The 55449-nt window shown below is 65.1% G+C and carries 60 protein-coding genes and 4 pseudogenes (1 of these 64 only partly in view); 46 read left to right on the forward strand and 18 right to left on the reverse strand.

The window, feature by feature from the left end; translation table 11 throughout:
- From OOT33_RS07015 to OOT33_RS07025, 3 genes and pseudogenes are all read left to right on the forward strand, one after another.
- Nucleotides 1-1493: pseudogene (locus tag OOT33_RS07015) on the forward strand (integrase); the annotation flags it as partial.
- 171 nt (nt 1494-1664) lie between these two features.
- Nucleotides 1665-1769: pseudogene (locus tag OOT33_RS07020) on the forward strand (ArdC-like ssDNA-binding domain-containing protein); the annotation flags it as partial.
- A 61-nt stretch (nt 1770-1830) separates the two neighbouring features.
- Entirely contained in the window at nt 1831-2496 is a 666-nt protein-coding gene (locus OOT33_RS07025) for a zincin-like metallopeptidase domain-containing protein (RefSeq protein ID WP_307749327.1), read from the forward strand.
- 60 nt (nt 2497-2556) lie between these two features.
- On the opposite strand, the gene OOT33_RS07030 is transcribed toward OOT33_RS07025, so the two are convergent.
- The 8 genes from OOT33_RS07030 to OOT33_RS07065 all read right to left on the reverse strand — a co-directional run bounded on the left by OOT33_RS07030 (nt 2557) and on the right by OOT33_RS07065 (nt 6821).
- Nucleotides 2557-3561 (reverse strand): tyrosine-type recombinase/integrase, encoded by a 1005-nt coding sequence (locus OOT33_RS07030; protein WP_307749246.1) that lies wholly within the window; start codon nt 3559-3561, stop codon nt 2557-2559.
- Nucleotides 3558-3788 carry a hypothetical protein gene (locus OOT33_RS07035; RefSeq protein WP_307749328.1) on the reverse strand — a complete coding sequence of 77 codons (231 nt, stop codon included), beginning with the start codon at nt 3786-3788 and terminating at the stop codon, nt 3558-3560. Before OOT33_RS07035 ends, OOT33_RS07030 begins: the two co-directional genes overlap by 4 nt.
- 29 nt (nt 3789-3817) lie before the next feature.
- A complete protein-coding gene (locus OOT33_RS07040; RefSeq protein ID WP_307749329.1) occupies nt 3818-4240 on the reverse strand; it encodes a tyrosine-type recombinase/integrase in 423 nt (140 codons plus the stop codon).
- A gap of 156 nt (nt 4241-4396) precedes the next feature.
- Nucleotides 4397-4735 carry a hypothetical protein gene (locus OOT33_RS07045; protein WP_307749330.1) on the reverse strand — a complete coding sequence of 113 codons (339 nt, stop codon included), beginning with the start codon at nt 4733-4735 and terminating at the stop codon, nt 4397-4399.
- Entirely contained in the window at nt 4732-5160 is a 429-nt protein-coding gene (locus OOT33_RS07050; protein WP_307749331.1) for a tyrosine-type recombinase/integrase, read from the reverse strand. Before OOT33_RS07050 ends, OOT33_RS07045 begins: the two co-directional genes overlap by 4 nt.
- Nucleotides 5160-5393: a hypothetical protein gene (locus tag OOT33_RS07055; RefSeq protein WP_307749332.1), complete on the reverse strand. Its 234-nt coding sequence runs from the start codon at nt 5391-5393 to the stop codon at nt 5160-5162. Before OOT33_RS07055 ends, OOT33_RS07050 begins: the two co-directional genes overlap by 1 nt.
- Before the next feature lie 324 nt (nt 5394-5717).
- Nucleotides 5718-6071, reverse strand: coding sequence for a hypothetical protein (locus tag OOT33_RS07060; RefSeq protein WP_307749333.1), 354 nt, complete (start codon nt 6069-6071; stop codon nt 5718-5720).
- Between the two features lie 333 nt (nt 6072-6404).
- Complete coding sequence (locus OOT33_RS07065) at nt 6405-6821, reverse strand: helix-turn-helix domain-containing protein (RefSeq protein ID WP_017184392.1); 417 nt, start codon at nt 6819-6821, stop codon at nt 6405-6407.
- A gap of 75 nt (nt 6822-6896) precedes the next feature.
- On the opposite strand from OOT33_RS07065, the gene OOT33_RS07070 reads away from it, so the two are divergent.
- From OOT33_RS07070 to OOT33_RS07090, 5 genes and pseudogenes are all read left to right on the forward strand, one after another.
- Nucleotides 6897-7256 carry a hypothetical protein gene (locus tag OOT33_RS07070; protein WP_017184393.1) on the forward strand — a complete coding sequence of 120 codons (360 nt, stop codon included), beginning with the start codon at nt 6897-6899 and terminating at the stop codon, nt 7254-7256.
- The gene (locus tag OOT33_RS07075) at nt 7249-7476 is read left to right on the forward strand and encodes a GDCCVxC domain-containing (seleno)protein (RefSeq protein WP_025549113.1); all 228 of its coding nucleotides are present in this window, start codon (nt 7249-7251) and stop codon (nt 7474-7476) included. Before OOT33_RS07070 ends, OOT33_RS07075 begins: the two co-directional genes overlap by 8 nt.
- 9 nt (nt 7477-7485) lie before the next feature.
- Entirely contained in the window at nt 7486-8265 is a 780-nt protein-coding gene (gene merB, locus OOT33_RS07080; protein ID WP_025549114.1) for a mercuric reductase, read from the forward strand.
- Entirely contained in the window at nt 8247-9593 is a 1347-nt protein-coding gene (locus OOT33_RS07085; protein WP_039574902.1) for an NAD(P)/FAD-dependent oxidoreductase, read from the forward strand. Before merB ends, OOT33_RS07085 begins: the two co-directional genes overlap by 19 nt.
- A gap of 383 nt (nt 9594-9976) precedes the next feature.
- A pseudogene (locus OOT33_RS07090) lies at nt 9977-10117 on the forward strand (zincin-like metallopeptidase domain-containing protein); the annotation flags it as partial.
- Nucleotides 10118-10177: 60 nt separating this feature from the next.
- On the opposite strand, the gene OOT33_RS07095 reads toward OOT33_RS07090, so the two are convergent.
- From OOT33_RS07095 to OOT33_RS07105, 3 genes are read right to left on the reverse strand one after another with little or no spacing between them, the layout of a single operon-like run.
- Complete coding sequence (locus OOT33_RS07095; RefSeq protein WP_307749246.1) at nt 10178-11182, reverse strand: tyrosine-type recombinase/integrase; 1005 nt, start codon at nt 11180-11182, stop codon at nt 10178-10180.
- Nucleotides 11179-12543: a tyrosine-type recombinase/integrase gene (locus OOT33_RS07100; RefSeq protein WP_307749247.1), complete on the reverse strand. Its 1365-nt coding sequence runs from the start codon at nt 12541-12543 to the stop codon at nt 11179-11181. The genes OOT33_RS07095 and OOT33_RS07100 overlap by 4 nt, the downstream gene beginning before the upstream one ends.
- Nucleotides 12540-13772 (reverse strand): tyrosine-type recombinase/integrase, encoded by a 1233-nt coding sequence (locus OOT33_RS07105; protein WP_307749248.1) that lies wholly within the window; start codon nt 13770-13772, stop codon nt 12540-12542. Before OOT33_RS07105 ends, OOT33_RS07100 begins: the two co-directional genes overlap by 4 nt.
- A 454-nt stretch (nt 13773-14226) precedes the next feature.
- Here OOT33_RS07105 and OOT33_RS07115 point away from each other — a divergent pair, with 454 nt between their 5' ends.
- The 25 genes and pseudogenes from OOT33_RS07115 (at nt 14227) to OOT33_RS07235 (ending at nt 38065) form a co-directional block, all read left to right on the forward strand.
- Complete coding sequence (locus OOT33_RS07115; RefSeq protein WP_307749336.1) at nt 14227-16371, forward strand: ParB N-terminal domain-containing protein; 2145 nt, start codon at nt 14227-14229, stop codon at nt 16369-16371.
- A 105-nt stretch (nt 16372-16476) separates the two neighbouring features.
- A complete protein-coding gene (locus OOT33_RS07120) occupies nt 16477-16893 on the forward strand; it encodes a hypothetical protein (protein WP_293681947.1) in 417 nt (138 codons plus the stop codon).
- Nucleotides 16886-17530 carry an antitoxin of toxin-antitoxin stability system gene (locus tag OOT33_RS07125; RefSeq protein WP_293681950.1) on the forward strand — a complete coding sequence of 215 codons (645 nt, stop codon included), beginning with the start codon at nt 16886-16888 and terminating at the stop codon, nt 17528-17530. Before OOT33_RS07120 ends, OOT33_RS07125 begins: the two co-directional genes overlap by 8 nt.
- 121 nt (nt 17531-17651) lie before the next feature.
- On the forward strand, nt 17652-21986 hold the full coding sequence (locus tag OOT33_RS07130) for a strawberry notch family protein (protein ID WP_307749337.1): 4335 nt from the start codon (nt 17652-17654) through the stop codon (nt 21984-21986).
- Nucleotides 21986-23047 carry a toprim domain-containing protein gene (locus OOT33_RS07135; protein ID WP_307749338.1) on the forward strand — a complete coding sequence of 354 codons (1062 nt, stop codon included), beginning with the start codon at nt 21986-21988 and terminating at the stop codon, nt 23045-23047. Before OOT33_RS07130 ends, OOT33_RS07135 begins: the two co-directional genes overlap by 1 nt.
- Nucleotides 23048-23400: 353 nt before the next feature.
- Entirely contained in the window at nt 23401-24324 is a 924-nt protein-coding gene (locus OOT33_RS07140) for an SLOG family protein (protein ID WP_307749339.1), read from the forward strand.
- A gap of 114 nt (nt 24325-24438) precedes the next feature.
- Nucleotides 24439-25392 carry a hypothetical protein gene (locus OOT33_RS07145; RefSeq protein WP_307749340.1) on the forward strand — a complete coding sequence of 318 codons (954 nt, stop codon included), beginning with the start codon at nt 24439-24441 and terminating at the stop codon, nt 25390-25392.
- 233 nt (nt 25393-25625) lie between these two features.
- The gene (locus tag OOT33_RS07150) at nt 25626-25790 is read left to right on the forward strand and encodes a hypothetical protein (protein ID WP_307749341.1); all 165 of its coding nucleotides are present in this window, start codon (nt 25626-25628) and stop codon (nt 25788-25790) included.
- Between the two features lie 141 nt (nt 25791-25931).
- Nucleotides 25932-26372, forward strand: coding sequence for a hypothetical protein (locus tag OOT33_RS07155; protein WP_307749342.1), 441 nt, complete (start codon nt 25932-25934; stop codon nt 26370-26372).
- Nucleotides 26373-26977: 605 nt separating this feature from the next.
- Entirely contained in the window at nt 26978-27304 is a 327-nt protein-coding gene (locus OOT33_RS07160) for a DUF736 domain-containing protein (protein WP_293680004.1), read from the forward strand.
- 190 nt (nt 27305-27494) lie between these two features.
- Nucleotides 27495-27758, forward strand: a complete 264-nt coding sequence (locus OOT33_RS07165) for a helix-turn-helix transcriptional regulator (protein WP_137803538.1) — start codon at nt 27495-27497, stop codon at nt 27756-27758.
- Nucleotides 27759-27878: 120 nt separating this feature from the next.
- Nucleotides 27879-28145, forward strand: coding sequence for a DNA -binding domain-containing protein (locus OOT33_RS07170; protein WP_293679995.1), 267 nt, complete (start codon nt 27879-27881; stop codon nt 28143-28145).
- 115 nt (nt 28146-28260) lie between these two features.
- Nucleotides 28261-28446: pseudogene (locus OOT33_RS07175) on the forward strand (transcriptional regulator domain-containing protein); the annotation flags it as partial.
- Between the two features lie 13 nt (nt 28447-28459).
- On the forward strand, nt 28460-29035 hold the full coding sequence (locus tag OOT33_RS07180; protein ID WP_307749343.1) for a DUF2285 domain-containing protein: 576 nt from the start codon (nt 28460-28462) through the stop codon (nt 29033-29035).
- 125 nt (nt 29036-29160) lie between these two features.
- Nucleotides 29161-29442, forward strand: coding sequence for an AlpA family transcriptional regulator (locus OOT33_RS07185; protein WP_293679985.1), 282 nt, complete (start codon nt 29161-29163; stop codon nt 29440-29442).
- A gap of 112 nt (nt 29443-29554) precedes the next feature.
- On the forward strand, nt 29555-30514 hold the full coding sequence (locus OOT33_RS07190) for a replication initiator protein A (protein ID WP_373690530.1): 960 nt from the start codon (nt 29555-29557) through the stop codon (nt 30512-30514).
- On the forward strand, nt 30511-31149 hold the full coding sequence (gene parA, locus OOT33_RS07195) for a ParA family partition ATPase (RefSeq protein ID WP_293679974.1): 639 nt from the start codon (nt 30511-30513) through the stop codon (nt 31147-31149). Before OOT33_RS07190 ends, parA begins: the two co-directional genes overlap by 4 nt.
- Nucleotides 31146-31385 (forward strand): hypothetical protein, encoded by a 240-nt coding sequence (locus tag OOT33_RS07200; RefSeq protein ID WP_137803543.1) that lies wholly within the window; start codon nt 31146-31148, stop codon nt 31383-31385. Before parA ends, OOT33_RS07200 begins: the two co-directional genes overlap by 4 nt.
- Complete coding sequence (locus tag OOT33_RS07205) at nt 31382-31897, forward strand: DUF2840 domain-containing protein (protein ID WP_137803544.1); 516 nt, start codon at nt 31382-31384, stop codon at nt 31895-31897. The genes OOT33_RS07200 and OOT33_RS07205 overlap by 4 nt, the downstream gene beginning before the upstream one ends.
- Nucleotides 31894-32490 (forward strand): S26 family signal peptidase, encoded by a 597-nt coding sequence (locus OOT33_RS07210; RefSeq protein ID WP_293679964.1) that lies wholly within the window; start codon nt 31894-31896, stop codon nt 32488-32490. The genes OOT33_RS07205 and OOT33_RS07210 overlap by 4 nt, the downstream gene beginning before the upstream one ends.
- Complete coding sequence (locus tag OOT33_RS07215) at nt 32487-32825, forward strand: DUF736 domain-containing protein (protein ID WP_137803546.1); 339 nt, start codon at nt 32487-32489, stop codon at nt 32823-32825. Before OOT33_RS07210 ends, OOT33_RS07215 begins: the two co-directional genes overlap by 4 nt.
- A gap of 3 nt (nt 32826-32828) precedes the next feature.
- The gene (locus tag OOT33_RS07220; protein WP_293679954.1) at nt 32829-33593 is read left to right on the forward strand and encodes a lytic transglycosylase domain-containing protein; all 765 of its coding nucleotides are present in this window, start codon (nt 32829-32831) and stop codon (nt 33591-33593) included.
- A 247-nt stretch (nt 33594-33840) separates the two neighbouring features.
- Complete coding sequence (locus OOT33_RS07225; protein WP_293679951.1) at nt 33841-35619, forward strand: DUF3363 domain-containing protein; 1779 nt, start codon at nt 33841-33843, stop codon at nt 35617-35619.
- A gap of 27 nt (nt 35620-35646) precedes the next feature.
- Nucleotides 35647-37635: a conjugal transfer protein TraG gene (locus tag OOT33_RS07230; protein WP_293679948.1), complete on the forward strand. Its 1989-nt coding sequence runs from the start codon at nt 35647-35649 to the stop codon at nt 37633-37635.
- A 7-nt stretch (nt 37636-37642) separates the two neighbouring features.
- Nucleotides 37643-38065: a CopG family transcriptional regulator gene (locus OOT33_RS07235; RefSeq protein ID WP_307749344.1), complete on the forward strand. Its 423-nt coding sequence runs from the start codon at nt 37643-37645 to the stop codon at nt 38063-38065.
- A gap of 107 nt (nt 38066-38172) precedes the next feature.
- Here the strand turns inward: OOT33_RS07235 and OOT33_RS07240 are convergent, their stop codons facing one another.
- Both OOT33_RS07240 and OOT33_RS17865 read right to left on the reverse strand, forming a co-directional pair.
- Nucleotides 38173-39111 (reverse strand): hypothetical protein, encoded by a 939-nt coding sequence (locus OOT33_RS07240; RefSeq protein ID WP_307749345.1) that lies wholly within the window; start codon nt 39109-39111, stop codon nt 38173-38175.
- Nucleotides 39104-39448, reverse strand: coding sequence for a TauD/TfdA family dioxygenase (locus OOT33_RS17865; protein ID WP_373690531.1), 345 nt, complete (start codon nt 39446-39448; stop codon nt 39104-39106). Before OOT33_RS17865 ends, OOT33_RS07240 begins: the two co-directional genes overlap by 8 nt.
- A 66-nt stretch (nt 39449-39514) precedes the next feature.
- On the opposite strand from OOT33_RS17865, the gene OOT33_RS07245 reads away from it, so the two are divergent.
- Nucleotides 39515-39742, forward strand: a complete 228-nt coding sequence (locus OOT33_RS07245) for a hypothetical protein (protein WP_307749346.1) — start codon at nt 39515-39517, stop codon at nt 39740-39742.
- A gap of 65 nt (nt 39743-39807) precedes the next feature.
- Here OOT33_RS07245 and OOT33_RS07250 read toward each other — a convergent pair whose 3' ends face one another.
- The gene (locus OOT33_RS07250; RefSeq protein ID WP_307749347.1) at nt 39808-41058 is read right to left on the reverse strand and encodes a HipA domain-containing protein; all 1251 of its coding nucleotides are present in this window, start codon (nt 41056-41058) and stop codon (nt 39808-39810) included.
- Nucleotides 41055-41297, reverse strand: coding sequence for a type II toxin-antitoxin system Y4mF family antitoxin (locus tag OOT33_RS07255; RefSeq protein ID WP_307749348.1), 243 nt, complete (start codon nt 41295-41297; stop codon nt 41055-41057). The genes OOT33_RS07250 and OOT33_RS07255 overlap by 4 nt, the downstream gene beginning before the upstream one ends.
- A 350-nt stretch (nt 41298-41647) precedes the next feature.
- Between OOT33_RS07255 and trbB the strand changes: the two genes are divergently transcribed.
- The 11 genes from trbB (at nt 41648) to OOT33_RS07310 (ending at nt 51154) form a co-directional block, all read left to right on the forward strand.
- The gene (gene trbB / locus OOT33_RS07260) at nt 41648-42589 is read left to right on the forward strand and encodes a P-type conjugative transfer ATPase TrbB (protein WP_373690563.1); all 942 of its coding nucleotides are present in this window, start codon (nt 41648-41650) and stop codon (nt 42587-42589) included.
- Nucleotides 42586-42918 carry a TrbC/VirB2 family protein gene (locus OOT33_RS07265; RefSeq protein ID WP_307749350.1) on the forward strand — a complete coding sequence of 111 codons (333 nt, stop codon included), beginning with the start codon at nt 42586-42588 and terminating at the stop codon, nt 42916-42918. The genes trbB and OOT33_RS07265 overlap by 4 nt, the downstream gene beginning before the upstream one ends.
- On the forward strand, nt 42918-43199 hold the full coding sequence (locus tag OOT33_RS07270; RefSeq protein ID WP_307749351.1) for a VirB3 family type IV secretion system protein: 282 nt from the start codon (nt 42918-42920) through the stop codon (nt 43197-43199). The genes OOT33_RS07265 and OOT33_RS07270 overlap by 1 nt, the downstream gene beginning before the upstream one ends.
- 9 nt (nt 43200-43208) lie before the next feature.
- Nucleotides 43209-45647 (forward strand): conjugal transfer protein TrbE, encoded by a 2439-nt coding sequence (gene trbE, locus OOT33_RS07275; protein WP_307749352.1) that lies wholly within the window; start codon nt 43209-43211, stop codon nt 45645-45647.
- Nucleotides 45644-46405 carry a P-type conjugative transfer protein TrbJ gene (gene trbJ / locus OOT33_RS07280; protein ID WP_307749353.1) on the forward strand — a complete coding sequence of 254 codons (762 nt, stop codon included), beginning with the start codon at nt 45644-45646 and terminating at the stop codon, nt 46403-46405. The genes trbE and trbJ overlap by 4 nt, the downstream gene beginning before the upstream one ends.
- Nucleotides 46406-46415: 10 nt before the next feature.
- Nucleotides 46416-46697 carry a putative entry exclusion protein TrbK-alt gene (gene trbK-alt, locus OOT33_RS07285; RefSeq protein ID WP_307749354.1) on the forward strand — a complete coding sequence of 94 codons (282 nt, stop codon included), beginning with the start codon at nt 46416-46418 and terminating at the stop codon, nt 46695-46697.
- A gap of 3 nt (nt 46698-46700) precedes the next feature.
- A complete protein-coding gene (gene trbL / locus OOT33_RS07290) occupies nt 46701-48041 on the forward strand; it encodes a P-type conjugative transfer protein TrbL (protein WP_307749355.1) in 1341 nt (446 codons plus the stop codon).
- On the forward strand, nt 48038-48727 hold the full coding sequence (gene trbF / locus OOT33_RS07295) for a conjugal transfer protein TrbF (RefSeq protein ID WP_293677923.1): 690 nt from the start codon (nt 48038-48040) through the stop codon (nt 48725-48727). Before trbL ends, trbF begins: the two co-directional genes overlap by 4 nt.
- A complete protein-coding gene (gene trbG, locus OOT33_RS07300; RefSeq protein WP_293677924.1) occupies nt 48724-49704 on the forward strand; it encodes a P-type conjugative transfer protein TrbG in 981 nt (326 codons plus the stop codon). Before trbF ends, trbG begins: the two co-directional genes overlap by 4 nt.
- 71 nt (nt 49705-49775) lie before the next feature.
- Nucleotides 49776-50900, forward strand: coding sequence for a TrbI/VirB10 family protein (locus tag OOT33_RS07305; RefSeq protein ID WP_307750330.1), 1125 nt, complete (start codon nt 49776-49778; stop codon nt 50898-50900).
- Complete coding sequence (locus OOT33_RS07310; RefSeq protein ID WP_086117935.1) at nt 50900-51154, forward strand: DUF2274 domain-containing protein; 255 nt, start codon at nt 50900-50902, stop codon at nt 51152-51154. The genes OOT33_RS07305 and OOT33_RS07310 overlap by 1 nt, the downstream gene beginning before the upstream one ends.
- Here the strand turns inward: OOT33_RS07310 and OOT33_RS07315 are convergent.
- Entirely contained in the window at nt 51072-52070 is a 999-nt protein-coding gene (locus tag OOT33_RS07315) for a LysR substrate-binding domain-containing protein (RefSeq protein WP_307749356.1), read from the reverse strand. The genes OOT33_RS07310 and OOT33_RS07315 overlap by 83 nt on opposite strands.
- 412 nt (nt 52071-52482) lie before the next feature.
- Between OOT33_RS07315 and OOT33_RS07320 the strand changes: the two genes are divergently transcribed.
- Nucleotides 52483-52758, forward strand: a complete 276-nt coding sequence (locus OOT33_RS07320; protein ID WP_086117933.1) for an AlpA family transcriptional regulator — start codon at nt 52483-52485, stop codon at nt 52756-52758.
- Here OOT33_RS07320 and OOT33_RS07325 read toward each other — a convergent pair.
- Both OOT33_RS07325 and guaA read right to left on the reverse strand, forming a co-directional pair.
- On the reverse strand, nt 52733-53989 hold the full coding sequence (locus OOT33_RS07325; RefSeq protein WP_086117932.1) for a site-specific integrase: 1257 nt from the start codon (nt 53987-53989) through the stop codon (nt 52733-52735). The two genes, OOT33_RS07320 and OOT33_RS07325, sit on opposite strands and share 26 nt — an antisense overlap.
- A gap of 294 nt (nt 53990-54283) precedes the next feature.
- Nucleotides 54284-55449, reverse strand: the 3' portion of a protein-coding gene (gene guaA, locus OOT33_RS07330; RefSeq protein ID WP_307749357.1) for a glutamine-hydrolyzing GMP synthase. Its footprint extends 394 nt past the window's final position; the window shows 1166 of its 1560 coding nt (coding positions 395-1560); its start codon lies off the right edge, out of view; the stop codon is at nt 54284-54286.

The following is a 55449-nucleotide window of genomic DNA, read 5'->3' on the forward strand; positions in this document are numbered from 1 at the left end:
GGGCCGCGCTGGATCGGCTCGAGGCGCGCCGCGCCCGGCTGCTTGCCCGAGCGCGGACTGCCTGGCGCAGGCGCCGCCTGCGGCAGCGCGCGGCCTCGAGCGCCATATCGCGCGTCGAGCCCGGCAAGGCCGCGGCGTGCCGATCTGGACGACCGCGCATAACGGCGTCACGCGCACCGATCCCCGCACCGGAGAAGCGACGCCGCCGATCAACGTCCATCTTCTCCATCTTCATGCCGGTGTCGATGCTGAGGCGGAACCGGCCATGCATTTCGGACTCGCCAAGGGCGTCTCCGCCCTGATCGAAGCCGCTGCCGCCGACCTGGGCGTCGAAGTGGGCGGCATGGACACGCCGATCTCGATTGATCCCGATAGCGGTCGGCCATGGCGCGCACGCTTCGATGCGAAGACGCTCGCACAAGAGGAACGGATGCTTCAGGCGGCCGCCTATAGTGTGCGCTTACCTCACCGGCATGCGCGACTGCGAGGTGCAGGCGATGCGGCGGGGGTGCCTCTCGATCGCGCGCAGCGAGGATGGCCTGGTCGAGCGGCATCGCATTCGATCGACCATCTACAAGCGTCGGTCGACCATGGGCGAGGCGGCGAGCTGGGTGACGATCGAGCCGGTCGCAGACGCGATAGCGGTGCTTGAACGCCTGTCGGCAAGACCGACGCGCGCCAGCGGCAGCGATACGCTCTGGCCGGTGCTACGCCCCGGCGCCGCCACCAAGACGCATCTGTCGAGCGAGGTGGTCCGCCAACTCAACGCCTTCCGCGACCACCTCAACGCTGCCTTCGGCAGCCCTGATGTGCCGGTCATCCCGTCCGGACCCGGTGGCAAGCCGTGGCGCATAACGACGCGGCAGTTCCGCCGCACCATCGCATGGCACATCGCCAACCGTCCGTTCGGCACCATCGCCGGCATGATCCAGTATAAGCACGCCTCGGTCGCCGCTTTCGAGGGCTATGCCGGAACCAGCGCATCGGGGTTTCGCGCCGAGGTCGAGGCGCAGCGCCGGCTCGGTCAGCAGGGCGACCTGCTGGACTATTTCGACCGGCGGCAGGGCGGTGCCTCACTCGCGGGGCCGGCGGGACCACGCATCGCGCGGACGCTCGACGATGCGGCCGTGCAGCTCGGGCCCTTGCCCGCCATGATCGCCGACCGCTCCCGGCTACGTGTCATGCTCGCCAGCGTCGCGCGAACCCTCCATGTCGGCCTCCTCGCGGATTGCTTCTTCGATCCCGCCACCGCGCTCTGCCTCAAGCGCGTGACCACCCCCGATCCCAAGCAGCCGCTCACGGCGCTGTGCGAGCCGACCCGCTGTCCCAACGCCTGCATCACCGCCCGTCACAGGCCAGCTTGGGAACGCGCGGCCGATGATGCCAGGGCATTGCTGCGCGAACGACGTCTGTCGGATCTTCAACGCCATGCACTCGCCACCGAGATCAACCGGCTCACTACCGTGATCGACGCCATCGGCCCCGCGCCGCCGGAGGCCAACCCGGCTGACGGCGGAAGCTCTGCGCCGGTCGGCGCGCTGGCGCAACGGCGTTGCCGTCCTCCGCTTCGCTGCGGCCCTACGGGTGCGCAACCGCGCTTGTGCCCGGCGCTAGTCGAGCTCCGCCGCGGGGATGGCCCCCGACGGGCAAGCGGAGTTCAGATCATGCCAACTCAGGTACGAGCCGACGTCTATACTCGGGTCACCGAGGCGATCCTTGCAGCGATCGAAGCCGGTACGGGCAACTGGCGCATGCCATGGCATCACAGCGGCGCCGATGTCACCCGGCCGACCAACATCGCCAGCGGCAAGCCCTATCGCGGAACACACGGTGTCGCTCTGGGCGGCGGCCTATGGCGGCGGCTATGCGAGCGGGGTCTGGGGCACTTATCGTCAGTGGCAGGACCGCGGCGCCCAGGTCCGCAAGGGCGAGCAGGCCAGCCTCGGCGTCCTCTGGAAGGAGATCAGCCGGCGCGACGACGAGCAGGATGACGAAGATGGCGGCAAGGGACGGCGGCTCTTCGCCCGGGCGTTCAGCCTGTTCAACGCCGATCAGGTCGACGGCTACGCGCCCGAGCCCGGGCCGGTCCTGCCCGAGAGCGAGCGCCTTGCGGCCGCCGAGGCCTTCATCGCCGCGCTCGGTATCGACACGGTCTACGGGTCGAGCAGCGCCTATTACCATCTCGGCGAAGACCGCATCTACATGCCGCACTTCGCAACCTTCCGTAGCGCGCATGGATTCTACGGCACCCATATCCACGAGTGTGCCCATGCCAGCGGCGCGGCGCATCGGCTCGACCGGGATTTCAGCGCCAGGTGGACCAAGGACGCGCTCGCGATGGAGGAAGCGACCGCCGAGCTGACCGCCTCGTTCCTGCTTGCCGACCTCGGCATCGCGCACGATCCGCGTCCCGATCATGCCGCCTATATCGCCTCCTGGCTGGCGTTATGCTCACCTCGCCATAACCTGGCTAATCGCGAGGTGTCGATAATGTGAAGGAACGCGGCCAGATTGGCCGAGTTCTGGGGTTTCCTGCCAACGTTCCTTCACATTATTTCAAAGCGTGTCGAGCCAGGCGAGCACGCTTGTATCGCGCTTCCACGAAGGCTGACCGCCGGGTGTTGTCGGAACGGCGACCTGTTCCAGGGCCTTTCGCTTCGTTTCAAGATTGGCCCTGGCATAGTGGTTGGTCGTGTCGAGGCTCACGTGGCCGAGCCAACTGCGGATGACTGTAACATCGACGCCCGCAGATATGAGGTGCACGGCGGTGGCGTGCCGGAAGGCGTGCGGCGTCACGTGCTTGGTACGCAGCGTTGGTGTGGCTTCGGTCGCCGCCTTTACGTAGGCGGCAAGCTTGAATCGGACGCCCGACGCGCTGAGCGGTTCGCCATAGCGGTTAACGAACAGCCGTTGGTCAGGCGCCCGTGGTTGCCGTTCGAGCAGCTTCTTCAGCAGCAAGGCTGTTTCAGGCCAGAGCGGGCAGATGCGTTCCTTCCGTCCCTTGCCGGTCAAGCGCACGCAGCTCGGACTTTCGAACCGGATTGCTTCGGGGCACAAGTCGAGCGCTTCCTGTATTCGTGCGCCGCTGTTGTAGAGGAACGAGAGCAGCACATGATCGCGCATGCCTTCGAGCGTCGAACGGTCAGGCTGGGCAAGAATTGCCGTCACTTCCGCCGGATCCAGATAGCAGGGCTCCGATACCGGCGTGCGCTTGACGGGTATGTTGAGGATTTCGACGCATTGCGCGATCGATGCAGGATCCCTGGTCGCCACGAAGTGGAAGAAGCTGCGGATTGCGGCAAGCCTGCAGTTGCGCGTGCCGATCGTGCCGCCGCGCTCATGTTCAGCGTAACTGAGGAACGCGGAGACCTCGCTTGCGGCCAGATCAGTCATCGTAATCATAGCCACCTTCCTTCCAGCCCGCTGTGCGACGAACCGCAAGAACAGCCGCCAGGTATCGCGGTATGATCGGACTGTATGGATGGATGCGTTGCGCTGCTCGACCAGCCATTCGTAGAAGAACGCGCGCATCAGTACCGGGAACGGGTTGGCCTTGCTCATGTCTGCACCTCCCGCTCCATGCTGAGGCAAGGTGCGCCCACCATGCGGAACCGCTCGTTTGCGTAATGCAGCAGATCCTGGGTGACCGTGATGTAGACCAGCGTAGAGTTGATATCCCGGTGGCCGAGGTAGGTCGCGAGGAATGGCAGACGGTCCTGCGGGTTGATGCCCGTCCTGTACCATTCGAGGATCCGGTTCACGACCATCGAGTGGCGCAGGTCGTGCAAACGCGGTCCCGTTCGCCCCTGCGGTGGCTTCAGCCGGCACGGCGTATGACGTCAACGAGCAGCCAGGCGACGGCTTGCTTCGTATAGCGGCCGCTCCGCTGCTCGTGCCAGAACAGACCTGACCTCGGATCCTGCGGGGCACCCGCGCGACGCCGCACATCGATGTACGCCCGAAGTTCGGCCATCACAGTGTCGGGCAGCGGCAGTATCCTTGTCTTGTAGAACTTGGTCTGCCGTATAGTGATCGTGCCGCCCTGAAGATCAACATCCCCCAGATCAAGGCGGGCAACCTCGCTGCGCCGCAGGCCCGCGCAATAGGCGAGCAGAAGCATCGTGTAGACACTCAACGGGCGAAGCGACGCTCGCGGAGAGGGGTAAGAGCGAGCAATGTCGAGCATATGCTGCACGTCGGCGGGCGTATAGATATGAGGTTTGCGCCATTGTTTGGCCACTTCCTTCCCGGACGTGGGTCCGGTCGGCGCGGTGGGATCGACGGATCCCGGTGGCGGAGTATCTTCGCAAGGACGCGCTTCAGCTTTTCGCATTCGGCAGGATGATTGCGCGTGGCCTTCGCCGCCGCCCAGTGTTCGAGCATCACCCCGATCGGTTCATCCTGCAGCGCCGGGTTCAGCTGTAGGAACCGGTCGAACCGCAAAAGCCACACAGGCTGCGTGGTATATTTGTACCCCCTGTTGCGCATCAGCGTAACGTGGCTCGGCCATGATCGCGCCCAGCACGCTGCCGAACGGTTTGGGCTGATGCAGTTCGGCAAGGGCTTGTTCTGGATCGCGTGAAGCCAGAGCGCGCCAGACCGGCATGCACTGCTTGACGTTGCACTCCTTGCGCAGGACGACGACGGGATTGCGGTGGATCGCCCCGGTTTGCACAAGGTGATCGAGGAACCGGTCGATAATGCGGGTGCGGTGGAGCAGCGTCGTCGCTGTCAACGGTCGGACCACGCCGCAACAGGCCTACCAGCACAATATGGCCGAGTTCGGTGTGGTGCTCGCGGCGACGTCCTGGAAAAGCTGTAGAGCACCTGGTTGTAATAGGTGCGTCTGTTCTTGCTAGCGCAGGCCCAAGGTCCGCGAGAATAGCGCGCGATCAACAGTCGTTCGGGATCGGGCCATGGCGTCATGACCAGCACCTCCGATCCCGGAACGTCGAGCGCGATGGCCCGCAGGTCTTCGGTTGCCAGCTTGAGATACGGAGCGGTAGATTCCGTCGAACGATGACCCAGCATATCGCCGATCACCTTTTGCGGGACCGAGGCGCGCAGCATCTCGACCGCGCGGGCATGTCTGAAGATGTGTGGCCCACACTTCCCCGGTGGCTTGACCCCGGCATCCCGGGATTCGCCGGAAGACGGCACTATGCAGCACCCGGAGCCTTCCATAGGGTGCACGGGTCCGCACGAACACTTCGCGGGCGTCGGTCTGCGGTCGTCCCGAGCGCAGATAGCTTGAGGATGGCTTCGCCCACCGGAGCCATCAACGGCAGATAGGAACAGGCACGGGTCTTGGTGTGGAGGATGCGGATCGATTCCGTCCGCCAGTCAATATCCTCGATCTTCAGATTGCGGATTTCGCCGGACCTCAGGACCATAAGTCGCCAGCAGTTGCAGGATCGCCTGATCTCTGAGCCCGATAGGCGTTGTGTCCTTTGCTCGCGGTTTCCAGAACGGCGGGCGATCTGATCGCGCTCCAGGATCGAGGGCACCCCTTCATAGGCATACAATAGCGGGGCGATGACGTGCGGCGACAAGTCGATTGCGGTGCGGCGCGTACGGTGGCAGATAACGCAACAGCGAGCGAAGACGCTCCGCCACGTCCTTCACCGATTTGCGCGTTTGGTGCGGGCTGCGCATATCCATGTAACGGTCCGATGTCGCCGACGCTCATTTCCACCAGGCTGTCGACGCCGCATCGATCAAGCTGCCAGGTCAGGAAGTTCCGACCTTCCCCACATCAATGCGTAGATGCTGCGCTCCGCAAGGCCCCGCTCCTCGCGCAGCCAGATCTCGTATTCGTCGCAAATCGTAAAGCGCAGCGTGTCAGCAGCACATGTCGCTTTGGGCGCGGGTGGCCAACGGCCCTGTGCAAGCCGCAGTAGGGCGTGGATTCCAGAACGCGGAATGGAGTGCCAACACGGCCCTGGTGGTCGGCCATGACGTTTGCGGAACATCGTGATCGCATGGTGCAAATAGTACCCCACCTGCGCCTCGGTCACCTCCGCGATCGGGGATGCTGCGCCGGGCAAGATAGTCGAGGAACCCGCGCGCATAGGCGCAGTAGTTCCCGGCCACCACCGGGCTGTATCGTTGGCTGGTCAGTACGGATCTGAAGTTCGGAGATCAGTTCGCAATCGGTATTCGGCATTGACGGCTCCTCTGCTGGTCAAACGACCGCAGAGGTTCGTCGAGAAATAATGCGGAGCAAAGCCCGTCAGATAACGTCGCAATTCTGCGCATTTCAGACACTGAAACTGCGTTCCTTCACATTATCGACACCTCGCGATTACTTCAGGTGCTGAAGAACGACAGCCGCGCGATCTTCACTGCGGCCAGCAAGGCGCAGGCGGCGGCCGATTGGGATGCACGCCCAGCAGCCGTGACGCTCACGCGGCCCGCACCTCGGCGCCGAGCGCATCAAGCAGCGGACAGCCCGGATCCTGACCGGCATCGCAGGCTCGCACCGAGTCTGCCAGAACCCGTTCCATCCGCCTGAGGTCCGCGATCCGCGCGCGCACATCCTGCAGATGCGACGCCGCGAGCTCGCGGACTTCGGTGCAGGAGGCCTGGCCGCCGGCCGCGAGTCCGAGCAAGGCGCGCACCTCGTCAAGGGTGAAGCCCAGCTCCCTCGCACGGCGCACGAAGCCCAGGCGAGCCACGTCCTCCCGACCGTAGCTGCGGTAACGGCCCCGCCGCGGCGGAACGGGCAGCAGCCCGATCCGCTCGTAATAGCGGATCGTCTCGATGTTGCAGCTGGTACGGCGCGAGAGTTCGCCGATCTGGATCGCGGCGGTTGCGGCCATCTTCCAAAATACCTCTTGAGTCTGTAGTCGCTACAGATGGTAGGATAGCTGCATGCCCGCCACAAGGAGTCGCCCGTGACCCAGACACCAAGCCCGCCCAAGGGGATAAGTACCGCCGCGCTTACCCTGGCGGGGATCGCCGCCGCGTTCGGCGTCGCTGCCTGCTGCGCACTGCCGATCCTCTTGGCATCCGCCGGCATCGGCGCGGCCTGGCTCAGCGGCGTGGCCGTCGTCTCCGCGCCCTATCGCACGCCGCTCCTCGTGATCGGCGCATTATGCCTCGTCGCCGGCGCCGCGCTGCTATTGCGCCAGCAACTCGCCGCCATGCGCTGCGGCCCGGACGGCGTGTGCACGCCGCGCTGGACGCGCATCCTCACTCTCGCCGGCCTATTGGTCGGCGCGGCACTGCTCTGGGCGGGTTATAGCTATGTCTGACGTCGTTCCGGAGCTGCACTCGACCCTGACCTGTCCGCACTGCGGACATCAGGCGACCGAGACGATGCCGACCAACGCATGCCAGTTTTTCTATGACTGCCGGGGCTGCGGCGCGGTCCTCAAGCCCAAGCAGGGCGATTGCTGCGTCTTTTGTTCCTATGGCGACGTTCCGTGTCCGCCGATCCAGATCGAGGGCAAGGGCGCGTCCTGCTGCGGCTGAAGACAAGCCGTGACGCTTGCCACCCCCGCTGACGCTGCCCCTGAACCGACGGTTGCATTCCCCGACGGCACCGTCGTCCCGGACTGGACTGCGGTCACCGCGCCAAGCGCCCATTCGGCCCTGACAGCGCTGTTCGCGGCATTTATCGGCCGCAGGTGGCATGGCATCGACAGCACCGAGGACGAGGTGCGGCGTGCCATCCTCCGGGCCTATGTCACCCAGGGCCACGCGCCGGCGCCGGTGGAGATCGCTGCCGCGGTTGCGCTCCCGCCCGGCGACGTGGCCGCAGCGCTCCACCGGCTCGCCGGACGCGATCTCGTGGTCCTCGACGGCGACGGCCGAGTGAGCGGCGCCTATCCTTTCACCGATGCTCCCAGTGAGCATCAGGTGGAGGCCGCGGGTATCACGATGGGAGCCATGTGCGCCCTCGACGCGCTGGGGATCTGCACGATCGCACCGCACGCCAGCCTCATCCGCTCGTCATGCCGCCAATGCCGGCGCTCGCTTGCGATCCATGTCCACGACCGGGGCTGCACCTTGGGCGACGTCGTGCCCGAGGGGATTCTCGTCTGGTCCGGTCATCGCTACACCGGCGGCTGTGCAGCGTCTTCGCTCTGCACTCAGCAGGCTTTCTTCTGCCATGCCGATCATCTTGAAGCCTGGCGTATGGACGGTTCCGTGACCGCCCGCGACGGCATTCGCCTGACCCTGCGCGAGGCCCTCCAGGTCGGCCGCGCGATCTTTGCACCGATGCTCGGAGGGATATTGCCATGGCCCATTACGACCTGATCGTCATCGGCAGCGGAACAGCCGCCCAGGTCGCGATCGGCCAGGTCCGCGCCGCCGGATGGTCCGTCGCCGTCATCGACCACCGCCCGTTCGGCGGCACCTGTGCGCTACGGGGCTGCGATCCCAAGAAGATGCTGGTCAGCGGCGAAGAGGCGATCGATGCCGCCGCTCGCATGGCCGGACATGGTGTCGGCGGCGACCTGGCGATCGATTGGCCGAGCCTGATGGCGTTCAAGCGCAGCTTTACCGATCCGGTCCCCGCCAAGCAGGAACGCCGCTACGCCAAGCTGGGCGTCGACGCCTTCCACGGGCTAGCGCGCTTCGCAAGCCCGGACGCGGTCGCGGTCGACGGTCGGACGTTGCAGGCCCAGCATATCCTGATCGCAACCGGCGCGGGGCCGATCCCGCTCGGCATTCCAGGCGAGGAGCTGGTCAGCACGAGCGACGCTTTCCTCGAGCTGGAGACGCTGCCGCGCCGGATCGTGCTGATCGGCGGCGGCTATGTCGCCGCGGAGTTCTCGCATCTGGCCGCACGTGCCGGCGCCGAAGTCACGATCCTGCAGCGCGCTAGCCGGCTGCTGCCGCATTTCGATCCCGACCTGGTGGGCTGGCTCACACCGCGGTTCACGGCGCTCGGCATTCGCATCGAGACCGGCACCGCGGTCACACGGGTCGAGCGGAACGGGGACGGCCTGCAGGTGCGTGCCTCTCGCCAGGGAGCGCCGGACCTGGAGGTCGCCTGCGATCTCGTCATTCATGCTGCCGGGCGTCGTCCCGATCTCGGCAGCCTCGACCTGTCCACCGGGCAGGTCGCGGTGCAAGACGGACGACTGCAGCTCGATGCGCATCTGCGCAGCATTTCCAACCCGCGGGTCTATGCCGCCGGTGACGCCGCCGGCGTCGGGCCGCCCCTGACCCCGGTGTCGAGCCACGACGCGAAGATCGTCGCCGCGAACCTCCTGCAAGGTCCATCGCGCGAGCCCGACTATCGCGGTGTTCCGAGCGTCGCCTTCACCGTGCCGCCGATCGCCGCCGTCGGGCTTTCGGAAGAGGCGGCGCGCCGCAGCGGCCTCAAGTTCCGGGTTAACGCGGCCTCGACGCCGGACTGGTTCACCGCCCGCCGGCTCGCCGAGCCGGTCTATGGCCACAAAGTTCTGATCGACGAGCGGACGGACCTCGTCCTCGGCGCGCATCTCGTCGGGCCGAACGCCGACGAGGTGATCAACCTTTTCGGCCTGGCCATCCGCCACGGCCTCACCGCGGCCGATCTACGCTCCACCATGTTTGCCTATCCGACCGGCGCCTCGGATATCGGCTACATGCTCTAGGCGACGCCGCGCACGATCCGTCACCAGTGCTCGCCCGCGGGCGGGCGGCAGCCTGTCGCGAAAGACGATAGCGGGCTGTCGCCCGCCTGATCTGCGGACGCCGCTGACGCGGCGGCGCTACTTTTTGGGCCTCCCTTCCGACGCGGAGGTGGTCGGCGCTCCCTGCTAGGCCCGCCACGGCGGGCTGCAAGCCCCGGCTTCGCCGGGCTGCTCCATTTCATTTCGCCCCTGCGGGTGCAGCCCGCCGCTCGAACGGGCCTCTTCGGTCGCTCTCGCCGCCCACCCCCGCCTCGGGGGAGGCCGATGCGGTTTTTGGGCAGTGCTGGAGGCAGCCGATGGTTTTCTTCCTCGAACCCCGGATTGGGGCTGGACTGTCAGGATATGTGGCCGAGATCGCCTCGGCCTTCTGCTGCGCCGCCCTCGGCATCGCCCCGACCGTCCGCCATGCAGACTACATCGGATCCTGGCTGGCGTTATGCTCACCTCGCCATAACCTGGCTAATCGCGAGGTGTCGATAATGTGAAGGAACGCGGCCAGATTGGCCGAGTTCTGGGGTTTCCTGCCAACGTTCCTTCACATTATTTCAAAGCGTGTCGAGCCAGGCGAGCACGCTTGTATCGCGCTTCCACGAAGGCTGACCGCCGGGTGTTGTCGGAACGGCGACCTGTTCCAGGGCCTTTCGCTTCGTTTCAAGATTGGCCCTGGCATAGTGGTTGGTCGTGTCGAGGCTCACGTGGCCGAGCCAACTGCGGATGACTGTAACATCGACGCCCGCAGATATGAGGTGCACGGCGGTGGCGTGCCGGAAGGCGTGCGGCGTCACGTGCTTGGTACGCAGCGTTGGTGTGGCTTCGGTCGCCGCCTTTACGTAGGCGGCAAGCTTGAATCGGACGCCCGACGCGCTGAGCGGTTCGCCATAGCGGTTAACGAACAGCCGTTGGTCAGGCGCCCGTGGTTGCCGTTCGAGCAGCTTCTTCAGCAGCAAGGCTGTTTCAGGCCAGAGCGGGCAGATGCGTTCCTTCCGTCCCTTGCCGGTCAAGCGCACGCAGCTCGGACTTTCGAACCGGATTGCTTCGGGGCACAAGTCGAGCGCTTCCTGTATTCGTGCGCCGCTGTTGTAGAGGAACGAGAGCAGCACATGATCGCGCATGCCTTCGAGCGTCGAACGGTCAGGCTGGGCAAGAATTGCCGTCACTTCCGCCGGATCCAGATAGCAGGGCTCCGATACCGGCGTGCGCTTGACGGGTATGTTGAGGATTTCGACGCATTGCGCGATCGATGCAGGATCCCTGGTCGCCACGAAGTGGAAGAAGCTGCGGATTGCGGCAAGCCTGCAGTTGCGCGTGCCGATCGTGCCGCCGCGCTCATGTTCAGCGTAACTGAGGAACGCGGAGACCTCGCTTGCGGCCAGATCAGTCATCGTAATCATAGCCACCTTCCTTCCAGCCCGCTGTGCGACGAACCGCAAGAACAGCCGCCAGGTATCGCGGTATGATCGGACTGTATGGATGGATGCGTTGCGCTGCTCGACCAGCCATTCGTAGAAGAACGCGCGCATCAGTACCGGGAACGGGTTGGCCTTGCTCATGTCTGCACCTCCCGCTCCATGCTGAGGCAAGGTGCGCCCACCATGCGGAACCGCTCGTTTGCGTAATGCAGCAGATCCTGGGTGACCGTGATGTAGACCAGCGTAGAGTTGATATCCCGGTGGCCGAGGTAGGTCGCGAGGAATGGCAGACGGTCCTGCGGGTTGATGCCCGTCCTGTACCATTCGAGGATCCGGTTCACGACCATCGAGTGGCGCAGGTCGTGCAAACGCGGTCCCGTTCGCCCCTGCGGTGGCTTCAGCCCGGCACGGCGTATGACGTCAACGAGCAGCCAGGCGACGGCTTGCTTCGTATAGCGGCCGCTCCGCTGCTCGTGCCAGAACAGACCTGACCTCGGATCCTGCGGGGCACCCGCGCGACGCCGCACATCGATGTACGCCCGAAGTTCGGCCATCACAGTGTCGGGCAGCGGCAGTATCCTTGTCTTGTAGAACTTGGTCTGCCGTATAGTGATCGTGCCGCCCTGAAGATCAACATCCCCCAGATCAAGGCGGGCAACCTCGCTGCGCCGCAGGCCCGCGCAATAGGCGAGCAGAAGCATCGTGTAGACACTCAACGGGCGAAGCGACGCTCGCGGAGAGGGGTAAGAGCGAGCAATGTCGAGCATATGCTGCACGTCGGCGGGCGTATAGATATGAGGTTTGCGCCATTGTTTGGCCACTTCCTTCCCCGGACGTGGGTCCGGTCGGCGCGGTGGGATCGACGGATCCCGGTGGCGGAGTATCTTCGCAAGGACGCGCTTCAGCTTTTCGCATTCGGCAGGATGATTGCGCGTGGCCTTCGCCGCCGCCCAGTGTTCGAGCATCACCCCGATCGGTTCATCCTGCAGCGCCGGGTTCAGCTGTAGGAACCGGTCGAACCGCAAAAGCCACACAGGCTGCGTGGTATATTTGTACCCCCTGTTGCGCATCAGCGTAACGTGCTCGGCCATGATCGCGCCCAGCACGCTGCCGAACGGTTTGGGCTGATGCAGTTCGGCAAGGGCTTGTTCTGGATCGCGTGAAGCCAGAGCGCGCCAGACCGGCATGCACTGCTTGACGTTGCACTCCTTGCGCAGGACGACGACGGGATTGCGGTGGATCGCCCCGGTTTGCACAAGGTGATCGAGGAACCGGTCGATAATGCGGGTGCGGTGGAGCAGCGTCGTCGCTGTCCAACGGTCGGACCACGCCCGCAACCAGGCTACCAGCACATCTTGGCCGAGTTCGGTGTGGCGCGCGGCGACGTCCTGGAAGCTGTAGAGCACCTGTTTGTAATAGGTGCGGCTGTTCTTGCTGCGCAGGCCAAGGTCCGCGAGATAGCGCGCGATCAACAGTCGTTCGGGATCGGGCCATGGCGTCATGACAGCACCTCCGATCCCGGAACGTCGAGCGCGATGGCCCGCAGGTCTTCGGTTGCCAGCTTGAGATACGGAGCGGTAGATTCCGTCGAACGATGACCCAGCATATCGCCGATCACCTTTTGCGGGACCGAGGCGCGCAGCATCTCGACCGCGCGGGCATGTCTGAAGATGTGTGGCCCACACTTCCCCGGTGGCTTGACCCCGGCATCCCGGATTCGCCGGAAGACGGCACTATGCAGCACCCGGAGCCTTCCATAGGGTGCACGGGTCCGCACGAACACTTCGCGGGCGTCGGTCTGCGGTCGTCCCGAGCGCAGATAGCTGAGGATGGCTTCGCCCACCGGAGCCATCAACGGCAGATAGGAACAGGCACGGGTCTTGGTGTGGAGGATGCGGATCGATTCCGTCCGCCAGTCAATATCCTCGATCTTCAGATTGCGGATTTCGCCGGACCTCAGACCATAAGTCGCCAGCAGTTGCAGGATCGCCTGATCTCTGAGCCCGATAGGCGTTGTGTCTTTGCTCGCGGTTTCCAGAACGGCGGCGATCTGATCGCGCTCCAGGATCGAGGGCACCCCTTCATAGGCATACAATAGCGGGGCGATGACGTGCGGCGACAAGTCGATTGCGGTGCGGCGCGTACGGTGCAGATAACGCAACAGCGAGCGAAGACGCTCCGCCACGTCCTTCACCGATTTGCGCGTTTGGTGCGGGCTGCGCATATCCATGTAACGGTCGATGTCGCCGACGCTCATTTCCACCAGGCTGTCGACGCCGCATCGATCAAGCTGCCAGGTCAGGAAGTTCCGACCTTCCCACATCAATGCGTAGATGCTGCGCTCCGCAAGGCCCCGCTCCTCGCGCAGCCAGATCTCGTATTCGTCGCAAATCGTAAAGCGCAGCGTGTCAGCAGCACATGTCGCTTTGGGCGCGGGTGGCCAACGGCCCTGTGCAAGCCGCAGTAGGGCGTGGATTCCAGAACGCGGAATGGAGTGCCAACACGGCCCTGGTGGTCGGCCATGACGTTTGCGGAACATCGTGATCGCATGGTGCAAATAGTACCCCACCTGCGCCTCGGTCACCTCCGCGATCGGGATGCTGCGCCGGGCAAGATAGTCGAGGAACCCGCGCGCATAGGCGCAGTAGTTCCCGGCCACCACCGGGCTGTATCGTTGGCTGGTCAGTACGGATCTGAGTTCGGAGATCAGTTCGCAATCGGTATTCGGCATTGACGGCTCCTCTGCTGGTCAAACGACCGCAGAGGTTCGTCGAGAAATAATGCGGAGCAAAGCCCGTCAGATAACGTCGCAATTCTGCGCATTTCAGACACTGAAACTGCGTTCCTTCACATTATCGACACCTCGCGATTAGCCGAAGTCCTGCGCGAAGACAATCGCGCCATCGTCCGCGCAGCCAGCCAGGCGAGCAAAGCGGCAGACTGGCTGCTGGCCTTCGCACCAAGCACCGGCGACGCTGGTCAGGCGATTGCCACAACCTCTGAGGCGGCACGCGAGGCGGCCTGACGCACTCGAGCCCGCTCCAAGCATCGGCGCAGTCCCGTCTTTCCGGCTCTACGGCGTTCCGGCTTTCCGGAAGCGATGAGAGGAAGAGGGCTGCGCCGATTTTCGTGACGGGTTGGAGGTCGGGAGAGAGGCTCCCGGCCGCCCGTCGCGGAGACCTGTCATGGCCACTGCCATTCAGAAGATCACCCTGTCGCCGTCGCGCGACATCCCCTTCAACAAGCTCACGCTCTCGCAATCGAACGTCCGGCGCGTCAAAGCCGGCGTGTCGATCGAAGAACTCGCCGAGGATATCGCCCGCCGCGGCCTCCTGCAGAGCCTCAACGTCCGTCCCATCCTCGATGCCGACGGCGCCGAGACCGGTCTCTACGAAATCCCGGCCGGCGGCCGTCGCTACCGGGCGCTCGAGCGCTTGGTGAAGCAGAAGCGCCTCGCCAAGACAGCACCCGTGCCGTGTGTGGTGCGCGATCCCGCGACATCGATCCTGGCCGAAGATGACTCCCTCGCGGAGAACCTTCAGCGTGCCCCGCTGCATCCGCTCGATCAGTTCCGGGCGTTCCAGGCGCTGCGCGACAAGGGCCAGTCCGAGGAAGACATCGCCGCGGCCTTCTTTACCTCAGGCCACGTCGTGAAGCAGCGTCTGCGCCTTGCCAGCGTCTCGCCGAAGCTTCTCGACATCTACGCCGAGGACGGTATGACGCTGGAGCAGCTGATGGCCTTCACGGTCAGCGCCGACCATGCAAGGCAGGAACAGGTCTGGGAGGCGATCGCTGGCTCCTGGTCCAAGGAGCCCTATCAGATCCGCCGCATGCTCACCGAAAAGACGGTACGCGCGTCGGACCGCCGGGCCATGTTCGTGGGGCTCGACGCTTATGAGGCGGCTGGCGGCACGCTTCTGCGAGATCTCTTCCAACAGGACGATGGCGGCTGGCTCGCAGATGCCGCCCTGCTCGACACCTTGGTTGCCGCCAAGCTGAAGACGGGAGCCGACGCCATCGCGGCGGAAGGCTGGAAGTGGATCGAGGTCGCTGCAGACTTCCCCTACGGTCACACCCAAAGCCTGCGCCAGATCGACGGCGTCGCCGCCGAACGATCGGCCAACGACCAGGCGACGATCGACGCACTCAAAGCCGAATATCAGCGTCTTGAAGCCGAGTATGAAGGCGCGGACGAACTGCCCGACGAGGTCGATGCGCGGCTTGGCGAAATTGAAGCCCTGCTTGGTGAACTCGACAACCGGCCGATGATCTTCGACCCGACCGATATCGCCCGCGCAGGCGTTTTCCTGAGCATCGGCGCAGACGGCAAGCTTGTGGTCGACCGCGGCTATGTTCGCCCGGAAGACGAGGCGCCTGTTGTCCTTCCCGAGGATGAGACCGACGGTTGTGCGGCGGCGATCAGCGGCCGAGCCGGCGAGCCTGGCTCCAGCGGCTCGTCCCGTACCGTCATCACGGTCGGGGGGCAGCCGATCGAAGGCGACGAGGACGAGGACGACGCGATCAAGCCGTTGCCCGAGCGCCTGGTGGTCGAACTGACCGCCCATCGCACGCTCGCGCTGCGCGACGCCGTGGCGAGCAACCCGCAAATCGCGCTGACGGCGCTTCTGCACAAGCTCGTCATCGACACGTTCCAGCGCACCACCACTGGCGGCGGATGCCTTGAAGCGTCCGTGCGACATGTCTTCTTCCCCGCGCAGGCTGCCGACCTCAAGGACTGCCCCTCCGCACGCGCGATCGCGGAGCGTCAGGACGCTTGGAAGGCCGACCTTCCGCAGGACGATCAGGCGCTCTGGGACTGGCTGTCGGCGCTCGACGATGCGAGCCGGCTCTCCCTGCTCGCCCACTGCGTAAGCTTCGGCGTCAATGCGCTTTACGAAAAGCCGAACCCCTATGGCGGGAACGGCGTGTCCCAGCACGGGCTCGAACGCCGTCTCACCCAGGCCGACCGGCTCGCGCGCGCCACCGGTCTCGACATGGTGGACGCCGGATGGCGGCCGTCCGTCGACAACTATCTCGGCCGGGTGCCGAAGCGCCGCATCGTCGAGGCCGTGCGTGAGGGCGCCGGAGACCGGGCCGCGCAGCTCATCGAGCATCTGAAAAAGGGTGACATGGCCAAGGAGGCCGAACGCCTCCTCGCCGACACCGGGTGGCTGCCCGAACCGTTGCGGCTTGCCCATACGGAAAGGTCGTCCGAACCCGGCGAACCCGAAACCGAGGCAGGCTCCAAGGATTTGCCGGCGTTCCTGTCCGGCGACGAGGAAGCCTCGGACGAAGATGTCGAGCCACTCCCGGCCATCGCGGCCGAGTAGCCGATCCAGGCGGGGCCGCTCCGGCGGTCCCGCATCTCTCCTCACACGTCCTTTCCATCAGCCCGGTCGCCGCGCCGGGCTTTTCCATGTTCGCGGGAGACTGTCATGGCAGACTATTTCACGCACTTCTCGTGCCTGCTCGACGTCGGCACGCCCCAGAATGCCGCACGCGCGCTCGATCTCTACAACGCACTGACCGAGGCTGGCGCTGCGGAGGAACCGCCGTCCGAAGGCTTCCTCGTCTCCATCCAGCCCGAGCACGGCGGCTCGCAGCTCTGGCTGCGGGATGACGTCTCCGGCGATCCCGAACGGCTGATCCAGTTCGTGAAGCTCTGCGCTACGGAGTTCGGTCTCAAGGGCCGTTGGGGCTTTCAGTACGCCAACACATGCTTGCGGCCGCGGCTCAATTCCTTCGGCGGTGGCGCGCACATCCTCGACCTCGGCACCGGCGATACGGTCGGATGGATCGACACCGATGGCTGGCTCGCCACCGCTTTGGACGGAGGTGATCCCGATGCCTGAGATCATCGAAACCATCGTCTATCGGCTCGATGAACTCTCCGACGCGGCGAAGGACGCCGCGCGCGGATGGTATCGCGAAGGCGGCTTCGATCATGACTGGTTCGAGTTCGTCTATGACGACTTCGAACGCATCTGCACGATCCTGGGCATCAGCCTCCGGACGCGCCCTGTCCGGCTGTTCGGCGGCGGCACCCGCTCGAAACCCTGCATCTGGTTCTCGGGCTTCTGGAGCCAGGGGGACGGGGCCTGCTTCGAGGGCGACTACAGACATGCGAGAGCCGCCGCCCGCCGCATCCGAGACTATGCACCAACGGATACCGCGCTTCACCGGATCGCCGACACCCTCCAGGCCGTTCAGCGGCGCAACTTCTACCAGCTCCGAACCACCGTGACCCACCGGGGGCGCTACTATCACGAGCATTGCATAGCCATCACAGTCGATCGCGACAGCCCCACGGGTCAGGACATGACCACCGATGCGGAAAATACCGTTTCCGAAGCGCTCCGAGATCTGGCCCGCTGGCTCTACCGCCAGCTCCAACGGGAATACGAGCATCTGACCTCGGACGAGGCCGTCGACGAGGCGATTGCGGCGAACGGCTACACCTTCACCGAAGCGGGCCGGCGCTTCGGCTGAAGCAGGCACGCGTACATCTCACGAGAGGGAGAGAGGGGCCGGGACGGGTTTGAGCCCGGACGGTCGAGAGAGAGCGCCCACGGGCTCGTCCTGTTCCCGCTCTCCTTTCGAGGTTTTCCCCATGTACGATCGTTCCGCGCCAGCCGCACAAGAACATACGCCGGCATCTCATCTGCCACGCGCCGACCGAACCGCCGCACTGCTCGGCGCCGCCCGATCCATCCTCCCCCATCTCGAAGCCGGCAGACGTGTGGACGCCACCCTACTTCGTGAAGCGATGGAAGCGAGCTTCAACGCGTCCGACGCTGCCGGAGTCTGGGATTGGAAGCTGGCCTATGATGCTTGCGAAGCAGCGACCGTTCTTTTCGTCCGCAAATACGGCAGAGCGCTTTTGCACAAAGCCGGTTCTCCGGCCGCCGCCCTGCCGCTGATCGCGAAAGTCGCCGGGCTGCTTCCCACGCACACGCGCCGCACGATGGACAGCGAGACGTTCCAGCAGTTCTCGACGCCCATCCCGCTCGGACTCATCGCGGCGACCGCTGCCACCATCCTGCCCTCCGACCGTGTGCTCGAGCCTTCGGCAGGGACCGGCTTGCTCGCGATCCTGTCGGAGATCGCGGGCGCGACCTTGATCCTCAACGAACTGGCGGAGACCCGGGCCAACCTCCTCTCCTCGCTCTTTCCGGTCGTTCCCGTCACGCGCTTCGATGCGGCGCAGATCGACGATTACCTGGACCCGGCGATGATCCCGACCGTCGTGCTGCTGAACCCGCCATTCTCTGCACTTGCAAATGTCTCTGGGCGCATGGGCGACGCAGCGCTGCGGCACATCGCGTCCGCGCTCGCCCGCCTCGCCGAAGGCGGGCGCCTGGTGGCCATCACGGGCGCCAATTGCGGCCCGGACCATCCCGCCTGGCGCGAGGCGTTCATGCGCCTGCAGGTGCGCGGGCGCGTCGTGTTCACCGCGAGCATCGACGGCGCCGTCTATGCCAAGCACGGCACCGCCATCGACACGCGGCTCACCGTGTTCGACAAGCTGCCGGCAGACGATCCGGCCCGCTTTCCGGCATCACCGGGAACCGCACCCGACGCGCGCACACTCATGGATTGGGTCACGAAGCAGGTTCCGTCGCGCCTCACGCTGGCGGACTCTCTCGCCCTGCCCACGCCGTCGCCGATGACGTCGAAGCGGGTTGCCCGCCCGAGTGCGCGCGGTCCCGCGAAATCAGCTCTCAGATCCTCACTCGACGAGCCCAGTTACGTGGATCTTGCCTATGAGACCCTCGACTGGCAGCCGGCCGAGGGCGGTCGCCTGACCGACGCCATCTACGAGGAATACGCACTTCAGACGATCCGCATTCCCGGCTCTCAGGCGCATCCGACCAAGCTCGTGCAATCGGCGGCCATGGCGTCGGTAGCGCCGCCAAAGCCAAGTTATCGTCCACGCCTGCCCGAACGGCTCATCAACGAGGGCGTCCTTTCCGACGCGCAGCTCGAAACCGTGATCTATGCTGGCGAGGCGCACACGGGCTTCCTCAGCGGCGCCTGGACCGTTGACGCGACCTACGACCTCGTCTCCGCGGCAACCGACGACGCGGCATCCGCCATCCGCTTCCGACGCGGTTTCATGCTGGGCGACGGCACCGGCGCGGGCAAGGGGCGCCAGTCCGCCGCCATCATCCTCGACAACTGGCTGCGCGGACGGCGCAAGGCCCTCTGGATCTCGAAGTCCGACAAGCTGATCGAGGACGCGCAGCGCGACTGGTCGGCGCTCGGCATGGAGCGCCTGCTCGTGACGCCGCTCTCCCGCTTCCCGCAAGGACGGCCGATCACACTGCCGGAAGGCATCCTATTCACCACCTACGCCACGCTACGGTCCGATGAGAAAGCCGAGAAGGTTTCGCGCGTCCGGCAGATCGTCGATTGGTTGGGCTCAGATTTCGACGGGGTGATCATCTTCGACGAGAGCCATGCCATGCAGAACGCCGGCGGCGGCAAGGGAGAACGAGGTGACGTCGCGCCCTCGCAGCAGGGCCGTGCCGGCTTGCGCCTCCAGCACGCCCTCCCCGACGCCCGCATCGTCTATGTCTCGGCGACAGGCGCCACCACCGTTCACAATCTGGCCTATGCCCAGCGCCTCGGCCTGTGGTGCGGCGAGGACTTCCCCTTCGCCACCAGGGCCGAATTCGTCGCTGCCATCGAAGCCGGTGGCGTGGCGGCGATGGAGGTGCTGGCCCGCGATCTTCGCGCCCTTGGCCTCTATACCGCCAGGTCGCTGTCCTATGACGGGGTCGAGTACGAGCTGGTCGAGCACACGCTCACCGACGAGCAACGCCGCATCTATGACGCCTATGCTGGCGCGTTCTCGATCATCCATAACAATCTCGATGCCGCGATGCGCGCCGCGAACATCACCAGCGAGACAGCCACGCTCAACGCCCGCGCCAAATCAGCCGCCCGTTCGGCCTTCGAAAGCACCAAGCAGCGCTTCTTCGGGCATCTGCTGACCTCGATGAAGACCCCGACCCTGATCCGCTCGATCCAGCGCGATCTCGATGACGGGCACGCGGCTGTCGTCCAGATCGTCTCCACCGGCGAGGCCCTGATGGAGCGGCGACTGGCCGAGGTGCCGACCGAGGAATGGAACGACGTGCGCGTCGACATCACGCCGCGCGAATATGTCCTCTCTTACCTTCAGCACTCCTTCCCGGTGCAGCTCTATGAGCCGTTCACCGACGCGGAAGGCAATCTCTCTTCGCGACCCGTCACCCGCGATGGCCAGCCCGTCGAGAGCCGCGAAGCGGTCGCCCGGCGTGACCGGTTGATCGAGAAACTCGCAAGCCTTCCGCCGGTGCCTGGCGCGCTTGATCAGATCGTCCAGCGCTTCGGAACCGACATGGTGGCCGAAGTCACCGGGCGCGCGCGGCGAATCATCCGCAAAGGTGATCGGCTGATGGTCGAGAACCGTCCCGGCTCTGCCAACCTCGCCGAGACCGCCGCCTTCATGGATGATGCCAAGCGCATCCTTGTGTTCAGCGACGCCGGGGGAACCGGGCGCAGCTACCACGCCGACCTCGCCGCGCGGAACCAGCGCCTTCGCGTCCACTATCTCCTAGAACCGGGCTGGAAAGCCGACGCCGCCATCCAGGGCCTCGGCCGCACGAACCGCACCAACCAGGCGCAGCCGCCACTGTTTCGTCCGATCGCGACGGACGTGAAAGCCGAGAAGCGCTTCCTGTCGACCATCGCCCGCCGGCTTGACACGCTCGGAGCGATCACACGTGGCCAGCGCCAGACCGGCGGACAGGGCCTCTTCAGACCCGAAGACAATCTTGAAAGCCCCCATGCGCGCGACGCGCTGCGCCAGCTCTACCTGCTGATCGTCCGCGGCAAGGTCGAAGGCTGCTCGCTCCAGCTCTTCGAGAGCGCCACCGGCCTCAGCCTGATGGACGAGACCGGCATCCGCGACGAGCTGCCGCCGATCACGACCTTTCTCAATCGACTGCTGGCGCTGACGATCGACCTCCAAGGCGTGTTGTTCACCGCCTTCGAGCAGTTGCTCAATGCCCGGATTGCGGGAGCACTGGCCAGCGGCACCTACGACATCGGGCTGGAAACACTGAAGGCCGAGAGCTTCGTCGTCACCGACCGGCACGCCATCTATACGCACCCGGCCACCGGCGCCGAGACGCGGTTGCTGACAATCACGCAGCGCGAGCGCAACCGGCCCCTGTCGCTTGATCAGGCGTTCGAGCTTCTGGCCGACCCACGGGCAGCCTTGCTCATCAACGAACGATCCGCCCGGGCGGCGGTGCAAGTGCCAGCCCCAAGCATTATGCTGGATGATGGTGAAATCGAACGCCGGGTACGCTTGCTCCGGCCGATGGAACACCACCATGCATCGCTGGCGGCGATGGCGGAGAGCCATTGGCGGGTGGCAGATCGCGATGTCTTCGCGGCGGCGTGGCAGCGCGAACTGGCGCAGATCCCGGAGTTCACCGACAGCTCGATCCATATTGTCGCCGGGCTCTTGCTCCCGATCTGGAAGCGCCTGCCGGACGAGTCCACACGCGTCTATCGCCTCCAGACGGACGACGGCGAACGCATCATCGGTCGGCGAGTCTCTCCGGCGTGGGCGGCGACCGCGCTCTCGACCGGCGCGCCCACACTGACACCTGACGATGCTTTCGCAGCCCTGGCAGCAGGCGGCACGGTCCTTGATCTCGCCGAAGGCCTCCAACTTCACCGCGCGCGGGTGATGGGCGTCCACCGCATCGAACTGTCCGGATTCTCCGACACGATGCGCGACCGTCTTCGCTCCTACGGCCTGTTCCACGAGATCATCTCCTGGAAGCTGCGCATGTTCATTCCCACCGACGCGACCGGCGTGGCCGTTCTCGCCAAGGTGATGGAGCGCTATCCCGTCGCGCGTATCTCCGAACGGGAGGCCGCGTGATGGCCGGCTTCGACGCGTCTGATCTGGCGGCCCGCCTTGCTGGCCAGGCCGAGGCCGTGTGCCGGCACTATCTGTCCAACGGCACAAGACAGGGAGGCTACTGGCTGGTCGGCGACGTTCGCAACACGCCTGGCCGCTCAATGTTCGTGCGGCTCAAGGGGCCGCAGACCGGCAAGGGCGCTGCGGGCAAGTGGACCGACGCCGCCACCGGCGAACATGGCGATCTGCTCGACGTCATCCGCGAAACCTGCGGCCTTCCCGACTTCAAGCAGATTGCCGAGGAAGCCCGGCGCTTCTTGAGCCTCCCGCATCCAGACCCAGCACAAGAGCGGCGACGAGGCAGGACGTCCGCGGCGCCAATGGGATCGCCTGAAGCCGCGAGGCGTCTCTTCGCGATGGCGCAGCCGATCAGGGACACGCTCGCTGAAACGTATCTGCGCAGACGCGGCATTACGTCTTTGCACGAAACCGGATCGCTGCGCTTCCATCCCCGCTGCTACTATCGCCCCGACGAAGACGCGCCGACCGAAATTTGGCCGGCAATCATCGCGGCCGTCACCGATCTGAATGGCGACCTCACCGGCGCGCACCGCACCTGGCTGGATCCCGGCGGCTTCAACGAGGCGACCCTGGGCAAGGCGCCAGTCGAGACACCGAGGCGGGCGATGGGCAATCTCCTCGGGTCTGCCGTGCGCTTCGGACTGCCCGGCTCGGTGATGGCGGCCGGCGAAGGCGTCGAGACCATGCTGTCGCTGCGCTGCGTCCTGCCCACCATGCCGATGGCGGCCGCGCTGTCGGCGGCACATCTGGCTGCCATCCAGTTCCCCGTACACTTGCACCGGCTGTATGTCGCGCGTGATGACGACCCTGCCGGCGATGTTGCGGTGACGACCTTGATGACCCGCGCGGACGAGGCGGGCATCGAGACGCTCATCCTCTCACCGGCCCTCGGCGACTTCAATGAAGACCTCCGGCTTCTAGGATCCGAGGCGCTCCGGGCGGCTATCCGCGTCCAGATCGCGCCCCAGGATGTCGCACGCTTCATGGAGCACGCAGCCTAACCGGAATGGAGGCGGGTGGGTGTTGGTCGAGAACTTTGTGCAAGCCCGCATCTGGGATGACCATTGCGCCAGAGGACTGCGCCCCGGCCTTCCAGAGGGCGATCGGCCATCAGACGGTCCGTCCGGGCAACCTTGTAGCCGACTATTTTCCGGCGGCCCGTTCCACCCCACGCGGGCAAGCCACGCGGGGACCCCGGCTCGGGCCTTTCCATCGCGAGACAAAATAGCCGGCCCCTGCGGTCCTTCGCTCACGCTGCGGCCCCTCGCTTCGCTCCGGGTGCCAGTCCAGCCCGTCCGACGGCTTCGTCGCCATGAAGGCCGCGGCGGTCGCGGTCCAGCGAACGGAGCTTCCCATGAGCGAGCATGACGAGTTTGAACCCGACCATACCTCCTCTCCAACCGATCATGTCCTGACCGAGCTTCAGCTCTACGGCTTCCATCCACGCGACGATGAGCCCGATCCCCGGCCTATCCCGGAAGATCGCGTGATCGCAGGCGCCGTCGCCGACATCTTCGATGCGCTGATCGCCACCATGGCCGACACCGGCCTCGATGCAGACCTGGATGACCTGCTGTGGTCAACGGTCAACAGCTTCCACCGCGCCGTCGAACGGGTCGAACGCACGCTCGACGACAACGAGCAGGCGCAGAAGCAAGGGCAGCGCGAACAGGACGGCTCCGAGGTGAAGGCCGTGCAACTCGAGGCGCTTATCGCTGCGGGGCAGCGACTCATCGAACGCCGCGACGCCCTCGAACTCTTCCGCGACACTGGCGCCGACCTCTACCGCAAGACGACCGGCTCGAACTGGTCTCCCCGCCATGGCTCACGCGTCAACCATCGCCAGTTGACCTCTTCAATGATCGACAGCCGTGACTTCATCGCCGCACGCAAGCGCGCCGACCGCGAGGTGCTACTCCCCGCCGGGCCGAAAATTGCGCTGACCGGTGGGCTCGACTTCAACGACCACCAACTGATCTGGGCCAAGCTCGACCAGGTCCGCGCGAAGCATCCCGACATGGTGCTGATGCACGGCAAGTCGCCGAAAGGGGCCGAGAAGATCGCCGCCCGCTGGGCTGACCACCGCGGCGTTGCGCAGATCGGCTTTGCCCCCGACTGGACCAAGCACGGCCGCTCCGCCCCGTTCAAGCGCAACGATCAGATGCTCGACGTGCTGCCGATCGGCGTCATCGTCTTCCCCGGCACCGGCATACAGGACAACCTGGCCGACAAGGCCAAGAAGCTCGGCATCCCGGTCTGGAGGTTCGGCGGCGCGTGAGCGCCGTCTCTTTTCAAGAAGCAGAAATCAGTCACTTTCGTATCGTGTCGGACGCTATATACGTCATCATTCGTGGTAAGAAGGCTAGATTCTGTATTGGAGTGCTCCCGCAACATGACACTTGTAAGTGCCCGGCTAGACAGCAGTTTCGGATGTCTTCGTATCACCGCCCTAGCGGACAGTCGTGCTTCGATATCCCGTACAGACGGCACCTTCAAGACGATCAACGATACAACAACGAAGCTGTTCGCTATCCCTGTTCGTTGCTTCAGAATTGACAGTCTGACGACCACAGTTGGCGCTTGGACCGACCCATATTTTGAGACACAAGTTGGCATCGGCTTCTCAGGATCGTGTTTTGAGTGTCTCTCGCTTGTTACCCATATCTCCCGCGCGTTCGGCGCGCTCATCGCACCGCAAGGCGATGAACCGAAACCGGAAGGCGCTGGTCTTTTCAAACTGGCAGCGACACTGATCACCGATTATTTCGGCAAACACAGTGGAGACAGCGATCCAGTAGCGCTCTTCCTGCTCTTTGGATTTGACAGCGACAAGCCTTGGATCGGGAAATTGACTTGGCGCTCAGGCGCCCTGGTTGAAGAATTTGTTTGGGCTGACGAAACTACGCTGATGACAATCGGGCAAGACACACTGTTTGAGCAGTACGCAGGCGATCTCCGAAAAAGAATAAAGAAACATCGAGATGACGCTCAAGCGAAATCCGACTCTCTGGAAGATAAAATATCTCACGAACTTTATATTGCTCAACACGAAATTGCAGATAAGAAGATTGTCGAAGAGAAAATGCTGAGAGACATTGAAGATGCGTATTTTGTATCGATTGGCGGCGTTCTGCAACGCCTCGAATTGAGCTGCTATGGCGGCAATGTGGCAGCCGGATATACGCGCGATGACCAGCCCTATATCGACGGTTCCCAACGGTCGGTCACAACCAAGGGAGCGCTAGCTCCGATCCCTATCGTCGAGAAGATGGGCCGACAAATCAAACCGTGGCCGCCGAAAGATCATCAAGACCCGGCCAACAATAGAGGCGTGCTGAGCTCCTGATTTCAGTCGGCTCCGAAATCGTCCAGGCACCGGTCACTGACGACCACCCCGCTTTCCCGCGCTGATCCTTGGTCCGACCGAAGGCCTGAAGCCATCAACCCATGAAGGGTCGGCTACGCCCATTGCGTGCCGCCGCTTCGTCTTCGCCTGCGCGGTGATTGCGGCCCTCGGCCGGACACATCGGGCGCCTGTCAGCGGGGGATGGTCCTCCGCTCGGAACAGGAGCCGGACCGATGTCCCTCAACGACGCTTACGCCTTCGCAAACAGCCTCGCTGGCACCCTGATGGTCGCCATCATCATCTTCCGGGCGGGCGACGGCACGCTGTCCGTCACTCCCTGCAACGAGTTCGACGGCGATGCCGAGATCGTGGCCGAGATCGATCCGTTCGACGTCTGACGTCTGGCGGAACAGCTTCGCGGGCGGAGATCGGTTCGATTTCCGCTCCCGAAGCGCGTCGAATTTGGCTATACTCCGCCTCGCGCCTTGGTGGTGGTGGATGGCGCACCCGTCAGACCTATTCTCACGGAGGCCACCACCATGATCATCTTCGCCATGCTCGGTTCGCTGGCCGCCATCGGCGTACTTTGCTGGTTGTTGTTCACGCTCACCGTCTTTGCGCTTCCGGCCTTCATCGGCGTCAGCGCGGGCATCTGGGCACATCAGACCGGCGCTGGCCTGGTCGGCGCCATCGTCATCGGCGTCGCTGCCGCCGGAATCGCACTCGGCGTCGGCCAGCTTCTGCTCGCCATCCTGCGGCCGGTCTGGCTGAAAATCCTCGTCGCCTTGGCTTTCGTCGCACCCGCGGCCATTGCGGGCTTTCACGCGACGCATGGCATCGTGAAGCACACCATGCCCTCGGAAGCATGGCAGCTCGTGTTCTCGGTCGTCGGGGCAATCGCCGTTGCAGTCACGGCCTTCATCCGCGTGACGTCTTTGACCCCGCCCGGATCGACCAGCCGAGGCATTGCCAACGCCTGAATGCCGAACTGAACAAAGAGCCAGATCAGAAAGCGGCGATGCCCCGCGCGTCAACCGTGGATCTGACGTGGGATCGGGCGAAAAGGCGCGCACGGCAGCGTGTAACCTTTCATCGCGCCGGGCTCGCTTATCGTCTGATCCAAGGCCGCTCATTGGGCAACGAACCGAGCGCAGGTGAACGGGCGGCACTGGCCAGGTGCCCCTCATCAGTAGGACGCGACGTATCAGCTGAGCGCTCAGAAAGTCGATAGCGTGAACCGCACAAGCCGACTTGGCCGATGCCATGCGGCGCCACGTCATCCCCTCAGGATCCAGCCAGATCGAGCGCACCGGAGCGGCCTCTTCAATGGCCTGATCTGGCCGAAGACCGGCTAACGCCTCGCTCGCCTATGGCGCAACAGCGGCGTCACAACTTTCTTCCCCTGCCGGCTGCGCCGTCATTCCTCGCGCGACAAGAAAGTTCCTCCTTTGCTGTCAGGCCCCAAGCCTACCCCAGCAAACTGGGGACCCCAGGCAGGAGTGCGCCGTCGATCGTCTCCGGCCCATCGATCGCCATCGAGGCCGCAATGGTGCGGGCTCGAGACTTCAGATCAAGGAGAACTGACATGGCGACCATCGGCACCTTCAAGAAGACCGGCACGAACGAGTTCACCGGCGAAATCGTCACCCTGAGCGTTCAGGCCAAGAACGTCCGCATCGTCCCCGAGACCCGGGCCACGGGCGAGAACGCCCCCAGCCACCGCGTCCTGGTCGGTCGCGCCGAGATCGGCGCCGCCTGGTCCAAGCGCTCCAACGAGGGCCGCGACTATCTTGGTCTCAAGCTGGACGACCCGAGCTTCAACGCCCCGATCTACGCCAACCTGTTCGACGACGAGGACGGCGAAGGGTTCAGCCTCATCTGGTCCCGCCCCAGCCGCCGCAACGGCGACTGAGGCTCCAGCGACGCCCCGTCCGGTCGATCCGGACGGGGTCTTCGCCTGCCAAAGCATCCGAATCAGCTTGCGGCCTGAACTACTCGAACGACCGCAATAGACGCTCTTCAGTCTGGCCTGAGAAGCTAAGAACGACTATTATAGTCGTAGTTCTGGCGTGCGCGTAGGCCCTGGTGGGAGGTGATCATGCATGATCACCGCCCGACAGTCGCGGGCCGCACGCGCGCTGCTGGGTTGGACACAGGAGACGCTCGCTGACGCAGCCCGAGTATCACTGACCGCGCTCAAGCGCCTCGAGTCGGAAAGCGACTTGAAGGTGTATGAGAGCACACGCGATCAGGTGCGCCGGGCACTCGAGGCGAACGGCATCCTTCTCCTAGTGTCCGACCAAGGTGAAGGGGTGATGCTCGTCCATGGCCGAAAAGCCACCAGCGACATGCGGAAGAGACGCTAGCGCCGGTTCACGACGGCCAACCCGCATTGCGGGCCAACAACCATACCCGTTGCCGTCGAAGTCGGGCTTGGTTAACGCCATCCCCACACACAGGGGCACTGTGATTCCAGGTGGGGCTTCGTGACCAAGGCAGAATTCCTCGAACGGCCGCCCGAGAGCGCGTCGGTCACCGACTATGACCGTCAGCACATGACGCTCTACCTCCGTCTCCTCGATGCTGCGTCGGACGGCGCGGCATGGGAAGAAGCCGTATTGATCCTGTTCGGTATCGACCCGGCTGCCGAACCGGAGCGCGCCCGCCGCGTCCACGACAGCCATCTCGACCGCGCCAGATGGATGACCCAGCACGGCTACCGCGAGCTCGCACACGAGCATCCGCGCCGGTGATGCGGGGGTGATGCCGCGGCGGCATCGCCCGTTTCCTATTCTCCGGCTTCCGCTTTGGTTCGCGTGACGGAATCCTGCCCAGCGAAGCTGCTGCAGGTTTGCTGGCGGAGGATGCATGACCCCCGACATCTCGCATTGGCGATCATCCGAGCACTACGACTACGTCGAAGACCTCGTCTCGCCTGAACTCGCCTGGGAATGGCTGCGCCGGAACGAAGACTATCAGCGCGACTTCGAGGCCGCTCAGGTGGAACCGAACGCCGACACTGCAGCAACCGAGGCGACGAGGTCTCGATGGGGGCTGCGATTTCCTGGTGTCGCCTGCCCTCGACGCCAGAGAGGCCGCGCCCATCTGGGCACCCACATTGAACACTGGCGTTGTGCTGCTGACCGCGCCGCCCGCTATCCTGCCCAAAGACGACAAGTCGCCAACCATTAAGGGCCACGCGGCTGGTCAGTCAGACGCGCAAGGCTTCCACTTCCTTCATCGCCTGACGAACGGCGAACGGCTTCAGATCCTGCGCTTCGCCGGCGCGAGTGGTGCCGAGGGCACGGCGGCCGTCATTCCGCTCGGCCCCGACGGGTTCGATCGGCTCGAGGCAGTCGCCCGCCTATTAAGTTCGCTCCATGGCCGCTCGGTCCCGGCCGACACGCGGCTAACGCGGCAGCAGCGTCACCGTGCGCGACGGATGTTGCAGGCTGTAGACGGCCGTCTCAGCGGCGCCAGCTACCGCGAGATCGCCGCGATCCTGTTCGGCACGCGCGACCTTGCCGATGAACCCTGGAAAACATCCTCACGCCGGTTCGCCACCATGGAACTTGTGCGCGGCGGCCTCGCCATGATCGCTGGCGGCTATCGACGCCTGCTCAGTCATCGCCGTCGACGCTAGCAGGCCGTGTGTGGGGATTTGCTCCCGCCAGCTTCCCACTCCTTCCGCAACGTCGCGCTCCGCCAGGGTAGCCGCCAACCGCCGCTGTCCCCCAGCGGCTCTCGTGCAACCTCGGAGGCCCGATCATGTCACCAAATGGCGCCGGTGTGCCGCAACGCTTTCTCCGCACACCCGAAGCGGCCCGCTTCCTTGGTCTCTCGGATCGCACGCTTGAAAAACACCGGACCTACGGCACCGGTCCCGCCTATCGAAAGCTCGGCGGGCGCGTCGTCTACGCGCTCGAGGACCTGAAAGCCTGGGCAGACCGCGGCTTCGTCACCTCGACGTCTGATCCGCGCGGCAGTGTCCTTCCCGCCAAGCGCCATGCCGCCATAACGCCTGCCTTCGGCGGCGGCCAAGCCCGCTGAGCCGTCCGACATGCCGCCACGGCAACGCCCCCTCTCCCCAAGCGAACGATCACGGCTCGATCCGTTCGTCGTCGCCACCGGTGACGCCAGCCCGCGCGATCAGCGCGATCTGATGGAGCGGCCCTTCTTCTCGCTGGCCAAAGCCAAACGCACCACGCCGATCCTCTACGAGGCCGGCGACGTCCATGTCGAAGTGTTCGCGGTCCCCGAGCATGGCATGGCGACCATCTGGGACGCCGATATCCTGATCTGGGCCGCAAGCCAGATCGTCGAAGCCGCAAACCTCGGGTTCCAGACCTCACGCTTCCTGCGCTTCACCCCTTATCAGCTCCTGACCGCGATCGGACGTCAGACCGGATCGCGCGATTACCGGCTGTTGAAGGGCGCGTTGGCGCGCCTGCAGTCGACCGTCATCCAAACCACGATCCGCAACGGCGAGCATTGGCGGCGCCAGCAATTCTCCTGGATCAACGAGTGGGGGGAATGCACAACGCGCGACGGCCGTGTGGAGGGCATGGAGTTTGTCCTACCCGACTGGCTCTATCGCGGTGTCATCGACCGCTCGCTCGTCCTCGCCATCGATCCCGCCTATTTCCGGCTGACCGGCGGCATCGAGCGCTGGCTCTATCGGGTCGCCCGCAAACATGCCGGCCGTCAGCCTGCGGGCTGGACCTTCGACATTGCGCACCTGCACGCAAAATCGGGTAGCCTGGCGCGCGTCTCCGACTTCGCCATCGACATCCGCCGCATCGTCGCCCGCCAGCCGCTACCCGGCTATCGCTTGGCTTTGGAGCGCGCCGGTCGTCAGGAACGCTTGCTCATCCGCCCTATCAGCTTGTCCACAGGCCCTGTGGATGGCGTTGTGGATGCGATCGGGACTTCGGGCGCAAATGGTATCGGGATTTCGGGCGCAGCCGCCTCGGGACTTCGGGCGCGCGGATCGCAGCTAACCCTCTGGCCTGAAACAGCGATTCCGAGCCTTAACTTAGAGTCTAACAAAGAATCTAACTTCTTGTTGGAGCGGAGCGACGGTGGAAAACCTCCCCGCGGCCGACGGAGCGCGCGGTCATGATCGTCGCGTTGCTCAACCAGAAAGGCGGCGTCGGAAAGACGACGCTCGCGCTCCATCTCGCCGGCGAATGGGCCAGCCGCGACCAGCGTGTCATGCTCATCGACGCCGATCCGCAGGGTTCCTCGCTCGACTGGTCCGAAGCCCGCGCCCGTGAAGGCCTGCCCCGCCAATTCGCCGTCATCGGACTGGCGCGCGACACCTTGCACCGCGAAGCGCCCGAACTGGCGCGCGGCGCCGATCATGTGGTGATCGATGGGCCGCCGCGCGTCGCCGGCCTCATGCGCTCGGCCGTGCTTGCCGCCGATCTCGTCCTTATCCCGGTTCAGCCATCGCCCTTCGACGGATGGGCGTCGGCCGAGATGCTGGCACTGCTCCGTGAAGCACGCCTGTTCCGCCCGTCGCTCGTCGCGCGTTTCGTGCTCAACCGCTGCGGCGCGCGCACCGTCATCGCGCGCGAGACCGCCAAGGCGCTCGCCGAACATGATCCGCCGGTGCTGGCGAGCGCGATCGGCCAACGCGTCGGCTTCGCGGATGCCGCGCAATCCGGCCGCCTGATCTCGGAACTCGATGGCCAGCGCGCCGGTGCGCGCGAGGTCGCCGCGCTCTGCACCGAAGTCGGGAGGCTCGCACCATGACCAGGCGCAGCTTCGCCGCGCGGCCCGGCGACCCGGACACCTGGATCAAGGCCGCCGACGATCCGCGCGGACGCAGGGCTGACGCTATCGCCTACACCGCGCGCCTCACCATCGACGTCACGCCGGACCTGCGCGGCCGGATCAAGGTCACCGCGTTCCAGCGCGGCCAAACCGTCGCTGACATGCTGCGCGAGCTGCTCGCGAACGCATTTCCTGCCGAGGGGGACGGGCAATGAACGCTCCGGCAATTCATGGCGCAGCGGGCGTTCGGCCGTCATCACCTTCGGGTCGGCTCACCGAGGTCGAACTGGTTTGGCGCGAGAAGCAGGTCGAACACTGGATTCGCTTCGGCCATGCGGTCCACGAACAGATCCTCGACCGGCGGCGTCGCGTCCTCAGCTTCCCCGCCGGGGCTGTCTTCGCCTTCGTCCGCTGGGCCTCGAATGGCTTTGGCACCGTCGTCTCACGCATCGACATCCTGCGCGCCGTCAGTGCGGGCGAAGGCTATCAGACGCTGCCCTCGGTACGGCCCGGTGGTGAAATCCTGCTGCAAACGAGCGGCTGGCCGAGCGTCGAACGCGTACTGCTTCTGACCGACGCGATCGAAGCGCTCGACATCGATCCCGCCGAAGCTGCGCCTGACTATTGGCGCCATGTCCACAACCGGCTCGCCGCCGGTGACGTCCCGCGAGCCTACTCCCGCCAGCAGCACCGCGCGTGGCGCTTGCGACAGAGAGCAGAGCCATGACGCGCGCCGGCTACCTGCTGACGACCACGGGTGCCGCGCTCCTGCTGATCACGCTCGCGGTGGTCAACACGGCACCGCGGCTTGTCTGGAACGCATCGGCCAGTGTGCCGGTCGGCCTCTATGAGATCGGCTCGGCTACCCCGCTCGAGGTCACCGACCTTGTCGCGGTCAATGCGCCGGAGCCGCTTGCCGCCTTCCTCGCGGACCGGGGTTATCTGCCGCGCGGCGTGCCGCTCTTGAAGCGCGTTGCCGCACTGCCTGGCCAGACCGTCTGCCGTTCGGGCGCTGACATCACAGTCGATGGAACCCCCGTCGGCAATGCGCTCGACCACGACCGTCTGGGACGCACGCTGCCCATCTGGCAGGGCTGCCACCGGCTCGGCGCGAGCGAACTCTTCCTCATGAATATCGCCGTCCGAGACAGCCTCGACGGCCGCTACTTCGGGCCTCTCGCCGTCACCACTGTGATCGGGCGGGCCACTCCTCTGTACACCGACGAAGACGGCAACGGTCGCTTCGTCTGGCGCGCGCCGACTTGGGTAGACGGCGCAGCCATGACCCGTTCCACCACATCGCCAAGGAGGTTGCCATGACCCTGATCGGAGAATTTACCCGCACCAAGAGCGGCTTTGGCGGCCGCATCCGCACGCTCGCACTCGATGCAGCTCTGGTGCTCGTCCCGGCGGAGCATTCCGACGCGGAGAACGCGCCCGACTATCGCGTTCACCTCGGCGACGATGCCGATGGGCCGGAAGTGGGGGCTGGATGGAAGCGCACCGGCGAGAAGGCCGGCGAGTATGTGTCGTTGCAGCTCGACGATCCGACTTTCGCGCAGCCAATCCGGGCCAACCTGTTCCAGTCGGCGGACAACAAGTCAGCTTGGGGGCTCTACTGGAACCGGCCGACCAAGCGCAGCGAGCGGGATTGACCGATGCGCGTCTCTCGTCGCCACACCGCCGTCGGTGCGAAACGGGTCGCCTGCCGACTGCCCGTCCTTCTCCTTTCCGGCCTGGTCTTTGCCGGCGTGATGCCCGCGTCGTCTGTGGCGCAGACATCGTCCATCGAGCGAACCGCTGCAGCCTCGCCCCACGCGCAAGCGGTCGCCGAGGCGGCGCAGCGGTTCGGCATTCCCGAGCGCTGGATCTGGGCGGTCATGCGCGTCGAGAGCGGCGGTCGGGTCCGTGCCGTCTCGCCCAAGGGCGCGATGGGGCTCATGCAGATCATGCCCGCGACCTGGGCGTACCTCCGCGCGCGCCACGGTCTGGGCGCCGATCCCTTTGACCCGCGCGACAACATCCTCGCCGGTGCAGCCTATCTGCGTGAAATGCACGACCGCTACGGCGCGCCGGGCTTCCTCGCGGCCTACAATGCCGGTCCCGGGCGCTACGATGATTATCTCTCAGCGGGCCGCGCGCTGCCCGCTGAGACCATCGCCTATGTGTCAGCGCTCGCGCCGCTGATTGGCAGTGAGCCCCTCGCTACCGGCATCGCTGTCGCGACCGTCGACCCGCTCGCCTGGACTCGGTCGCCGCTGTTCGTCGCGCGCTCCGATGGCAGCGCTGGTGCAGAACGATCGCAGCCCGATCGTCAAAAGAACGCCGGCCGGACGGCAGATCCGCAGCAACCCCCAATCGCCGCTTCGACGCAGACGGCAGGCATCTTCGTGACGCGCGCCAGCGATGGGGGGCGCCCATGACCAGGATCGCACTCTGGCGCGGTGTAGCGAGCTTCCGGAAACGGGCGGCATGGGGCGGTTGGAGCGAAGCAGACACGACCAACAGACGGCGAGATAAAAGCGGCTCGCCACTCTCGTGCAAGCCATTGCTTTCGCATGGCTTCTCGCGTGCCGGTCGGTCGGGGGCAGTGCCGGTTCCGGCTATTTTCCACGCTATTTCAACGACATTGCCGGCACTGTCCATCGTTTGGCCCGCCGGAGGCCGGCGATGAGCGATGGCGACAGCGACTTCCGGGTCCGGCCAGGCCGCATCGGTTCGACGCGGGCGCCGAAGCCCAAGAGCTTCATCAATCAGGTCCTGCGCGCCGCCAAGCGCTCGGGGCATGTCAGCACTGGTGGCGGTCCGGGGCGCAAGGCGTCCGGCTATGGCCGTTCGACCTTCGGGCGAGGACGCATCGCGTTCAGCCGCGCACGGCTCTTCAGCTCGTCGCGCCGCGTCGTCGTCAAAGCGCGGATCGCCCGCCACCAGGGCCGGGCTTTTCGGTCCGCGCCGCTCCATGCCCACCTCTCCTACCTCAAGCGCGACGGCGTCACGCGCGACGGCGAAAAGGCCGTGATGTTCGATGTCGAAAACGACCACGCCGATGACGCCGGTTTCGCCGCGCGCTCGAAGGATGACAGGCACCATTTCCGTTTCATCATCTCGCCCGAAGACGCCGGTGAGATGACGGACCTGCGCGCCTTCACGCGCGACCTCGCGCGCCAGATGGAAACCGACCTCGGCACCCGGCTCGATTGGGTCGCGGTCGATCACTGGAACACCGACAATCCCCACGTTCATCTGCTGGTGCGGGGCATCGACGCTGAGGGCGCCGACCTCGTCATCTCCCGCGATTACATCAGCCGCGGCTTACGCTCCCGGGCGGAGGACCTGGTGTCGATCGAGCTCGGTCCGAAGCCGGAGCACGAGATCAAGACGGCGCTCGAGCGCGAAATCACAGCCGAGCGCTGGACGCGCCTCGATGTCGAGATCCGCATCGCAGCCGACGAGACCGGTTTCATCGATCTACGTCCCGAGCAGTCCGGTGCTGGTGATCCCCAGACCCGCCGGCTCATGATCGGTCGACTTCAGCACCTGGAGAAGATGGGCCTCGCGTCTTCCGCCACTCCCGGCGAGTGGATGGTCGGGCTCGACGCCGAACGCCACCTGCGCGACCTCGGACTTCGCGGCGACATCATCAAGACGATGCACCGCGCCTTCGTCGAGCGCGGTGAAGATCGCGCTGTCGCCGACTATGTCATCGAAGGCGACAGCGGACAGGCGCCGATCATCGGGCGGCTGATCGATCGTGGGCTGCACGACGAGCTGACGGGCGAAGCCTATGCAGTGATCGACGGCACCGACGGCCGCGCCCACCATGTCCGGTTCCGCGGTGTCGAGGCCTTCGAGCATGCGCCTGCGATCGGCGGCATCGTGGAGGTTCGGCGCTTTGGCCGAGCCGATGAGCCGCGCCCGACGCTCGTTCTCGCCTCCCGGTCAGACCTCGATCTCAGCCGGCAGATCAGGGCGCAGGGAGCCACCTGGCTGGACCATCGGCTGGTGGAAGCGGACCCTATGCCGCTTTCGATGGGAGGCTTTGGGCGGGAGGTACGCGACGCCCTGCAGGCACGGGCCGAGCATCTCGCAGACCAAGGCCTCGGTCGCCGCCAGGGCCAGCGGATCATCCTGCAGCGCGACCTCCTCGCCACACTGCGGCGGCGCGAACTGGATGCAGTCGGTGCGAGCCTCTCCGCCGAGACCGGGCTGCAACACATAAAGGCATCCGCCGGTGATCAGGTCGCCGGCATCTATCGCCAGCGTCTCGACCTCTCCTCCGGCCGATTCGCGATGATCGAGAGCACGGCACGCGATGGGGGCCTCGGCTTCCAGCTCGTGCCCTGGTCCCGCGAGATCGAACGCAGGCTCGGCCAGCATGTCGCCGGCGCCGTGAAGGACGGCGGGGGCATCGAATGGGGTCTCGGCCGCAAGCGCGGGCTCGCCCTCTAACCGACAAGGAAGAAAGGACCGCCGCCGATGTCCGCGACGAAAATCCTCTGGGGCCAGATCACCACCGTGTTCCTCATCGTGCTGTTCACGACCTGGGGCGCGACCCAATGGACCGCCTGGCGGCTCGGGTTTCAGGCGCAGCTCGGCACGCCGTGGTTCGATCTGGCGGGTTGGCCGGTCTACTACCCACCCGCCTTCTTCTGGTGGTGGTATTTTTATGACGCCTATGCGCCGCCGATTTTCGTCGAAGGCGCGGTGATCGCCGCCTCAGGCGGCTTCATCTCCATCGCGGTCGCCATTGCGATGTCAGTATGGCGTGCCCGGGAGGCGAAGAACGTCGAGACCTATGGGTCGGCTCGCTGGGCTGAACTGCGGGAGGTGAAGGCAGCGGGTCTGCTCGGACCTGATGGCGTCGTTCTCGGCAAGCTCGGCGACGCCTATCTGCGGCACGATGGACCGGAGCACGTCCTGTGCTTCGCACCGACCCGATCAGGCAAGGGTGTCGGTCTCGTTGTCCCGACGCTCCTGACCTGGCCGGGCTCCGCCATCGTCCACGACATCAAGGGGGAGAACTGGCAGCTGACCGCCGGCTTTCGGGCGCGACACGGTCGCGTTCTGCTGTTCGATCCGACCAACGCCAAGTCGGCCGCCTACAATCCGCTCCTGGAGGTGCGGCGCGGCGAGTGGGAGGTCCGCGACGTGCAGAACGTCGCCGACGTGCTCGTCGATCCCGAGGGTTCGCTTGACAAGCGCAATCACTGGGAGAAGACGAGCCATTCGCTGCTCGTCGGCGCCATCCTGCACGTGCTGTACGCGGAGGAGGAGAAGACGCTCGCCGGCGTCGCCGCCTTCCTGTCGGATCCGCGCCGTCCGATCGAGGCGACGTTGAAGGCGATGATGACGACGCCGCATCTCGGAGCCGGCGGCCCTCATCCCGTCGTGGCGTCGACGGCGCGCGAACTCCTGAACAAGAGCGACAACGAGCGCTCGGGCGTCCTGTCCACCGCCATGTCCTTCCTGGGCCTCTATCGCGACCCGGTGGTGGCGGAGGTGACGCGCCGCTGCGACTGGCGGATCGCCGACCTCATCGCCGACGAGAAGCCGGCGACGCTCTACCTGGTGGTTCCGCCATCGGACATCTCCCGGACGAAGCCGCTCATCCGGCTGGTGCTGAACCAGATCGGCCGGCGCCTGACCGAAGATCTGCATGCGCGGGACCGGCGCCACCGCGTGCTGATGATGCTCGACGAGTTTCCAGCGCTCGGCCGGCTCGACTTCTTTGAGAGCGCGCTAGCCTTCATGGCCGGCTACGGCCTGAAGTCATTCCTCATCGCCCAGTCATTGAACCAGATCGAGAAGGCCTATGGCCCGAACAATGCGATCCTCGACAACTGCCATGTGCGGGTGAGCTTCGCGACCAATGACGAACGCACCGCCAAGCGCGTGAGCGACGCGCTCGGCACCGCGACCGAGATGAAGGCGATGCGGAACTATGCCGGGCATCGGCTCAGCCCATGGCTCGGTCACCTGATGGTCTCGCGCTCGGAGACGGCGCGGCCGCTCCTCACTCCCGGCGAAGTGATGCAACTGCCAGCGACCGACGAGATCGTCATGGCCGCCGGTGTCCATCCCATCCGAGCCAAGAAGGCCCGCTATTTCGAGGATCGCCGCTTCAAGGAGCGCATCCTGCCATCGCCCGACCCTGCGAAATGCGGGCGTTCGACCCGAAAGGACGCCTGGTCCGGGTTGAAGCCGCAGCGGCCCGACGCAGACCTCGCGGCCCAGCTCAACAAGGCGGAAGACGCAGCCAATGGCGGGCTGCGGCGCGAGCCCGAACTGCCCGACCATGTCGCGATCGCCAAGGAAACAACCGGACCTGCCGCGGCCGATGAGTTTTCCATCATGCTTGACGATGAGCCGGAAGACGCGGCGCGGCAGCGTCAGGCGCTGCGCCAGCAGATGCGCGGCGTGGCGAGACAGGTCGCGCTCGATCCCAATGACGGCATCGATCTGTGAGGTAACCATGCGCGACCGGATGAACGTTTATTTCCCGCCCGAGATGCTCCGCCAGATCGCCGATCTCGCCGACCGCAAGAAGCTCTCCCGCTCCGCGATCGTCGAGGCCGCGGTTGCGTCATTCCTGTCACCTGATGGCGCGGACAAGCGCGAAGCCGCTTTCGCCCGCCGCCTTGATCGCCTGTCGCGCCAGGTACAGCGCTTGGAGCGCGACCTTGGCGTCACCGCTGAGACACTGGCCCTCTTCGTCCGCTTCTGGCTGACGATCACGCCGCCCTTACCGAACGATGCTCAGGCGTCGGCGCAGGCCAAGGGGCGTGAGCGCTACGAGGGATTCATCGAAACGCTGGGGCGGCGCCTGCAGAAGGGGCAGAGCTATTTGAGGGAGATTCCGGACGATATCGGCGGGGTCGCCCCCCCAGACGGCTAAGAACCCAATTATTTATGGGGCTTTCCGATCCGCCCTTACCTCCCAGGTTGCACCGCAATTCCAGTTTTGCCAGCATCCTCGTTGGTATTCTCCGCCACTTTCCGCTTTTAGTCGTTGCCGTAATCGGGCTCGTATTCCATTTCGCGCTCCTGCTGATCCTCATGAATGTAGCTGAGGCCAGAGGCATCGATCTCGTCGCTTCCCATGAGCGTGAGCTCACATGTCGGGCAGCGAAATTCCTCGCCGACGAACTCTCGGTCGACGACTTCCCACATCGCGTGCTCGTCGCGCTCTTCGCTAATTTCTTCGCCGGTCTGCACGCCGGTCATGAAAGCGCGGCATTTGCAGGCTGGGCAGTACTCAATCCAGATCTCGTCATAGCGTGCCTTGAACAGTCCCACCTGGTTCTGTGGCTGACGCATATCAGCCTCAACCGCCAGACGCTCCCGTTCAGCTTTTTTCAGTGCCTCGAACTGATCTTTCGCAGCTTCAACACGCAGTTTGACCGCGGATTGAAGGGCGTTTGCAGCTTCGTCGAGCAGCTGTCGGGGAGCCTTTGAGTCAGCTGCGCCAAGCCACTGCTCCAAAGATGATCCCATCGCATTCAGGATCGTATCGCAAGCATGCCAATAATGCGCTTCCCAGGCATCGAGGCGCATAGTCCGGAAAGGCAGGTCGGCCGAGTGCAGCTCGGCGTTTCGACGTTCGGCGATATCCTGGCAGAACTTTTGAACAGTCTTGTCAAAGCGGGGGACCAAATGTGCGAGCCGCTCGAACAAGGTCTTTGCGGCAATCGTCTTGACGTCAGTCGTGACGTTTATACCGGCGGCGACGAACATCGATTGCCAGTGCGTTGGATCGACCACGAGGCTTGGGTGTTTCCGGGCGAGCGCAGCCTTGCCTAGCAGCTCGAGCGCAAGAGATGCCCACAGCTGATACTCGTCGAGATCGCCGGCACCTTTCCGTGCCAGGGCACGGCTGATGTAGACCTTCGACTTTGCATGCAGCGCATCGCCGTTGATGGCGATGAAAACGTCCTCAGGCATCGATGAGAATCCTTGCTAAGCGTCGGCCGGACCCTTGGTCCGACGGGCTGCGTCCATGCAAGACGCGCCAGTTGTCAATGATGAGGATGTCGCCTTGGCACCAATGATGCACGTCCGAGGGAGCGCCAGCTATCCGGTCTTCGACAAGCCTTAGTGCTCGTTGTCCGCGCTCGTCTACGGCTTCTAGGCAGCCAGGATCATAACGAAAGAAGGCTCCACCCATCGCCAGAATGGTCGAATAGAAGGAGCGTCGGCCAGCGCGCACGAGGACAGGAGCCTCTTCGAGAAGGTTCAGCTCCTCACGCGAAAAGTCGAGCGTTCGCCAGTCGAGGAGCATAGTCGCCGCAGATGGCGATCCAGGGTCAATGCACCCGAGAAGAAGGTACCGGCAGGGTCTGGTGCGATGGCTGAGTTCAACGTGGAACGGCAACGCGCCAAGGCCGTAGCGGGCGCTCAGGGATCTAGGGTGCGCTTCCTCGAGATGCCGAGGCTCGACCACCTCTTCGAGCGCACCGGCGCGGCCTCGAACGCGTCGACCAAGCCTTTCACCGACCTGCCCCATCTCACGAAGGATGGAGCCGTGATGCATCGCCTCGGCGCTATGTCGAAACCAACCTCGCTTCGCGAGTAGGCCGAGCAGCTGTTGCGGATCATCGACGACGGTTTCTCTTTCAAGCATCTCGCCGTCCTGTGTATCTAGGCGCCCGCCAGCCGGCGAGCGCGCTCACGGATCATATCGGCAAACTGCTCAATAGCCGTTTTGTCCAGCCCTAGACGCGAAAGCTCCGACGCGACGGCGGTTACTTTTTCAATGACGCCTTTGCTGATCTCCGCGATCCGTCTTCTTGTCAGTGGTAGGCCGAGGCCTGCGTCCGACGCGAACACTGCCCAGCCGGCGTCGTCCAGTTCGGCAAGTGTCGCACGCTTACCGATCTTCATGGCGAATTTCGGCGAGAGATCAGGATAGGCAACGGTCGCCAGCAGGTCATAGAGCGGGGCGAGGCGTGGGCCTTCGGTATCGTAAAGGATCGAGAAATTCTTGCCGTGAGCGTCGGCGTTACCGGCGATGACATTGAAGATCACCGCATCGAGAAGCTTCAGCACATCGACGGCAGGCCTTGCGGCGACACGGCGGAGCAGCGCGAAGCAATCCTTGAAAGTCGGGCCGCCTTCGCTGGCATATTTGGTCTCCGGTGGCACGCCGAGCGCCTGGCAGAAATCTTCCTGATGGATCCGGCGCACAATGCCATCGTCGCCGATGGCGCGGTCATAGCGCTGGACCAGCAGAAATGTGCGATCCTGAACGATGCGCGCTTCCACCGGCGCGACATCAAGGCCGATTGCGGCGGCAAGGCGCATGACGAACGCCTCGTTCTCGGTCGTGGCCGTGAAGCGCGATATCGGCGGCTTGAGAATATGCGTGGTGGGCTGGCCCGGCGCAGGCAGCGCCACCGCCCCGTCCACCAGCACCACCGGCACCTTCGATTGCGCGCCGGCGAGAGAGAGGCGCAATCCTTCCTCGCCCGCGAGCAGCGGGCGGACGGGCAGCGCGTCCAGCACCCGGATCAGGCCTGCATCGTCAAGCCGGGTTGGCCGTTGATCGGGGGCAAGAGTGGCCGGTACTTCGCCAGGCGGCAGAAGCTGCAGCGCGCCCGCGACATCGCCTCCGAGGCGATCAAGAAGGGCGAAATCATTGGCGCGCGACACGCCGAGTGCCTGAGCCGCGGCGTCGCGCTGGCTTTCCTCCGGCAGGAGACCGCCGAAAAACGGGCGACACTCGCGGCGACTGAACGGTTCCGCCCGCTTGGGCAGCGAGGCGGACAAGGGCTGCGCCTGCTCATCGTCAAGCCAAGCCGGCGCATAGGCGAAGCCGAGTTCCCCGTGCTTGTCCTGCGTCAACTGGCCCACCAGGCGCCCATCCCACCAGATATCGAGGGTGCGCGTCATGATTTCCGCGCTCCTTTGGGGCTGGGCGGCGGCGTGATATCAAGCGAACATCCGAGCGCAGACAGGACCTGAAGCGTCTTGCCGATTTGCGCGGTTGGCTTGCCGGCCTCGAGATCAACGATGAAGCGCAGGCCGACGCCTGCTGCGCCCGCAAGCTCGTCCTGCCGCAGGCCAGCGGCCTTGCGGGTGGTTCGGACGATTTCGCCGATCTCGGCGGTAGTGAGGTTGCGTCTGGCCATGATATTTACCGAACGGGAAAGTATCATGGATTTCTGAAGAATGTCTATCAGAATTTCCCGCTCGGGAAAGGTTGCGCCTCGAGGTAGCTCCCGGACCTGAATTTTTCCCGCTCGGGAAATCGTCCAAATCGGTTCACCCAGACGCTGCCGTGGCTCGACGCAGGTCCGCCGATCACCTGTCTTTCTTCGCCACAGTACGATGACCCCCTGAGCGTTGTTGCAACGCCCCAATTCCTGCCTTTCTTACTCATCCCCGATCCAGGGCCGCGCGTCGCGCGGACCCGCAAGCGAACGGGGACGACGTGTCGGTCAACCATCAGCAATCGGAAGCAGCCTCACGCGGCGCACGCATGTTGCGCACCGCGCTGGGGCCTGCGATCGCCCGATTCCTGGAAGACCCCGCGATCGTCGAGGTCATGCTCAACCCGGATGGGCGGCTCTGGGTCGACCGGCTCTCTGACGGACTGTCCGATACGGGGGAACGACTTTCGGCGGCCGATGGCGAACGCATCGTCCGCCTCGTCGCCCACCATGTCGGCGCCGAGGTGCATGACCGTCGGCCGCGCATCTCGGCCGAGCTCCCCGAAACCGGCGAGCGCTTCGAGGGCCTGCTGCCGCCCGTCGTGACGGCTCCGGTCTTCGCGATCCGCAAGCCCGCCGTCGCCGTCTTCACGCTAGACGACTATGTCGCCGCCGGCATCATGACGGCAGACCAGGCCGCCATTCTCCGGCAGGGCGTCGCATCGCGCGCCAACATCCTCGTCGCCGGCGGAACCAGCACCGGCAAGACCACGCTGACCAATGCTCTCCTGGCCGAGGTCGCGAAGACGACCGACCGCGTCATCGTCATCGAAGACACCCGCGAGTTGCAATGCCTGGCGCAGAACATCGTCGCCATGCGCACCAAGGACGGTGTTGCGACGCTGTCCGACTTGGTGCGCTCCTCACTCCGGCTGCGGCCGGACCGGATCCCGATCGGCGAAGTGCGTGGGTCAGAGGCGCTCGATCTCCTGAAGGCCTGGGGCACTGGCCATCCCGGCGGGATCGGCACGATCCACGCCGGCACTGCGCTCGGCGCGCTGCGCCGCCTCGAACAGCTCATCCAGGAAGCCGTCGTCACTGTCCCCCGAGCGCTGATCGCGGAGACCATCGACCTCGTGGCGGTGCTGTCCGGTCGCGGCAGCGCGCGACGCCTTGCCGAACTCGCCCGCGTCGATGGTCTCGCAGCGGACACCGACTACCGCCTTTCCCCCGCAACCCAGCCTCCCGACCCAAAAGGAGAACCCGCATGATCCGACATAACGCGCGCGGCCATCAGCGCCTCGCGACCGCCGCCACCGCGCTGACCCTGAGCTTTCTTCTGGCGCCTGCCGCTCACGCATCTGGCTCTTCGATGCCTTGGGAAGCACCGCTGCAGTCCATCCTTCAGTCGATCGAGGGTCCGGTCGCCAAGATCATCGCGGTCATCATCATCATCGTCACCGGCCTGACGCTCGCGTTCGGCGACACGAGCGGGGGATTTCGGCGCCTCATCCAGATCGTCTTCGGCCTGTCGATCGCCTTCGCGGCGTCCAGCTTCTTCCTGTCGTTCTTCTCGTTCGGCGGCGGGGCGCTCGTCTGATGGCGGGCCTGCTGCATCATCCCGATGAGGTCGCGGGCTTTTCGGTTCCGGTCCACCGCGCGCTGATCGAGCATATCCTGCTGGGCGGCGCGCCACGCAGCATCGCCATCATGAACGGCACACTCGCCGGCGCCGTCGGTCTCGGCTTGCGGCTGTGGCTGGTCGGTCTCCTCATCTGGGCGATCGGCCATTTCGCCGCCGTTTGGGCAGCAAAGCGCGATCCGCTCTTCGTGGAGGTGGGCCGCCGACATCTGCGCATTCCGGGTCATCTCGCGGTCTGAGGCGCGGCCATGATGAACCTCGCCGAATATCGCCGCACCGCGACCCGCCTCGCTGATTTCCTGCCCTGGGCGGCGCTGGTCGGCGAAGGGGTCGTGCTCAACAAGGATGGCAGCTTCCAGCGCTCTGCGCGCTTTCGTGGTCCCGATCTCGACTCCGCTGTAGCCGCCGAGCTGGTTGCCGTCGCCGGTCGCCTCAACAACGCCTTCCGACGTCTGGGCTCGGGTTGGGCAATCTTCGTTGAAGCGCAGCGTCACGAAGCCGCCTCTTATCCGGCAAGCCGCTTCGCCGACGCCGCGTCCGCCCTCGTCGATGCCGAGCGCAAGGCCGACTTCGAGGAAGCGGGGGCACACTACGAGTCGAGCTACTTCCTGACCTTCCTCTATCTCCCGCCCGCCGAGGATGCCGCGCGGGCGGAGACCTGGCTCTACGAAGGTCGCCAACAGTCCGGCGTGGACCCCCATGAAGCCCTCGCGGCTTTCATTGACCGCACCAACCGCGTCCTCCAGCTCGTCGACGGGTTCATGCCGGAGTGCCGGTGGCTCGATGACGGCGAGACGCTGACCTACCTGCACTCGACCGTCTCGACGAAGCGCCACCGCGTGCGTGTTCCGGAAACGCCGATCTACCTCGATGCGCTTCTCGCCGATGAGCCGCTGACCGGTGGCCTCGAGCCGCGGCTTGGCGCTGCCCATCTACGCGTGCTGACGATCAACGGCTTTCCGACGGCGACGACGCCTGGAATTCTCGACGATCTCAACCGGCTCGCCTTTCCCTATCGCTGGTCCACGCGGGCGATCCTGCTCGACAAGACGGACGCCACGAAACTGCTGACGCGCATCCGGCGGCAGTGGTTCGCCAAGCGCAAGTCGATCGCCGCAATTCTGAAGGAGGTCATGACCAACGAGGCCTCCGCGCTGGTCGATACGGACGCAGCGAACAAGGCGGCCGATGCTGACATGGCCTTGCAGGAGCTGGGAGCCGACTATGCCGGTCAGGCCTATGTGACCGCCAGCATCACCGTCTGGGATGCCGATCCGCGCACCGCCGACGAGAAGCTGCGCCTCGTGGAAAAGGTGATCCAGGGCCGCGACTTCACGGCGATGGCCGAGACCATCAATGCCGTCGATGCCTGGCTCGGTTCGCTGCCCGGCCACGTCTACGCCAACGTCCGGCAGCCACCGATCTCAACCCTGAACCTCGCCCACATGATTCCGCTATCGGCGGTCTGGGCCGGGCCGGAACGGGACGAGCATTTCGGTGCGCCGCCGCTGCTTTACGGCAAGACCGAAGGCAGCACGCCGTTTCGCTTTTCGCTGCATGTCGGCGACGTCGGCCACACGCTGGTGGTCGGACCGACCGGCGCGGGCAAGTCCGTGCTGCTCGCGCTCATCGCGCTCCAGTTCCGACGTTATGCGGATGCCCAGGTCTTCGCCTTCGACTTCGGCGGCTCAATCCGGGCGGCCGCGCTGGCGATGGGCGGCGACTGGCACGACCTCGGCGGCAGCCTGACGGACGGCGCCGCGTCGTCGGTGTCCCTTCAGCCGCTCGCGCGCGTTCACGAGACCCACGAGCGCGCATGGGCAGCCGACTGGATCGCCGCCATCCTTGCCCGCGAGGGCGTCCCGATCACGCCGGAGGTGAAAGAACATCTCTGGACGGCGCTGACTTCGCTGGCGTCTGCTCCGCTTCCCGAGCGCACCCTGACCGGCCTTGCCGTCCTCCTGCAGTCAAATGATCTCAAGCAGGCGCTCCGCCCCTATTGCGTGGGCGGTCCTTACGGACGGCTGCTGGATGCCGAAGGTGAACAGCTCGGGGGCGCCGCGGTCCAGGCCTTTGAAACCGAGGGGCTGATCGGCGGCGGGGCGGCGGCGGCCGTCCTTGCGTATCTCTTCCATCGGATCGGCGACCGGCTGGATGGACGGCCAACGCTCCTGATCGTCGATGAGGGTTGGCTCGCGCTCGACGATGACGGCTTCGCGGCGCAACTGCGCGAATGGCTGAAGACGCTGCGCAAGAAGAACGCGTCCGTCGTCTTCGCCACGCAATCGCTTGCCGACATCGACGGCAGCGCGATCGCGCCGGCCATCATCGAAAGCTGCCAGACGCGTCTGCTGCTGCCGAACGAACGCGCGATCGAGCCCCAGATCACGGCGATCTACCGGCGCTTCGGCTTGAACGACCGCCAGATCGAGATCCTCAGCCGGGCCACGCCCAAGCGCGACTATTATTGCCAGTCGCGACGCGGCAACCGGCTGTTCGAGCTGGGGCTTTCCGAAGTCGCCCTCGCGCTCTGCGCGGCATCCTCGAAAACCGATCAGACTGCCATCGAGACGATCCTCGCCGAGCATGGCCGCGACGGCTTTCTGCCCGCCTGGCTGCGCGCCCGCGATGTCAGCTGGGCTGCCGACCTTATCCCCGATCTCACCAACCTGGAGCCCAAGCCATGATGATCAGACGCTCTCGCGCGGCCCTTTGCGTCGCAACCATCCTGTCGCTGCCCGTCGCCTTCTCGCCGGTATTCGTCACCCCGGCAGCGGCGCAGTGGATCGTCTATGATCCGACCAACTATGTCCAGAATGTCCTGTCGGCCGCGCGGGCGCTTGAGCAGATCAACAACCAGATCCAGAGCCTTCAGAACGAAGCGCAGATGCTGATCAACCAGGCCCGCAATCTCGCGAGCCTGCCCTATTCCTCGCTTCAACAGCTCCAGCAATCGGTACAGCGCACACAAGCGCTTCTGGGTCAGGCACAGCGCATCGCCTTCGACGTGCAGCAGATCGATCAGGCCTTCCAGAGCCAGTACGGCAACATCTCGCTGTCGACCTCGGATCAGCGGCTCGTCGCCGATGCTCGCTCGCGCTGGCAGAACACAGTCGGCGGCCTTCAGGACGCACTCCGCGTGCAGGCAGGTGTCGTGGGCAATATCGGCACCAACCGCGCCGAGATGGCGGCTCTGGTCGGGCAGAGCCAGGGCGCGACCGGCGCGCTTCAGGCCACCCAGGCAGGCAACCAGCTGCTCGCATTGCAGGCGCAGCAACTCGCAGACCTGGTCGCCGTCGTCGCCGCGAACGGCCGAGCGCAGGCACTTGTCGATGCTGAGCGGGCCGCTGCCGCCGAACAGGGCCGAGAACAGCGCCGCCGGTTCCTGACCCCGGGGTCCGGCTATCAGCCCGGCAACGCCCGGATGTTCCCGAACGGCAACTGAGGGCGGCGGGATGGACGGCAAGACGCTGGCCCGCGTGGGCGCGATCATCTTCGTCTCTGTTGCGATCACGGCAACGGTGATCGAGATGAGCCGGAAGGAGGAAAGGCCAGCAATTCGGCCGACGCCCGTGCTTGAGGAGGCGGCGGACCCGCTGCCCGAGGGCCAGCGTCGCTGCCAGCAGATGGGGGAAGCCGCAGCCAGGGACAGCGAGTGTCTGCGCATCTGGGCCGCAACCCGCGACCGTTTCCTTGGCACCCGCACCGCGCCGCAGCGCGCCGACGAAGGGCGGTGAGCCATGGGCGGCAGCGGCGTCATCGACAACTTCCTCGGAGTCTTCACCTCCTACATCGACAGCGGGTTCGGTCTGCTCGGCGGTGAGGTGGCGTTCATCGCGACGACGCTGATCGTCATCGACGTCACGCTGGCCGCCTTGTTCTGGAGTTGGGGCGCCGATGACGACATCATCGCGCGTCTGGTGAAGAAGACGCTGTTTGTGGGTGTCTTCGCCTACATAATCGGCAACTGGAACAACCTCGCGCGGATCGTCTTCGAAAGCTTCGCCGGCCTCGGCCTCCAGGCCTCCGGCACGGGCTTTTCCATCCAGGACCTGATGCGGCCGGGTCGGGTTGCGCAGACGGGCCTCGATGCGGCGAGGCCGCTGCTCGAATCCATCTCGAATTTGATGGGCTGGATCGCCTTCTTCGAAAACTTCATCCAGATCGCCTGCTTGCTCTTCGCCTGGGCGCTGGTGCTGCTCGCCTTCTTCATCCTCGCCATCCAGCTCTTCATCACCCTGATCGAATTCAAGCTGACCACGCTGGCCGGCTTCGTCCTGATCCCGTTCGGCCTGTTCGGGAAGACCGCCTTCATGGCCGAGCGCGTGCTCGGCAACGTCATCTCATCAGGGATCAAGGTGCTGGTGCTCGCCGTCATCATCGGCATCGGCTCAACTCTGTTCAGCCAGTTCACGGCAGGCTTCGGCGGTCAGCCGCCGACCATCGACGACGCGATGGCCGTCGTATTGGCGGCGCTGTCGCTGCTCGGTCTCGGCATCTTCGGTCCCGGTATCGCCAACGGCATCGTGTCCGGCGGCCCGCAACTCGGCGCCGGTTCCGCCATCGGCACCGGCCTCGTGGCGGGGGGCGCGGCCATGGCTGCTGGCGGCGCGGCCGGGCTCGCCCTGCGCGGTGGCGCGAGCGCCATTTCCGGCGGCGCCGCTGCCGTGCGCGGCGGAGCCAGCGCAGCGGGAGCCGCCTCCGCCGCCTACAGTCTCGGTTCCCTCGGCAAGTCGGGTGCCGCCGGCGTCGCGTCGGGCCTCGGCGGCGTCGCACGAGCTGCCGGCGGCGCGGCAGCCTCTCCACTGCGCCGGGCCGCGCAGAGCGTTCGCTCCAGCTTCGCCGACGGCGTCAAGACCGGCTTTGGCGCCACCGGCGGCTCCTCGAGCATGGGCACGGTCGCCAATGATGCCGCACCGGCAGCCACAGGCGCTGCCGCCAGCCCGCCGGCGTGGGCACAGCGCATGCGGCGTGGGCAGACCATGAGCCACGGCGTCACGCTCGCGGCACACGCGATCCGATCGGGCGACAGCCACGGCGGCGGCTCTTCCATCAATCTCTCCGGAGGCGACCGCACATGAGCTTCTTCAAGCGACCCGCAACCCACTATGGCAAGACGCCCGAGCCCGAGACACCCTATCAGCGCGCGGCGCAGATCTGGGACGATCGGATCGGATCGGCGCGTGTCCAGGCCCGAAACTGGCGGCTCATGGCCTTCGGCTGCCTGATCCTCTCCGCCGGCTTCGCCGCCGCGCTGGTCTGGCAGTCGGCGCGCGGGACCATCGTCCCGTGGGTGGTGCAGGTCGACAATCTCGGCCAGGCGCAGGCGGTCGCGCCAGCGCAGGCCGACTATCGCCCCACAGACCCGCAGGTGGCCTGGCATCTGGCGCGGTTCATCGAGCAGGTCCGCTCGATTCCGGCCGACGCCATCGTCGTCCGGCAGAATTGGCTGCGCGCCTACGAGTTCACGACCGATCGCGGTGCGGCCGCCCTCAATGACTTCGCCCGGGCCAATGACCCCTTCACCCGCGTCGGCAAGCAGCAGGTGTCGATCGAAGTGTCGAGCGTGATCCGCGCTTCGCCCGACAGCTTCCGTGTCGCCTGGACCGAACGCCAATACGAGAACGGCCAGCTCTCCACGACACAGCGCTGGACAGCGATCCTGACCATCGTGATCCAGCCCCCGCGCGACGCAGAGCGGCTGCGGGCCAACCCGCTCGGGATCTACGTCAACGCCATCAACTGGTCACGGGAGCTGGGGCAATGAGAAATCATTTCCGTCAACCGGTGAGCCGTCGCTTCCGCACTTCCGGTTTTGCGCTTCTGCTGATCTCCGGTTTGGCGCTTGCCGGCTGCGCGACCAACCGACCGCCACAGATCAGCTATGACGCCGAAGTTCCGCCGCTTCCCCCTGTGCCGGCTGCCGTCACGGAGGCGCCACCAAGGCCGCTTCACACACCGCCCGCCTGGACACCCGCGCGCGGTGGCGCTGCCGCAGGGACGCCGGCGGGTCGTGTAGAGAATGCCAATGCCGCCGCGCGCGTCGAACCGCGCCGCGAGGGCTATTACAACTCGATCCAGATCTATCCCTGGAGCGAGGGCGCGCTCTATCAAGTCTATGCCGCTCCCGGGCAGATCACCAACATCGCGCTGGAACCAGGCGAAAGCCTGACTGGCGCCGGCCCCATCGCTGCGGGCGACACGGCACGCTGGATCATCGGCGACACCGAGAGCGGCTCTGGCATCACCCGGCGCGTCCATGTCCTCGTAAAGCCGACACGGCCAGACATCACGACCAATCTGGTCATCACCACCGACCGGCGCATCTACATGATCGAGCTGCGCTCCGGCGATCGGCCCTATATGCCGGCCGTCGCCTGGGCCTATCCGCAGCCGCCCGCCTCGCAGAGACAAGCCGTGCCCGCCACGCCGGTGATCCCGGCCGTTGCGGCACGGAACTATCGCTACGGTCTCACGGGCGACACGCCGCCGTGGCGGCCGGTTTCGGTCTACGACGACGGGCGCCGCGTCTATGTCGAGTTCCCGCGCGGGATCGTTCAGGGCGAGATGCCGCCGCTCTTCGTCATCGGCGCCGATGGCGAACCGCAGATCGCCAACAGCCGGATTCACCAGAACGTCCTGATCGTCGACCGCCTGTTCGGCGCCGCCGAGCTGCGTCTCGGCAGTGGAGACCGCCAGCAGACGGTGAGGATCGTTCGCACCGATGGGAGGCCCGCATCATGAGCGAACGAGACACACAGGGCGAAGCCGAGGCACCGCTGGTCGGCACACCACCCAGCGATGCAGCTGCGCCGATGCGGCTGCGCGCCGAACCACCCAAGGTCACCCGGCTGTCACGAAAGGTGCTGGGAGGCATCAGCCTGGTTGCCGCGCTCGGCGTGGGTGGCGCCCTCATTTATGCGCTGCAGACGCGCAACATCGGCCCGGGCAATGAGGAGCTTTACTCCACGCAGAACCGGCGAACTGCGGACGGGCTTGCCGGCCTGCCACGCGACTATACCGGCCCGGTGCTCGGGCCTCCGTTGCCCGGGGATCTGGGGCGCCCCATCCTCGATGCGCAAAATCGTGGCCAGCCCGTCACGCCGCCAATGGCGGCAGCGCCCGCCGTCGATCCGGTGGAGCAGCGCAGACGCGCGGAAGAAGAAGCTGCCCGAACGAGCCGCGTCTTCTTCCAAACCGAGGCGCGCGTCGCAGCTCCGGTTTCGACAGCTGGGGGACCGGGCAACCCGAGCCTGACTGGGCTGGGTCTTCCGGGCCAGCCAGGCACACCCACGGCACAGGATCGCCAGCTCGCGTTCCTGAATGCGGGCGTAGACCGGCGCACGGTCTCGCCGGATCGCGTGATGGGTCCGGCATCGCCCTTTGTCCTCCAGACCGGCGCCGTCATCCCGGCGGCGCTGATCACCGGCATCAGGTCGGACCTGCCGGGCCAGATCACCGCGCAGGTGACCGAGCATGTCTACGACAGCTCGACCGGGCGCATCCTGCTCGTCCCGCAGGGCACGCGGCTGATCGGTGAGTACAGCAACGATGTCGGTTTCGGTCAGCGCCGGGTTCTACTCGTCTGGAAGCGGCTCATCCTCCCGAACGGCCGTTCGATCGTCTTGGAACGTCAACCCGGAGCCGACGCGCAAGGCTATGCGGGACTTCAGGATGGCGTCGACTATCACTGGTGGGATCTCGCCAAGGCAGCCGGCCTGTCGACCCTGTTGTCGGTTGGCGCCGAACTGGCCGTCGACGATCAGGATCGGCTGCTCCGGGCGATCCGGAACGGTGCGCAGGACACGATCAACGATGCCGGCCAGCAGATCATCCGTCGGCAGCTCAATGTCGCGCCGACCCTCACGATCCGGCCGGGATTTCCCGTGCGCGTCATCGTCACCCGCGACCTCGTGCTTGAACCTTATGGAGGCTTCTGATGACCAAGCTGAAGCTCGGCCCAATCGTCGACGACAAGCCGGTGAAGGTGACGATTGAACTCCCTGCGCCCCTGCATCGGGACCTCGTCGCCTACGCCGCGGCACTCGGCCGCGAACAAGGCCAGGCCATCAGCGATCCGACGAAGCTCGTCGTGCCCATGCTCGAGCGCTTCATTGCAACCGATCGGGGGTTCGCCCGCGCGCGCCGCGATGGCGGTCAGCGTGCGGCACGCGCCAATGTTCAGGACGGATGAGCCGCTGCCGGGTGAACCATGCCTGGTCTCTCTCCGATAGGGACTTCGCCAGCGTCAGCAGACGTTCGAGATCCCTCGGCAGAGACCCGCTCGAATGGACCGCACCATAGCGGAGAACGGCGTCCTCGATCAGGCGGAAGGTGATGCCGGAAAGGCCGGACCGAACATGGGCGCTGCCCGCGATGGTGACGCCGCCGCCATGCGCAACGATCTGCATCAGCGATTCTCGAGTGACGGCCAGTTGCTCGATCTGAAGGTCGCCGGGCGAAGTCTGGAGGCTTCGCATCAGGTAAGCCTTCGCGAAGTCACCGGTCGGCAAATGGGTCACCACAAAGTGCCGATCCCGCAAGTCATCCCACTGGAGCGCCTTCTGATCGGCGAGTGGGTCGCCGTCTGACATTGCGACGTACACAGGCTCGGCCCACAGATGCGTTACGTCCAAGCCCTTCGCGGGCAATGCTTCGGCGACAATGCCAACATCAAGCTGCCCCCGCCTCACGGCCGCGATTAGTTCGGGACAGCTACCCTCGCTGAACCTCAGCTTGACCCCCGGGCGGTCACCCCGAAAAGCCCCGAAAAGCTCCGACAGAAAGCCCATGGTCAGAGGCCCGAACACGCCGATCCGAAGATGCCGTCCTCTGTTCGCCACTGTTCTTGCACCGTCGAGCGCCGATCCGATCTGACGAGCCCCAGGGGCGGCCTGATCCAGGAATTGTTTGCCGATGTCCGTCAGGTCGACGCCGGCAGGATGACGGCGGAACAGCTGAGCGCCGATCTCATCCTCGATATCCCGGATGCGGCGGCTGATCGCCGACTGCTCGACGCCGAGATCTTGTGCCGCGCGCCGGAAGCTACCGCTTTCCGCAGCGGCGATGATGTAACGCACATGGCGTAGCTCGATCTTCGATCTCGGCACGATGGTTCCCCATGATGCAAAGGTCTTTGCAAACGTAGCCCCGTCAGCCCCCGAGAACTGTTCCAATCAGATGATAGGTCTTCTCCGTCTCCTCGCTACCGCCGCCCACGAAATCCTTAAATGTCACATATTCGACTGTTGCTACGTCGCTAGCGGACCTCCGGATCGCATCCCGCCGGTGCAAGCAGTAAATGGTGCGTGATCTGAACAGCGCAATTACGGCGCGTAACGCGTGCGGCGAGTCGTGCAGATTCTGTGGGCTGACGGATGTCCGGCCGCGCTGTCAGGACTGGAAACAGCACGCCGATTTCTACGCCAGAGCCCGAAATTGCCGCACGCCACGCAGAAGGGACTTCCGGTATCGGCACCTATCGTTCTCAATCGCCGGCGACAGCCGCGAAGGAGATTGAGAATGGGTCAGATTGAGCCTTTGGAAATCAGGAAGACCATCAGGCGGCACCAACTGCGAGAGATGGTGCCCCTGGCAGACAGCACGATCTACGAGATGGAGCAGCGCGGCGACTTTCCGCGGCGTTTCGCGCTGTCGCCGCGCTGCATCGTCTGGGATCTTGCGGAGGTCCAGGCCTGGTTGCTGGCACGGCGCGCGAAGCCGATTGCCCGCGCTCAGCATCCCGATGTGACCAAACGCCATTCCCGGCCGGTCAAAGGGCAGGATCGAGCGCGATAGGCGGCATGACTGTCGGCAACAGCGTCGGAACATACTTCCGGCCCTCGACCCAGGCATCGACGGTGTCAGCCCATTCCTGCATCATGTGGCGACGCTGAACTTCGTACTCGGCCTTGTTATAGACGCCGCGCGATGAACGCCCATCCTCGTGCGCAAGGCACTTCTCGATCCAGTCGCGGTTGAAGCCCAGCTCGTTGAGCAGCGTCGACCCCGTGCGCCGAAGGTCATGGACGGTGAACGGCTCCAGCGGCAGCCCCTCCTTCTTGGCCTGTTCGACGACAGCGTAGGTGACCCGGTTAAAGGTCGCCCGCGACATCGGCGCGTCCGCATCGTAGCGGGACGGCAGCAGATATCGGGAATTACCAGCGCAGGTCTTGAGCGCGATCATGATGTCGAGGGTCTGCCGGCACAGATAGACGTTGTGCGCCTTCGATCGCTTCATGCGCTCCTTCGGGATCGTCCAGACAGCGTTTTCGAAATCGACCTCATCCCAGACCGCGTCCTGCAACTCGCTCTTCCGGACCATGGTGAGGAGGTAGAGCTTCATGCCGAGGCGGATCGTCGGCAGGGTCGCGACATGCTCGAGTTGCTTGAGCATGATGCGGATCTCGGTCGGCGAAAGCGCCCGGTCCTTCGGCGTGAAGGTGGCGATCGAAGCAGGACCCACATCATCGGCCGGGTTCGCGACCTTCTCGCCATGGAGAATGGCGAAGGCGTAGATCTGCTTCAGGATATCCCGCACATGGATGGCTGTCGCCGGCGCGCCCCGTTCCACGATCTTGGCGCAGTGTGCGCGCAGGTCATCAGGCGTGATCTCGGTCAGCAACCGATTCCGCCAGACGGGCTTGAGTTCGCGCTCGAAGATGGCGCGGCGCATGGCGCGCGTGCTGTCGGCCATGGGCGCGCCTGTCAGCCACTTCTCGCCGAACTCACCGAAGCTCTTGGCCTCCTTGATCCGACGCTTATCCCGCTGCTTCTCGATGGCTGGTGACCGCCCCTCTGCGATCATCCGTTTGGCGTCCAGGCACAGTTCACGCGCCCGGGCGAGCGAGATCCCATCTCTGGCGTACTTGCCAAGATGGACGGTCTCGCGCCTGCCGTTCAGCCGGTAGTCCAGCCTGAACGAGATGCCGCCTGTGGGTGCGACGCGCACATACATGCCGTCACGATCGGTCACCTTGTACATTTTGGCTTTTGGTTTCAGGCACTTGAGTGCTGCATCCGTCAACATTTGGGGCCTCCACACAAAAAAAGACCGTCAGGCGTTTTTCGGAGGCTTTCGGCGGATATATCTGTTTATTTTCAGCAGATTAGGCCGAAAAAAGTACCGTCACGAGCCTCTGTCGCTGTGACGGTACTTTCGATTTTCCGGATGATCAACCGGGGGCGGGTCCGTCACCAGATACGACAGACGCGTTCCATGCCCACCGATAGACATCGATAGGCTATGGCTTGATTATTTCTGTTTTTCAGTGGGTTAGAGCGTATTCTGGCGTAGTTTTGGATACCCTCGGATGGGCAAAAATTATTCCCACTCGATCGTGCCCGGCGGTTTGGATGTATAGTCATACACCACGCGGTTGATGCCCTTCACCTCGTTGATGATGCGCGTAGCGGTGCGGCTGAGGAAGGCGGCGTCGAAGGGATAGATATCCGCCGTCATGCCGTCCGTGCTGGTGACGGCGCGCAGCGCGCAGACGCTGTCATAGGTGCGCCCGTCTCCCATCACCCCCACGGTGCGCACGGGCAGCAGCACGGCGAACGCCTGCCAGATGGCGTCATAGAGGCCAGCATTGCGGATTTCCTCAAGGTAGATCGCGTCCGCCTTGCGCAGGATATCGCAGCGCTCTTGGCTGACCTCGCCGGGAATGCGGATGGCGAGGCCGGGGCCAGGGAACGGATGGCGGCCTACGAAAATCTCCGGCAGGCCCAGCTCGCGGCCCAGCACGCGTACCTCGTCCTTGAACAGCTCCCGCAACGGCTCGACCAGCTTCATGTTCATGCGCTCTGGCAGGCCGCCGACATTGTGGTGGCTCTTGATCGTGACGGACGGCCCGCCGGTGAAGCTCACCGATTCGATCACATCGGGGTAAAGCGTGCCCTGCGCCAGGAAATCCGCACCGCCCACCTTGCGGGCTTCCTCCTCGAACAGGTCGATGAACGCCTTGCCGATGAACTTGCGCTTCGCCTCCGGGTCCGTCACGCCCGCAAGGCCGCCAAGGAAAGTGGCGGAGGCATCGACATGCACGAGGTTGATGCCGTAATGCTGGCGAAACAGGCTGACGACCTGATCGGCCTCGTTCATGCGCATCAGGCCATGATCGACAAACACGCAGGTAAGCTGGTCGCCGATCGCCTCGTGGATCAGCACAGCAGCGACCGCCGAGTCCACGCCGCCGGAGAGGCCGCAGATCACCCTGCCGCTGCCCACCTGCGCGCGGATCTCCGCAATCTTGGTGGCGCGGAATTCGGCCATCGACCAGTCGCCCGCGCAGCCGCAGACATGCCGCACGAAATTCGCGATCAGCTTCGCGCCGTCTGGCGTGTGCACCACCTCCGGGTGGAACTGCATCGCGTAGAAGCGCTTCGCCTCGTTGGCGACGATGGCATAGGGCGCCCCCTCGCTTTTCGCCACCACCTCAAAGCCCTTGGCAAGGCGCGTCACCTTGTCGCCATGGCTCATCCACACCT

Origin of the sequence: Sphingobium sp. DEHP117, assembly GCF_030867385.1 — a bacterium.
Classification (GTDB): domain Bacteria; phylum Pseudomonadota; class Alphaproteobacteria; order Sphingomonadales; family Sphingomonadaceae; genus Sphingobium.

Bases quoted from the DNA above. Each gene is read 5' to 3' on its own strand.
- OOT33_RS07190 (WP_373690530.1), top strand. From the start codon at position 29,555: ATGGAGCGGCCCTTCTTCTCGCTGGCCAAAGCCAAACGCACCACGCCG.
- OOT33_RS07200 (WP_137803543.1), top strand. From the start codon at position 31,146: ATGACCAGGCGCAGCTTCGCCGCGCGGCCCGGCGACCCGGACACCTGG.
- OOT33_RS07150 (WP_307749341.1), top strand. From the start codon at position 25,626: ATGTCCCTCAACGACGCTTACGCCTTCGCAAACAGCCTCGCTGGCACC.
- OOT33_RS07140 (WP_307749339.1), top strand. From the start codon at position 23,401: ATGAGCGAGCATGACGAGTTTGAACCCGACCATACCTCCTCTCCAACC.
- OOT33_RS07225 (WP_293679951.1), top strand. From the start codon at position 33,841: ATGAGCGATGGCGACAGCGACTTCCGGGTCCGGCCAGGCCGCATCGGT.
- trbJ (WP_307749353.1), top strand. From the start codon at position 45,644: ATGATGATCAGACGCTCTCGCGCGGCCCTTTGCGTCGCAACCATCCTG.
- OOT33_RS07030 (WP_307749246.1), bottom strand. From the start codon at position 3,561: ATGAGCAAGGCCAACCCGTTCCCGGTACTGATGCGCGCGTTCTTCTAC.
- trbG (WP_293677924.1), top strand. From the start codon at position 48,724: ATGAGAAATCATTTCCGTCAACCGGTGAGCCGTCGCTTCCGCACTTCC.
- OOT33_RS07095 (WP_307749246.1), bottom strand. From the start codon at position 11,182: ATGAGCAAGGCCAACCCGTTCCCGGTACTGATGCGCGCGTTCTTCTAC.
- OOT33_RS07135 (WP_307749338.1), top strand. From the start codon at position 21,986: ATGGCCGGCTTCGACGCGTCTGATCTGGCGGCCCGCCTTGCTGGCCAG.
- OOT33_RS07245 (WP_307749346.1), top strand. From the start codon at position 39,515: ATGGCTGAGTTCAACGTGGAACGGCAACGCGCCAAGGCCGTAGCGGGC.
- OOT33_RS07055 (WP_307749332.1), bottom strand. From the start codon at position 5,393: ATGGTCCTGAGGTCCGGCGAAATCCGCAATCTGAAGATCGAGGATATT.
- OOT33_RS07265 (WP_307749350.1), top strand. From the start codon at position 42,586: ATGATCCGACATAACGCGCGCGGCCATCAGCGCCTCGCGACCGCCGCC.
- OOT33_RS07130 (WP_307749337.1), top strand. From the start codon at position 17,652: ATGTACGATCGTTCCGCGCCAGCCGCACAAGAACATACGCCGGCATCT.
- OOT33_RS07205 (WP_137803544.1), top strand. From the start codon at position 31,382: ATGAACGCTCCGGCAATTCATGGCGCAGCGGGCGTTCGGCCGTCATCA.
- OOT33_RS07065 (WP_017184392.1), bottom strand. From the start codon at position 6,821: ATGGCCGCAACCGCCGCGATCCAGATCGGCGAACTCTCGCGCCGTACC.
- OOT33_RS07105 (WP_307749248.1), bottom strand. From the start codon at position 13,772: ATGCCGAATACCGATTGCGAACTGATCTCCGAACTCAGATCCGTACTG.
- OOT33_RS07075 (WP_025549113.1), top strand. From the start codon at position 7,249: ATGTCTGACGTCGTTCCGGAGCTGCACTCGACCCTGACCTGTCCGCAC.
- OOT33_RS07085 (WP_039574902.1), top strand. From the start codon at position 8,247: ATGGCCCATTACGACCTGATCGTCATCGGCAGCGGAACAGCCGCCCAG.
- OOT33_RS07210 (WP_293679964.1), top strand. From the start codon at position 31,894: ATGACGCGCGCCGGCTACCTGCTGACGACCACGGGTGCCGCGCTCCTG.
- OOT33_RS07160 (WP_293680004.1), top strand. From the start codon at position 26,978: ATGGCGACCATCGGCACCTTCAAGAAGACCGGCACGAACGAGTTCACC.
- OOT33_RS07235 (WP_307749344.1), top strand. From the start codon at position 37,643: ATGCGCGACCGGATGAACGTTTATTTCCCGCCCGAGATGCTCCGCCAG.
- trbB (WP_373690563.1), top strand. From the start codon at position 41,648: ATGTTGCGCACCGCGCTGGGGCCTGCGATCGCCCGATTCCTGGAAGAC.
- OOT33_RS07060 (WP_307749333.1), bottom strand. From the start codon at position 6,071: ATGCGCGCGGGTTCCTCGACTATCTTGCCCGGCGCAGCATCCCCGATC.
- OOT33_RS17865 (WP_373690531.1), bottom strand. From the start codon at position 39,448: ATGCTCCTCGACTGGCGAACGCTCGACTTTTCGCGTGAGGAGCTGAAC.
- OOT33_RS07220 (WP_293679954.1), top strand. From the start codon at position 32,829: ATGCGCGTCTCTCGTCGCCACACCGCCGTCGGTGCGAAACGGGTCGCC.
- OOT33_RS07155 (WP_307749342.1), top strand. From the start codon at position 25,932: ATGATCATCTTCGCCATGCTCGGTTCGCTGGCCGCCATCGGCGTACTT.
- OOT33_RS07270 (WP_307749351.1), top strand. From the start codon at position 42,918: ATGGCGGGCCTGCTGCATCATCCCGATGAGGTCGCGGGCTTTTCGGTT.
- OOT33_RS07325 (WP_086117932.1), bottom strand. From the start codon at position 53,989: ATGTTGACGGATGCAGCACTCAAGTGCCTGAAACCAAAAGCCAAAATG.
- OOT33_RS07215 (WP_137803546.1), top strand. From the start codon at position 32,487: ATGACCCTGATCGGAGAATTTACCCGCACCAAGAGCGGCTTTGGCGGC.
- OOT33_RS07120 (WP_293681947.1), top strand. From the start codon at position 16,477: ATGGCAGACTATTTCACGCACTTCTCGTGCCTGCTCGACGTCGGCACG.
- OOT33_RS07230 (WP_293679948.1), top strand. From the start codon at position 35,647: ATGTCCGCGACGAAAATCCTCTGGGGCCAGATCACCACCGTGTTCCTC.
- OOT33_RS07185 (WP_293679985.1), top strand. From the start codon at position 29,161: ATGTCACCAAATGGCGCCGGTGTGCCGCAACGCTTTCTCCGCACACCC.
- OOT33_RS07305 (WP_307750330.1), top strand. From the start codon at position 49,776: ATGCGGCTGCGCGCCGAACCACCCAAGGTCACCCGGCTGTCACGAAAG.
- OOT33_RS07125 (WP_293681950.1), top strand. From the start codon at position 16,886: ATGCCTGAGATCATCGAAACCATCGTCTATCGGCTCGATGAACTCTCC.
- trbL (WP_307749355.1), top strand. From the start codon at position 46,701: ATGGGCGGCAGCGGCGTCATCGACAACTTCCTCGGAGTCTTCACCTCC.
- OOT33_RS07310 (WP_086117935.1), top strand. From the start codon at position 50,900: ATGACCAAGCTGAAGCTCGGCCCAATCGTCGACGACAAGCCGGTGAAG.
- trbE (WP_307749352.1), top strand. From the start codon at position 43,209: ATGATGAACCTCGCCGAATATCGCCGCACCGCGACCCGCCTCGCTGAT.
- OOT33_RS07240 (WP_307749345.1), bottom strand. From the start codon at position 39,111: ATGCCTGAGGACGTTTTCATCGCCATCAACGGCGATGCGCTGCATGCA.
- OOT33_RS07145 (WP_307749340.1), top strand. From the start codon at position 24,439: ATGACACTTGTAAGTGCCCGGCTAGACAGCAGTTTCGGATGTCTTCGT.
- OOT33_RS07115 (WP_307749336.1), top strand. From the start codon at position 14,227: ATGGCCACTGCCATTCAGAAGATCACCCTGTCGCCGTCGCGCGACATC.
- OOT33_RS07320 (WP_086117933.1), top strand. From the start codon at position 52,483: ATGGGTCAGATTGAGCCTTTGGAAATCAGGAAGACCATCAGGCGGCAC.
- OOT33_RS07255 (WP_307749348.1), bottom strand. From the start codon at position 41,297: ATGGCCAGACGCAACCTCACTACCGCCGAGATCGGCGAAATCGTCCGA.
- OOT33_RS07250 (WP_307749347.1), bottom strand. From the start codon at position 41,058: ATGACGCGCACCCTCGATATCTGGTGGGATGGGCGCCTGGTGGGCCAG.
- trbF (WP_293677923.1), top strand. From the start codon at position 48,038: ATGAGCTTCTTCAAGCGACCCGCAACCCACTATGGCAAGACGCCCGAG.
- trbK-alt (WP_307749354.1), top strand. From the start codon at position 46,416: ATGGACGGCAAGACGCTGGCCCGCGTGGGCGCGATCATCTTCGTCTCT.
- OOT33_RS07165 (WP_137803538.1), top strand. From the start codon at position 27,495: ATGATCACCGCCCGACAGTCGCGGGCCGCACGCGCGCTGCTGGGTTGG.
- OOT33_RS07100 (WP_307749247.1), bottom strand. From the start codon at position 12,543: ATGACGCCATGGCCCGATCCCGAACGACTGTTGATCGCGCGCTATCTC.
- parA (WP_293679974.1), top strand. From the start codon at position 30,511: ATGATCGTCGCGTTGCTCAACCAGAAAGGCGGCGTCGGAAAGACGACG.